The organism is Caproicibacterium sp. NSD3 (genome assembly GCF_053613275.1).
In genome coordinates, this window is the sequence record NZ_CM132119.1 from 1 (window position 1) to 57671 (window position 57671).

General features: G+C 42.4%; 51 protein-coding genes, 5 tRNA genes and 2 rRNA genes (1 of these 58 running past the window's edge). 31 read left to right on the top strand and 27 right to left on the bottom strand.

Translation table 11 applies throughout. The features are described 5' to 3' along the window. Positions 1-71: 71 nt before the first annotated feature. From ACVS9P_RS00005 to ACVS9P_RS00020, 4 genes are all read right to left on the bottom strand, one after another. Positions 72-2903: ribosomal RNA gene (locus tag ACVS9P_RS00005) — 23S ribosomal RNA — on the bottom strand. A gap of 165 nt (positions 2904-3068) precedes the next feature. Further along, positions 3069-3145 (bottom strand) — tRNA-Ile (locus ACVS9P_RS00010). Between the two features lie 62 nt (positions 3146-3207). Next, a tRNA-Ala gene (locus tag ACVS9P_RS00015) sits at positions 3208-3283 on the bottom strand. Between the two features lie 134 nt (positions 3284-3417). Then, positions 3418-4945: ribosomal RNA gene (locus ACVS9P_RS00020) — 16S ribosomal RNA — on the bottom strand. Together the 16S and 23S rRNA genes with 2 tRNA genes alongside form the textbook arrangement of a ribosomal RNA operon. Before the next feature lie 350 nt (positions 4946-5295). On the opposite strand from ACVS9P_RS00020, the gene sleB reads away from it, so the two are divergent. After that, positions 5296-5994 carry a spore cortex-lytic enzyme gene (gene sleB, locus ACVS9P_RS00025; RefSeq protein WP_452103613.1) on the top strand — a complete coding sequence of 233 codons (699 nt, stop codon included), beginning with the start codon at positions 5296-5298 and terminating at the stop codon, positions 5992-5994. 418 nt (positions 5995-6412) lie between these two features. Here sleB and ACVS9P_RS00030 read toward each other — a convergent pair whose 3' ends face one another. The 6 genes from ACVS9P_RS00030 to ACVS9P_RS00055 all read right to left on the bottom strand — a co-directional run bounded on the left by ACVS9P_RS00030 (position 6413) and on the right by ACVS9P_RS00055 (position 10311). Then, positions 6413-6955 (bottom strand): hypothetical protein, encoded by a 543-nt coding sequence (locus ACVS9P_RS00030; RefSeq protein ID WP_452103614.1) that lies wholly within the window; start codon positions 6953-6955, stop codon positions 6413-6415. A gap of 84 nt (positions 6956-7039) precedes the next feature. Continuing rightward, a tRNA-Val gene (locus ACVS9P_RS00035) sits at positions 7040-7116 on the bottom strand. A gap of 25 nt (positions 7117-7141) precedes the next feature. After that, positions 7142-7216 (bottom strand) — tRNA-Glu (locus ACVS9P_RS00040). A gap of 28 nt (positions 7217-7244) precedes the next feature. After that, positions 7245-7321: transfer RNA gene (locus ACVS9P_RS00045), tRNA-Met, on the bottom strand. Positions 7322-7472: 151 nt separating this feature from the next. Continuing rightward, complete coding sequence (locus ACVS9P_RS00050) at positions 7473-8714, bottom strand: MFS transporter (protein WP_452103615.1); 1242 nt, start codon at positions 8712-8714, stop codon at positions 7473-7475. A 79-nt stretch (positions 8715-8793) separates the two neighbouring features. Next, positions 8794-10311 carry an IMP dehydrogenase gene (locus ACVS9P_RS00055; protein WP_452103616.1) on the bottom strand — a complete coding sequence of 506 codons (1518 nt, stop codon included), beginning with the start codon at positions 10309-10311 and terminating at the stop codon, positions 8794-8796. 260 nt (positions 10312-10571) lie between these two features. On the opposite strand from ACVS9P_RS00055, the gene ACVS9P_RS00060 reads away from it, so the two are divergent. The 13 genes from ACVS9P_RS00060 (at position 10572) to ACVS9P_RS00120 (ending at position 26340) form a co-directional block, all read left to right on the top strand. Beyond that, positions 10572-12524, top strand: a complete 1953-nt coding sequence (locus tag ACVS9P_RS00060; protein ID WP_452103617.1) for a DUF2142 domain-containing protein — start codon at positions 10572-10574, stop codon at positions 12522-12524. 31 nt (positions 12525-12555) lie between these two features. Further along, positions 12556-14553, top strand: a complete 1998-nt coding sequence (locus ACVS9P_RS00065; protein WP_452103618.1) for a DUF2142 domain-containing protein — start codon at positions 12556-12558, stop codon at positions 14551-14553. Positions 14554-14595: 42 nt separating this feature from the next. After that, positions 14596-15459, top strand: coding sequence for a LicD family protein (locus ACVS9P_RS00070; protein WP_452103619.1), 864 nt, complete (start codon positions 14596-14598; stop codon positions 15457-15459). A gap of 75 nt (positions 15460-15534) precedes the next feature. Continuing rightward, complete coding sequence (locus ACVS9P_RS00075) at positions 15535-16434, top strand: LicD family protein (protein WP_452103620.1); 900 nt, start codon at positions 15535-15537, stop codon at positions 16432-16434. 5 nt (positions 16435-16439) lie between these two features. Continuing rightward, positions 16440-17693: a lipopolysaccharide biosynthesis protein gene (locus ACVS9P_RS00080; RefSeq protein ID WP_452103621.1), complete on the top strand. Its 1254-nt coding sequence runs from the start codon at positions 16440-16442 to the stop codon at positions 17691-17693. A gap of 19 nt (positions 17694-17712) precedes the next feature. Continuing rightward, positions 17713-18696, top strand: coding sequence for a glycosyltransferase family 2 protein (locus tag ACVS9P_RS00085; protein WP_452103622.1), 984 nt, complete (start codon positions 17713-17715; stop codon positions 18694-18696). A gap of 26 nt (positions 18697-18722) precedes the next feature. Beyond that, the gene (locus ACVS9P_RS00090; protein ID WP_452103623.1) at positions 18723-19868 is read left to right on the top strand and encodes a glycosyltransferase family 4 protein; all 1146 of its coding nucleotides are present in this window, start codon (positions 18723-18725) and stop codon (positions 19866-19868) included. Positions 19869-19965: 97 nt separating this feature from the next. Next, positions 19966-20679, top strand: a complete 714-nt coding sequence (locus ACVS9P_RS00095; protein WP_452103624.1) for a glycosyltransferase family 2 protein — start codon at positions 19966-19968, stop codon at positions 20677-20679. Then, positions 20676-21017, top strand: a complete 342-nt coding sequence (locus ACVS9P_RS00100; RefSeq protein WP_452103625.1) for a DUF2304 family protein — start codon at positions 20676-20678, stop codon at positions 21015-21017. The genes ACVS9P_RS00095 and ACVS9P_RS00100 overlap by 4 nt, the downstream gene beginning before the upstream one ends. A 25-nt stretch (positions 21018-21042) precedes the next feature. Next, on the top strand, positions 21043-22845 hold the full coding sequence (locus tag ACVS9P_RS00105) for an aminotransferase class I/II-fold pyridoxal phosphate-dependent enzyme (RefSeq protein WP_452103626.1): 1803 nt from the start codon (positions 21043-21045) through the stop codon (positions 22843-22845). A gap of 67 nt (positions 22846-22912) precedes the next feature. Next, positions 22913-24724: a phosphotransferase gene (locus tag ACVS9P_RS00110; protein WP_452103627.1), complete on the top strand. Its 1812-nt coding sequence runs from the start codon at positions 22913-22915 to the stop codon at positions 24722-24724. Next, positions 24708-24884, top strand: coding sequence for a hypothetical protein (locus ACVS9P_RS00115; RefSeq protein WP_452103628.1), 177 nt, complete (start codon positions 24708-24710; stop codon positions 24882-24884). The genes ACVS9P_RS00110 and ACVS9P_RS00115 overlap by 17 nt, the downstream gene beginning before the upstream one ends. A 34-nt stretch (positions 24885-24918) precedes the next feature. Beyond that, positions 24919-26340: a purine-cytosine permease family protein gene (locus ACVS9P_RS00120; protein ID WP_452103629.1), complete on the top strand. Its 1422-nt coding sequence runs from the start codon at positions 24919-24921 to the stop codon at positions 26338-26340. Between the two features lie 108 nt (positions 26341-26448). Here ACVS9P_RS00120 and ACVS9P_RS00125 read toward each other — a convergent pair whose 3' ends face one another. The 13 genes from ACVS9P_RS00125 to rpmH form a co-directional block, all read right to left on the bottom strand. Further along, positions 26449-27213, bottom strand: coding sequence for an acyl-[acyl-carrier-protein] thioesterase (locus ACVS9P_RS00125; protein ID WP_452103630.1), 765 nt, complete (start codon positions 27211-27213; stop codon positions 26449-26451). Positions 27214-27318: 105 nt separating this feature from the next. Next, complete coding sequence (gene serS / locus ACVS9P_RS00130; RefSeq protein WP_452103631.1) at positions 27319-28608, bottom strand: serine--tRNA ligase; 1290 nt, start codon at positions 28606-28608, stop codon at positions 27319-27321. 65 nt (positions 28609-28673) lie between these two features. Continuing rightward, a complete protein-coding gene (locus ACVS9P_RS00135; RefSeq protein WP_452103632.1) occupies positions 28674-29507 on the bottom strand; it encodes a ParB/RepB/Spo0J family partition protein in 834 nt (277 codons plus the stop codon). A 4-nt stretch (positions 29508-29511) separates the two neighbouring features. Continuing rightward, positions 29512-30285, bottom strand: a complete 774-nt coding sequence (locus tag ACVS9P_RS00140; RefSeq protein ID WP_452103633.1) for a ParA family protein — start codon at positions 30283-30285, stop codon at positions 29512-29514. A 208-nt stretch (positions 30286-30493) separates the two neighbouring features. After that, positions 30494-31282, bottom strand: coding sequence for a ParB/RepB/Spo0J family partition protein (locus tag ACVS9P_RS00145; protein WP_452103634.1), 789 nt, complete (start codon positions 31280-31282; stop codon positions 30494-30496). Between the two features lie 161 nt (positions 31283-31443). Further along, positions 31444-32154 carry a 16S rRNA (guanine(527)-N(7))-methyltransferase RsmG gene (gene rsmG, locus ACVS9P_RS00150; RefSeq protein WP_452103635.1) on the bottom strand — a complete coding sequence of 237 codons (711 nt, stop codon included), beginning with the start codon at positions 32152-32154 and terminating at the stop codon, positions 31444-31446. Continuing rightward, positions 32141-34039, bottom strand: coding sequence for a tRNA uridine-5-carboxymethylaminomethyl(34) synthesis enzyme MnmG (gene mnmG / locus ACVS9P_RS00155; RefSeq protein ID WP_452103636.1), 1899 nt, complete (start codon positions 34037-34039; stop codon positions 32141-32143). Before mnmG ends, rsmG begins: the two co-directional genes overlap by 14 nt. Positions 34040-34089: 50 nt before the next feature. Further along, a complete protein-coding gene (gene mnmE / locus ACVS9P_RS00160) occupies positions 34090-35451 on the bottom strand; it encodes a tRNA uridine-5-carboxymethylaminomethyl(34) synthesis GTPase MnmE (RefSeq protein ID WP_452103637.1) in 1362 nt (453 codons plus the stop codon). 118 nt (positions 35452-35569) lie between these two features. Continuing rightward, positions 35570-36463, bottom strand: coding sequence for an RNA-binding cell elongation regulator Jag/EloR (gene jag, locus ACVS9P_RS00165; RefSeq protein ID WP_452103638.1), 894 nt, complete (start codon positions 36461-36463; stop codon positions 35570-35572). Between the two features lie 55 nt (positions 36464-36518). Then, positions 36519-37643, bottom strand: a complete 1125-nt coding sequence (locus ACVS9P_RS00170) for a YidC/Oxa1 family membrane protein insertase (RefSeq protein WP_452103639.1) — start codon at positions 37641-37643, stop codon at positions 36519-36521. 15 nt (positions 37644-37658) lie between these two features. Then, positions 37659-37889, bottom strand: coding sequence for a membrane protein insertion efficiency factor YidD (gene yidD / locus ACVS9P_RS00175; protein WP_452103640.1), 231 nt, complete (start codon positions 37887-37889; stop codon positions 37659-37661). 14 nt (positions 37890-37903) lie between these two features. Next, the gene (rnpA, locus tag ACVS9P_RS00180) at positions 37904-38269 is read right to left on the bottom strand and encodes a ribonuclease P protein component (RefSeq protein ID WP_452103641.1); all 366 of its coding nucleotides are present in this window, start codon (positions 38267-38269) and stop codon (positions 37904-37906) included. A gap of 69 nt (positions 38270-38338) precedes the next feature. Continuing rightward, entirely contained in the window at positions 38339-38473 is a 135-nt protein-coding gene (gene rpmH, locus ACVS9P_RS00185; RefSeq protein WP_180341822.1) for a 50S ribosomal protein L34, read from the bottom strand. 307 nt (positions 38474-38780) lie between these two features. Between rpmH and dnaA the strand changes: the two genes are divergently transcribed. The 17 genes from dnaA (at position 38781) to ACVS9P_RS00270 (ending at position 55052) form a co-directional block, all read left to right on the top strand. After that, positions 38781-40091: a chromosomal replication initiator protein DnaA gene (gene dnaA, locus ACVS9P_RS00190; RefSeq protein ID WP_452103642.1), complete on the top strand. Its 1311-nt coding sequence runs from the start codon at positions 38781-38783 to the stop codon at positions 40089-40091. Between the two features lie 328 nt (positions 40092-40419). Beyond that, complete coding sequence (gene dnaN / locus ACVS9P_RS00195; protein WP_452103643.1) at positions 40420-41523, top strand: DNA polymerase III subunit beta; 1104 nt, start codon at positions 40420-40422, stop codon at positions 41521-41523. 14 nt (positions 41524-41537) lie between these two features. After that, on the top strand, positions 41538-41759 hold the full coding sequence (locus tag ACVS9P_RS00200; RefSeq protein ID WP_452103644.1) for an RNA-binding S4 domain-containing protein: 222 nt from the start codon (positions 41538-41540) through the stop codon (positions 41757-41759). Continuing rightward, positions 41756-42844, top strand: coding sequence for a DNA replication/repair protein RecF (gene recF, locus ACVS9P_RS00205; RefSeq protein WP_452103645.1), 1089 nt, complete (start codon positions 41756-41758; stop codon positions 42842-42844). Before ACVS9P_RS00200 ends, recF begins: the two co-directional genes overlap by 4 nt. Further along, entirely contained in the window at positions 42829-43107 is a 279-nt protein-coding gene (remB, locus tag ACVS9P_RS00210) for an extracellular matrix regulator RemB (RefSeq protein ID WP_452103646.1), read from the top strand. The genes recF and remB overlap by 16 nt, the downstream gene beginning before the upstream one ends. 51 nt (positions 43108-43158) lie before the next feature. Further along, positions 43159-43800, top strand: coding sequence for a hypothetical protein (locus ACVS9P_RS00215; RefSeq protein ID WP_452103647.1), 642 nt, complete (start codon positions 43159-43161; stop codon positions 43798-43800). Between the two features lie 296 nt (positions 43801-44096). Continuing rightward, positions 44097-46067, top strand: coding sequence for a DNA topoisomerase (ATP-hydrolyzing) subunit B (gene gyrB / locus ACVS9P_RS00220; RefSeq protein ID WP_452103648.1), 1971 nt, complete (start codon positions 44097-44099; stop codon positions 46065-46067). Positions 46068-46097: 30 nt separating this feature from the next. Then, positions 46098-46814, top strand: coding sequence for a hypothetical protein (locus tag ACVS9P_RS00225; RefSeq protein WP_452103649.1), 717 nt, complete (start codon positions 46098-46100; stop codon positions 46812-46814). A gap of 33 nt (positions 46815-46847) precedes the next feature. Continuing rightward, a complete protein-coding gene (locus tag ACVS9P_RS00230) occupies positions 46848-47390 on the top strand; it encodes a hypothetical protein (protein WP_452103650.1) in 543 nt (180 codons plus the stop codon). A gap of 13 nt (positions 47391-47403) precedes the next feature. Further along, positions 47404-47790, top strand: coding sequence for a YcxB family protein (locus tag ACVS9P_RS00235; RefSeq protein ID WP_452103651.1), 387 nt, complete (start codon positions 47404-47406; stop codon positions 47788-47790). A 17-nt stretch (positions 47791-47807) separates the two neighbouring features. Then, positions 47808-50309, top strand: a complete 2502-nt coding sequence (gene gyrA / locus ACVS9P_RS00240) for a DNA gyrase subunit A (RefSeq protein ID WP_452103652.1) — start codon at positions 47808-47810, stop codon at positions 50307-50309. 1 nt (position 50310) lies between these two features. Further along, entirely contained in the window at positions 50311-50907 is a 597-nt protein-coding gene (locus tag ACVS9P_RS00245; RefSeq protein WP_452103653.1) for a hypothetical protein, read from the top strand. After that, on the top strand, positions 50904-51314 hold the full coding sequence (locus tag ACVS9P_RS00250) for an NUDIX domain-containing protein (protein ID WP_452103654.1): 411 nt from the start codon (positions 50904-50906) through the stop codon (positions 51312-51314). The genes ACVS9P_RS00245 and ACVS9P_RS00250 overlap by 4 nt, the downstream gene beginning before the upstream one ends. Positions 51315-51488: 174 nt before the next feature. Continuing rightward, positions 51489-52112, top strand: coding sequence for a hypothetical protein (locus tag ACVS9P_RS00255; protein WP_452103655.1), 624 nt, complete (start codon positions 51489-51491; stop codon positions 52110-52112). A 141-nt stretch (positions 52113-52253) separates the two neighbouring features. Next, positions 52254-52820, top strand: coding sequence for an N-acetyltransferase family protein (locus tag ACVS9P_RS00260; protein ID WP_452103656.1), 567 nt, complete (start codon positions 52254-52256; stop codon positions 52818-52820). 56 nt (positions 52821-52876) lie between these two features. Then, positions 52877-53860 carry a GDSL-type esterase/lipase family protein gene (locus tag ACVS9P_RS00265; RefSeq protein ID WP_452103657.1) on the top strand — a complete coding sequence of 328 codons (984 nt, stop codon included), beginning with the start codon at positions 52877-52879 and terminating at the stop codon, positions 53858-53860. A gap of 361 nt (positions 53861-54221) precedes the next feature. Beyond that, positions 54222-55052, top strand: coding sequence for a magnesium transporter CorA family protein (locus ACVS9P_RS00270; protein WP_452103658.1), 831 nt, complete (start codon positions 54222-54224; stop codon positions 55050-55052). 4 nt (positions 55053-55056) lie between these two features. On the opposite strand, the gene ACVS9P_RS00275 is transcribed toward ACVS9P_RS00270, so the two are convergent. The 4 genes from ACVS9P_RS00275 to ACVS9P_RS00290 all read right to left on the bottom strand — a co-directional run. Continuing rightward, a complete protein-coding gene (locus ACVS9P_RS00275; protein ID WP_452103659.1) occupies positions 55057-55827 on the bottom strand; it encodes an SDR family NAD(P)-dependent oxidoreductase in 771 nt (256 codons plus the stop codon). Between the two features lie 115 nt (positions 55828-55942). After that, the gene (locus ACVS9P_RS00280) at positions 55943-56452 is read right to left on the bottom strand and encodes a CarD family transcriptional regulator (RefSeq protein ID WP_452103660.1); all 510 of its coding nucleotides are present in this window, start codon (positions 56450-56452) and stop codon (positions 55943-55945) included. 229 nt (positions 56453-56681) lie between these two features. Then, the gene (locus ACVS9P_RS00285; protein WP_452103661.1) at positions 56682-57314 is read right to left on the bottom strand and encodes a bifunctional 4-hydroxy-2-oxoglutarate aldolase/2-dehydro-3-deoxy-phosphogluconate aldolase; all 633 of its coding nucleotides are present in this window, start codon (positions 57312-57314) and stop codon (positions 56682-56684) included. Between the two features lie 17 nt (positions 57315-57331). Beyond that, positions 57332-57671, bottom strand: the final stretch of a protein-coding gene (locus tag ACVS9P_RS00290) for a sugar kinase (protein ID WP_452103662.1). Its footprint extends 617 nt past the window's final position; only the last 340 of its 957 coding nucleotides appear in the window; its start codon lies off the right edge, out of view; its stop codon occupies positions 57332-57334.

Genomic DNA, 57671 nt, shown 5'->3' on the forward strand with positions numbered 1-57671 from the left:
GCACAATTTGTACACTGAAAACTGAATAAAGGTAAGTAGAAGAGAGAAAGAGCGCGAACCAAAGAAGGTTAATGGTCAAGCCCTCGACCTATTAGTACTGCCAAGCTACATACGTTACCGTACTTACACACGCAGCCTATCAACCTTGTAGTCTACAAGGGGTCTTACTGACTTACGCCATGGGATATCTAATCTTGGAGTCGGCTTCACGCTTAGATGCTTTCAGCGTTTATCCGATCCGCACATAGTTGCCCAGCTGTGCCATTGGCATGACAACTGGTGCGCCAGCGGTGCGTCCATCCCGGTCCTCTCGTACTAAGGACAGCTCTCCGCAAATATCCTGCGCCCACGACAGATAGGGACCGAACTGTCTCACGACGTTCTGAACCCAGCTCGCGTACCACTTTAATCGGCGAACAGCCGAACCCTTGGGACCGAATACAGCCCCAGGATGTGATGAGCCGACATCGAGGTGCCAAACCTCCCCGTCGATGTGGACTCTTGGGGGAGATCAGCCTGTTATCCCCAGGGTAGCTTTTATCCGTTGAGCGACGGCAATTCCACTCTCATACCGCCGGATCACTAACTCCAACTTTCGTTACTGCTCGGACTGTCATCCTCGCAGTTAGGCTCGCTTTTGCGTTTACACTCAAGAGCACGGTTTCCGTCCGTGCTGAGCGAACCTTTGAGCGCCTCCGTTACTCTTTTGGAGGCGACCGCCCCAGTCAAACTGCCCGTCTAACAATGTCCCCCGGCCGGATTCACGGCCGCAGGTTAGAATTTCAGCAACTTAAGGGTGGTATCCCAAGGTTGACTCCGCTCCGGCTAGCGCCGGGGTTTCCAAGTCTCCCACCTATCCTGTACATAAATTACCGAAACCCAATATTAAACTACAGTAAAGCTCCATGGGGTCTTTCCGTCTTGTCGCGGGTAACCGGCATCTTCACCGGTACTACAATTTCGCCGGGCGGGTAATTGAGACAGTGCCCAGATCGTTACACCTTTCGTGCGGGTCGGAACTTACCCGACAAGGAATTTCGCTACCTTAGGACCGTTATAGTTACGGCCGCCGTTTACTGGGGCTTCAATTCAATGCTTGCACATCTCCTCTTAACCTTCCAGCACCGGGCAGGTGTCAGCTCCTATACGTCATCTTACGATTTGGCAGAAACCTGTGTTTTTGCTAAACAGTCGCCTGGGCCTATTCACTGTGGCCACATCTCTGTGGCGTCCCTTATTCCGAAGTTACGGGACCAATTTGCCGAGTTCCTTAACTACCCTTCTCCCGTTGGCCTTAGAATTCTCTTCCTGTCTACCTGTGTCGGTTTGCGGTACGGGCGCCTAAGATATACAATAAGCTTTTCTCGCCCTCGTCTAAGCATGCTTCCCTACTCTAATTTCGGTCCCTTACGCCCGGGTCAACCAACGCCCGGGTCATGCCCTTTCAAGGTGTCACTTATCTTAAATCTTTTGGCGGCTACGGAATATCCACCGTATGTGCATCGGCTACGCCTTTCGGCCTCACCTTAGCTCCCGGCTTACTTGGAGCGGACGAACCTTCCTCCAAAAACCTTAGACTTTCGGCCAATATGATTCTCACACATTTCGCGCTACTCATTCCGGCATTCTCACTTCTATACAGTCCACCATCGCTTCCGCTATGATTTCACTCCGTATAGAACGCTCTCCTACCATGCATTGCTGCATCCCAAGCTTCGGTACACGATTTAGCCCCGTTAAATTTTCGGCGCAGGGTCACTCGACCAGTGAGCTATTACGCACTCTTTTAATGTATGGCTGCTTCTGAGCCAACATCCTGGTTGTCTGTGCAACCCCACATCCTTTTCCACTTAACCGTGTTTTGGGACCTTAGCTGTGGGTCTGGGCTGTTTCCCTTTTGACAATGAAACTTATCTCACACTGTCTGACTCCCGTACATCAATTATCCGGCATTCTGAGTTTGATAGGTTTTGGTAACCTTTCGGTCCCTAGACCATTCAGTGCTTTACCTCCGGTAATCTAATACAAGGCTAGCCCTAAAGCTATTTCGGAGAGAACCAGCTATCTCCGGGTTCGATTGGAATTTCTCCGCTACCCACACCTCATCCGCTACCATTTCAACGGGAGTCGGTTCGGTCCTCCATGGAGTTTTACCTCCACTTCAACCTGGACATGGGTAGGTCACCCGGTTTCGGGTCGAATATAACTGACTTCTTGCGCCCTATTCAGACTTGCTCTCGCTACGGCTCCAGACCTGAAGTCCTTAACCTTGCCAGTCACATTCACTCGCCGGACCATTCTACAAAAGGTACCCGATCACCCATTGACGGGCTTTCGGTGCTTGTAAGCACAAGGTTTCAGGTTCTATTTCACTCCCCTTCCGGGGTCCTTTTCACCTTTCCTTCACAGTACTCTTCACTATCGGTCACTGGGTAGTATTTAGGCTTGGAGGGTGGTCCCCCCATATTCCCACCGGATTTCTCGTGTCCGGCGGTACTCTGGATACAGCTTGGTGTTTCACCTTTTTACTTACGCGGCTCTCACGCTCTATGGCCAGCCTTCCCAGGCTGTTCTGTTAAAGTTCCACATCCATTATGCTGTCCGAACCCCAAAGGGATTTCTCCCTTCGGTTTGGCCTCTTCCGCGTTCGCTCGCCACTACTAGCGGAATCTCATTTGATGTCTATTCCTCGCCCTACTTAGATGTTTCAGTTCAGGCGGTTCCCCTCCTGACGCTATGAATTTACGTCAGGATGACTGGACATGTCTCCAGTCGGATTGCTCCATTCGGATATTTCCGGATCAATGCCTACTTACGGCTCCCCGAAACTTTTCGCAGTTTGTTACGTCCTTCATCGGCTCCCAGTGCCAAGGCATTCCCCTTGCGCTCTTTGTAGCTTGACCATGTGTTCTTCTTTAGTTCTCAGCTGGTGATGATTTCTCATCACCACTTAATGAAATTGTAGATTTGATAATAATTTCTAACAATGATTTTACTCATTGTTGCGTTCAATATCTGCTTCTACTTCTTTATTCAGTTTTCAATGTACAACTTACACCTTTCGGTGCTGGTGGGCTTAAGTGGACTCGAACCACCGACCTCACGCTTATCAGGCGTGCGCTCTAACCGGCTGAGCTATAAGCCCATGTTTCCGGCTTCCGGTTCTCACCGTCTGCCCATCTTTTCTTTTGGCTCCCTTTTGGAGCCTGGTGGAGATAAACGGGATCGAACCGTTGACCTCCTGCTTGCAAAGCAGGCGCTCTCCCAGCTGAGCTATACCCCCATAACTGGTGGCTGTTACCCTTCCACCTGATTGAAGTCCTTTTGCAAGGCCTTCAAAATTAAACAACGATTAGAGACTTAGGAAACCTGACCTTGGAATGTCGTCGAATGCTTCCATCCGACTGTTCTCCATAGAAAGGAGGTGATCCAGCCGCACCTTCCGATACGGCTACCTTGTTACGACTTCACCCCAGTCGCCAATCCTACCTTCGGCAGCGTCCTCATTGCTGTTAGACTACTGACTTCGGGTATTACCGGCTCCCATGGTGTGACGGGCGGTGTGTACAAGGCCCGGGAACGTATTCACCGCGGCATTCTGATCCGCGATTACTAGCAATTCCATCTTCATGTAGGCGAGTTTCAGCCTACAATCCGAACTGAGACCGTTTTTAGAGTTTTGCTCCACCTCGCGGGCTTGCTTCTCTCTGTTAACGACCATTGTAGTACGTGTGTAGCCCAGGTCATAAGGGGCATGATGATTTGACGTCGTCCCCACCTTCCTCCGTTTTGTCAACGGCAGTCCTGCTAGAGTGCTCTTTCGTAGCAACTAACAGTAAGGGTTGCGCTCGTTGCGGGACTTAACCCAACATCTCACGACACGAGCTGACGACAACCATGCACCACCTGTCTTACCGTTCCCCGAAGGGCACGCCCTAATCTCTTAGGGTTTCGATAGATGTCAAGACCTGGTAAGGTTCTTCGCGTTGCTTCGAATTAAACCACATACTCCACTGCTTGTGCGGGCCCCCGTCAATTCCTTTGAGTTTCAACCTTGCGGTCGTACTCCCCAGGTGGATTACTTATTGTGTTAACTCCGGCACGGAAGGGGTCAGACCCCCCACACCTAGTAATCATCGTTTACGGCATGGACTACCAGGGTATCTAATCCTGTTTGCTACCCATGCTTTCGTGCTTCAGCGTCAGTTAAAGCCCAGTAGGCCGCCTTCGCCACTGGTGTTCCTCCCGATCTCTACGCATTTCACCGCTACACCGGGAATTCCACCTACCTCTACTTCACTCAAGTCCCACAGTTTCAATTGCAGGCTATGGGTTAAGCCCATAGTTTTCACAACTGACTTGCAGAACCGCCTACGCACCCTTTACACCCAGTAAATCCGGACAACGCTTGCTCCCTACGTATTACCGCGGCTGCTGGCACGTAGTTAGCCGGAGCTTCCTCTTTAGTTACCGTCATTATCTTCACTAAAGACAGAAGTTTACGATCCGAAGACCTTCTTCCTTCACGCGGCGTTGCTGCATCAGGGTTTCCCCCATTGTGCAATATCCCCCACTGCTGCCTCCCGTAGGAGTCTGGGCCGTGTCTCAGTCCCAATGTGGCCGTTCAACCTCTCAGTCCGGCTACCGATCGTCGCCATGGTGGGCTGTTATCTCACCATCTAGCTAATCGGACGCGAGTCCATCTTTCAGCAGATTGCTCCTTTGATCTCTTCTCCATGTGAAGAAGAGATGTTATGCGGTATTAGCGTCCGTTTCCAGACGTTATCCCCCTCTGAAAGGCAGGTTACTCACGCGTTACTCACCCGTCCGCCACTAAACTTATTGGATTCCATCCGAAAACTTCATCCTCTAAGTTTCGTTCGACTTGCATGTGTTAGGCACGCCGCCAGCGTTCGTCCTGAGCCAGGATCAAACTCTCTAAAATATTTTATCAAAACGCTTACGCGCTCTAATCGTATTTCAGAGCTTTCTTATAGCTCATTTCGAAACACTTGCGTGTTTCTTTGTTTTGTCCGTTTTTTACGAGTTTTTCTTCTCGTTCCGTTCCAATTCCTCTCGGAATTTTTCCGGGTCCCTTTGTCTCTTTTCGTTGTTTAATTTTCAAGGTCCTGCGCCGCTCGTTTCTCGCGAGTCAGCTTTACTATAATACCAAACCTACCTCCCTTTGTCAACCCCTTTTTTCACCTTTTTTAATTTTTTTAAAGAGGGTTCTTATTTCCAGTATTTCATGGTTCATTTTTGGGCATTCTTTTTTTAGAAAGAAGGTTTAGGAAAATGAAGGGATATGGCATGTTCTTTTGGAGGCTCCTTGTTGTTCTGCTCGTGAATCTGCTGGCCATCACGCTTTTAATTGGACACAGTGGTACAACAGCGGTACTTTCTCAGCAAGGCAGCCGCGGAGACGAAGTCGTAAAAATTCAAACCGTACTGCAGAATCAAGGGCTTTATTCTGGAAAATTAGACGGTATCTATGGCAGCAGCACTAAAAATGCAGTGATCAAGTTTCAAAAAATCAATGGTCTTACTGCAGACGGTATTGCAGGCAAAAACACATTAAACGCCATGGGCATCGGTGGAAGCTCGGGTCAAAGTGCAAATACGGGTGCTGCCGGCGGATATTCGAGCAATGATGTTGCTCTTCTTGCAAAAGTTATTTCCGCAGAATCGCGCGGCGAACCTTATGAAGGGCAAGTTGCTGTAGGCGCTGTCATCTTAAATCGAATCGAGCACCCCAGCTTTCCTAATACGCTTGCTGGCGTTATTTACCAGCCGGGCGCTTTCAGTTGTTTAAACGACGGCCAAATTGATGCACCTGTTTCTGATTCTGCTTATCGTGCTGCTCGAGATGCAATTAACGGTTGGGATCCTTCCGGCGGTGCAGTTTATTATTATAACCCAAAAAAGAGTACTAGTCAGTGGATTTTTTCCCGTCCGGTCATTACAATTATTGGCGAACACCGATTCTGCTCTTAATTCTTATATAGAAGGTCCCACTCTTTTATTTACGAAAGAGTGGGACCTAAAACAGGGGCATATCAGGAAAACTTAGTCTTAAATGCTGATTATAGTTTTATAAACCAACAAAACCTGCGCGCATAAGTGACGCCTTCTCTGATTTGCTTTTACTCTAAGTATCTTTTAAAATCTTTTATCTCAATTTATCTTTTCCACCTTTTTGAGATTGCACTTTTATAAAAAAACGACGGAATGAGTGGTTTCCCACAAACTCCGTCGTTTTGATTGAATACAGTATACAACCGCTTTCTTGTTTTGTCTACTGCCACAAAGCTACAATCCTATAAAAAGGCAAAAGACTTTTTTGTAAAAAATCACAAAAAAGCCTCTCAAGTTAACCGCTCAAAATTGAGTGCTATTATAAAAGATCTGAACTTTACGCTTTAAAGTTTTCAAATTCCTGCGTTGCTGCCTGTTCCATCTGCTGATGGTCATCATTAGATACAGAATCGTGATAAATCATCAAATATTTTCCGTTTTTGCTGAGGACTGCCTTTACGTTGTCATTAAAAACCGGAACGGTTCCGTTCTCTCTGGCACTTTTAATGCAGGTCTTAGCCTCATCAGAAAGATTGTCAAGGTCGTATTCATACAATTCAACCGATAGATTCTTTTCATCTTTTGCAGGATTTTTGCTAAACATGTACCGCAGACCGGATTTTGCTCCAATAAAAGAAGCCTGCATTTCTTCCGGCTGTCCCTCTTCCTGTACGACAATTCCACTGTCAATCATATAATTGCACAAACCCGAAAGCGTATTCTCGTATTTTCCGGCATCAACTGAAACCGTGGAAACGACCGCAGAAGAAACAGCCTCTGTAGAAGCTGTTTGGGAAGGAACGGCGATATCACCTTCTCCGCAGGCGGTAAGGCTGAACATGAGCACTGCTGCAACGGCAAAAACAGATAATTTTTTCATGGTTTAGAAACCTCCCGGAAACTTTCAAAATACTAAAAAAACCGCTGCGAGAGCGGTTTTTAGTGCGGCAAAATCCGCTGGGTTTGGTGGACACGAAGGGACTCGAACCCTTGACCTCTCGCGTGTGAGGCGAACGCTCTAACCAGCTGAGCTACGCGTCCACATACGCGAAAAAAATAAGAAAAATGGTGACCCGGATGAGATTCGAACTCATGAAACCGCCGTGAAAGGGCGGTGTCTTAACCGCTTGACCACCGGGCCAAATTGATCGGAGGAAACCTCCGATAATTGGTAGCGGCAATAGGATTTGAACCTATGACACTTCGGGTATGAACCGAATGCTCTAGCCAGCTGAGCTATGCCGCCATTTTGTCCACCATCTGCTCACAGCACACAGTGAAGCGTTATTCATTATAATACAGATATAAAAGTTTTGTCAATGGATTTTCGCAAAATAAATTTTGGAATTTTTTAGTTTTCGGTAAAATAGTAGTATAAATTAGCTTATCTTGAAGTTTTACTGCTTTGTCTCCGCTCTTTTTTCAGTATCAAACAAGACTCTTTTGTATTTTAAAAAGCAAAGCAGTGCAATACAGGAAACCCCCAAACTCATGATCGTATTTCCGATGGAGCCAAACTTATCAAATAAAAATCCGCCCAAAAGGTTCGCCGTAACGGTGCCAATAACGGTGACCACGGTCAATCCCACAGAAATAGAAAAGCTGCGAATATGAGGATCTGCCGCTCTGGAGAAACATTCTACACTGATTGTATAAAAAAGGGCAAAACTTACTGACTGCACGATTTGCCCCAGAAAGAGCGGAACGATTCCAGGCAGCAAAAATAAAACCGGCCGACCCAGATTGATAAAAAAGGTCAGGATAGTTTCTTGTTTTAAAGTGATCAGATCCCGTGAGCGCGCAATCCAAAGCAAAACCACAAATTCTGTTACCGCGCCAATCCCGCAAATCCATCCAAACATTTGATCTGTCCCGCCGCGTTCCCCGCAGAACAAGGCAAGATAGCTGCCCACTGGGCGATGGCTAAGCCAATAGAGACTAAAAATGATAAGACAAGCTCGATAGCGCGGATTTTTCATCGAAACACGAAAAGACTCAAAGAATCCCAGAGCAGCTCCCTCGTCCCCGGATTTTCCCTCCGCCCGGTTATCAGGCTTTAGCTTTGGAAGCCCACGCAAAAAGAAAATCAGTGCCGCAAAGACGATTGCCTGCAACAAAAAATAGTGACCATATCCGAAAATAGAAAAATAAGCCCCCACGGCAGTTGCAGCCAACGCATATCCGATAGAGCCAAACGCGCGCACCCTGCTGTAAACAAGGTTCGTCCCTGGAAAATGGCTAACAATATTGACCCACGCATCCATCAGCTGGCCGAACGGATAAGCAAATCCTGCTGAAAAAACAATTAAGGCAAAGCAAACAAACTCCTGTCCGCCAAACGCCATGTTGCAGATACAGAGCACGATCAAGCCAATACAGGAAAGAATAAGGTAATCCCTGACCGACAAAAACGTATCGGTCAAATATCCGGAAATCGGCTGCATCACTACATTAGCAACCAAGGTCAAGCTGGTAATCAGACCGCAGGTCACCGCAGAAAAGCCTCGCTGAGAAAGATACGAAACTAAATAGGAAGCAAAAAGCGCATATGCACTATAATAAATAAAATAAGCTCCAAAAAACGCCGGTGCATAATTTTTCTCTTTCGGAGCTTTCTTTCGCAAACAGCACTTGCTCATAAAGTTCCCCTCGATTTCCCTTTTATAAAAACGGCTCCTGTCAAAATTTCTTTCGTACAGGAGCCGTCATTTGTATTGATTATCTCTGGTGACTGATATTGGTCTGGTCTTTCAAAATAACATCATGAGCGCCGCCCTCTACGATACTGGTTGCAGAAACGAGTGTCAGCTTTGCTTTCTCCTGCAATTCCGGAATCGTCAGCGCACCGCAGTTACACATTGTGGACTTCACTTTGCTAAGCGTTGTCGCCACGTTATCTTTGAGTGGACCAGCATAAGCGACATAAGAATCAACGCCTTCTTCAAACGAAAGTTTCTTGTCGCCGCCAAGGTCATACCGCTGCCAGTTGCGGGCACGGTTGCTGCCTTCGCCCCAATACTCTTTCATATATGTTCCATTTACGTTCACTTTATTGGTCGGGGATTCATCAAAGCGGGAGAAATAACGTCCCAACATCACAAAGTCAGCACCCATCGCAAGCGCCAAAGTAATATGATGATCATAAACGATTCCGCCGTCGGAACAAATTGGGACATAAACCCCGGTTTCACGGTAATATTCGTCCCGTGCCTTTGCAACTTCGATAATCGCTGTCGCCTGGCCGCGGCCAATGCCTTTTGTCTCACGGGTGATACAGATCGATCCGCCGCCGATTCCGATCTTCACAAAGTCCGCTCCGCATTCCGCTAAGAAACGGAAGCCGTCTTTATCAACTACATTTCCGGCACCGATCTTGACGCTGTCTCCGTAATTTTCGCGCACCCATTCAATGGTCATCTTCTGCCATTCGGAAAATCCTTCGGAAGAATCGATGCAAAAGATATCCGCTCCGGCTTCCAAAAGTGCTGGAATCCGCTCTTTATAATCTCTGGTGTTGATACCGGCACCGACTACATAACGTTTTTTCTCGTCCAACAGCTCGTTGACATTTTCCTTATGTTCCGAATAGTCTTTGCGGAAAACCATATAGCACAAACGGCCGTCATCATCAATCACCGGCAGAGAATTGAGCTTATGGTCCCAAATAATATCATTGCACTCCGAAAGAGTCGCGCCTTTTGGGGCAGAAATAATTTTTTCAATCGGCGTCATAAAGTCGCTGACCTTAATGTCAAGACCCATGCGGCTCAAACGGTAGTCACGGCTCGAAACGATCCCCAAAAGCTTACCGTTAGCAGTTCCGTCAGAAGTAACTGCTACCGTAGAATGTCCGGTCTTTTTCTTTAGCTCCAGAATATCCGAAAGGGTCTTATCCGGCTGAATATTGGAATCGCTGATCACAAATCCTGCCTTATAAGCCTTTACCCGCGCAACCATTGCTGCTTCGGATTCAATCGACTGAGAACCGTAAATAAAAGAAATGCCGCCCTCTTTTGCCAGCGCAACCGCCAGCCTGTCTCCAGAAACAGACTGCATAATTGCTGATACCATGGGGATATTCATGACGATTGCAGGCTTCTCCCCATCTCCCTTACGGTACTTTGTCACCGCTGTACGAAGACTCACTTCGCTCGGAATGCACTTTGAAGAGGAATATCCGGGAATTAAAAGATATTCATCGAAAGTATGGGAAGGTTCATCATAAAAGATCGCCATGTTTTGCTGCCTCCGTGTTTTTATTTTTTGGTTTTATAAACTATTTATTTATATATTTTTGTAATTATAGCAGATTCCCACCCCTTTTTCAACAACTCCTTACTGAAAATCTTTTTCTCTCTAAAAAAGGCATTTCCTTTTATCTCTCCGCTTTTCATCGGCTTGTCCTCTTTTCAAATAGGTATTTATCTGATATAATGAAATTTATGCTATATAAGGAAATAGATCCTTTTAGAATGCAGAAGCGGGAGAATTTGAAAATGTTGAAAAAAAGCAATTCTGCGCTGCCAAAAATAATTGGTGCAGGAATTCTTTGTCTGATTTTATGCTTAACCGGTTGGTATCTTTTTCGCAAATCATTTGACTATAGTAATAACGAAATCCAAAATACATCCCCCAGTTCATTAACTGCAACGCATAATGAAGAGGTTTTAGAAACAGAATGTTCTTCTTCCCTCCTGATTCACCGAGTGGGAATATGGTGCTCTCTTTCTGCCGATGGACAAACCCTTGATTCGTCGTTACTCAACCAAGATTCCGCTCCCCGTGGCTTTCTGGAAGTACAGGCAATCGATTCCCGAGGATCCACGATTGCAGAAAACTCCGTCAGCTACTCGGACCTCAATGGAAATTCTTATATGACGATCCTGTCCGGCTTTTCATATTCTTCCGCAAAAAATGGGGATCTGCGTCTTAGAATTACCGTTCATCAAACGGGAATAGACCCGATTTACCTTAAAACATCCGGCAATGGGCAGCCGGATATCCAGCTTATCGGTTATCTGGATTCTACTGATAACCGTGCCCTGCAAAAAGGCTTTGCGCTTGTCTTTGCCTTTGTTTTTACAGCGGCACTTGGCACTTATTTCCTTTTGGCCTTTTCTCATATAAAGCTGCATCTGATCTTTCTGATTGCTGCTTTTTTGCTTTCTATGGGATACGAACTTGTTCTGCCGATTCAATCGGCACCCGACGAATGGGATCATTTTACGCAGGCCTACCGCGTTTCCGACCAGATGATGAATTTACCTGCCGGCAACGATAAGATTTCCATGCGGCAGGAGGATTTTGATCTACTGCCTTCGGTTTCTCATACTCCAGATCGTTCTGTTTATTCCTATGTTTTTGGTAAGATCGGAAAAGGAGCAACGCAAACTGATTTAAAGGAAGTTGATGTCCATCGTATTTCGTGGGACGGGCCCTCCTACCTTTTGGGCGGAACCGCAATCACACTTGGACGACTTCTTCATTTAAATGGCGTCACTGTTTTTTATATGGCACGATTTGCAAATTCCCTTCTTTTTTTACTTTTATGCACACTCGCAATCGCCGTAACTCCAGTTAAAAAAGGTTTCTTTATCGTTGCTTCGCTTCTTCCCATGGTGCTCCATTTAGGGAACAGTCTCTCTTACGATGTGGAAATGTTCCCGATGGCTTACCTTGTAATTGCACTCTGGCTGCGAATGTCCTGCAAAAAGGAAGGTCACTTTATTTTCTTAAAAGAGTGGCTCCTTTTTTGTATTCCGCTCATTCTACTTGCGCCTTGTAAAATCTACATCTTGGTTTGCGCCCTTGCACTTTTCGTTCCAAAAGAAAAATTTGTGAACCCGCGCTGGGCCTATGCGCTTCGTACAGGAGCATTTGTGCTGGCAGTTTTATTTCTGCTCTTTAAAAATTTTAATTCCATCTTGCCGTCATCGTCAGGGACTGTCAGCGCTCACTTTTCTTTGGGATATCTTTTATTACATCCGACAAGGACGATTCAAGTATTGTTTAACACAATTATAGATTATAAATCTGCTTTTGTGCATTGGTTGATTGGAAGTTCCTTAGGTTGGCTGAATGTTTCTGTTGATTTACTTTGGATTTTTATATTCTTTGCTCTGCTGCTTTTCTCCTCTCTCTGGACAGAAGAGGAATTAGACAAGCTGCCGACAAAGTTTTCCCGCTATCAATGGGGATTTTTGATCATCATTCTCCTTGTAATTGCCGGGGTCGTTTATGCCGCTTTTACATGGACTCCGATCATAAGCGACCGAGTCGAGGGGATTCAGGGGCGGTATTTCCTGCCGATTCTTCCGCTGATCATGCTTTTATGCTGCCAAAAAACTTTCATTACAAAAAGGGACGATTGTCGCCGCTTTTTTATGATTGCTGTCTTTTGTAATTCTTTCCTTCTGATGGAAGTATTCTCAGACAGACTACTTGCTTAAATAAATTCCAAAAAATGTTGGAGGAAAACAAATGATAAAGGATTGTATGAAAAGGATTTTTAACAAAGAAAAAACGAAGAAGTTATGGATTCCGCTTTTAATTTGCTGTATCTTTGCTGTCGCCGGATGGTTTTTTTATCATTCTGCATTTGATCAGATTGATACCATTCCTTTTTCTTCAGAAAACATCACATGGAAAGCGGTCGAAGACCGAGAAGTAATGGAATCTTCCTATATAACGGACGCCAAACTGAAACAAATTTCGATCAGCTTTTCTTTAACAAACGCCGCTCCGAGCATGAAAGTCCAAACAAATAATAACAACAACAAAGATGATTGCGCAAAGGGGTATTTAAAGGCAGAACTAATTGATCCCGACAATCATGTTATTAGCTCCGTTTTAATCAATTACTCTGATCTTTCAGAAAAAGCATTTTCCCCTGTTCTTGCTCATTTTACTTATGCGGCCAACGAAAACCGGCCTGTTAAAATTCAAATCACCTTTCACCAGCAGAACGATATTCCGCTCTCCGTCGCAATCAATCAGGACGGTACGTTTTCTGCCTGTATGAACGGTTTTCTCAATACCCGGGATAACCATTCCCTTGTAAAAGGATATTGGATCCTCTTTGCACTGCTTTTTGCTGCCGTTCTTGTGGGGTACCTGATGCTGGCTGTTTTTCATGCAAAACTACATTGGTGTTTCTTAGTAGTAGGCGTGCTGCTCATCATGGGATTCGATATGGTCCTTCCGATCCAGTCGGCGCCCGACGAATGGAACCATTATTCGCAGAGCTATCGCTTTTCAGATCGTCTGATGGGAAGACAAGCAGATCCAAGCCTTATTACCATGCGCCACGATGATGCTTTTGTCTTCGATATGATTGACGAAAATCCAACCAAACAGACTTATTTGACTGTCTTTGGCAATATCGGAAAAAAGATAGACGGTGATCCGAATGAACTCCCGATGCCGGTTGAAAAATTCGGCTGGGATGGCCCTTCCTATATTTTTGAAGGACTTGCGATCACTGCCGGACGTCTAATGAATTTTAACTATGTAACCGTCTACTATATGGCGCGCGTAGGAAATTCTCTTTTGTATCTGCTGCTCTTTACCCTTGCAATCGCGATTGTTCCAGTGCGAAAAGGATTTTTTGCCGTTTCCGCTCTATTGCCGATGGCGCTGCATTTAGGAAGCAGCTGCTCCTCTGATACACAGATGTTTCCGATGGCATTTCTCGTCTTTGCCGCGTGGCTGCGGCTCCTTTTAAAACCGGAAAATGAACCAATCAACATGAAAGACTGGCTGCTCTTCTGCATTCCATTGGCACTTTTAGCCCCATCAAAAGTGTATGTGCTGTTTTGTCCTCTTGTCCTATTCGTTCCGGCTAAAAAGTTTAGGAACCGCCATTCTTCCCGCACTTACCGTTGGGGTTCTCTTGCAATCATGGCTCTCTTCATGCTGCTGCAAACGGGCGGCAATGCGGTCTCTTACACGACGCCCGGCGCTAAAACGCTGTTTACTCCAAAATTTTTACTGACCCACCTACAGGAAACCTTTTTAATGCTTTTCCAAACTGTTAAGGATTTAAAAGGCACGCTGGTTGAAAACCTAATTGGAGGCCGCTTGGGCTGGTCAAAGATTCCGGTAGATCATTTTTGGATTATCACTTTCATTGTCCTTCTGATTCTTTCCATGCTTTGGAAGAAAGAAGAATCTGAGCGTCTACCGCGACCTCTTACAAAACACCGCTGGCAAATGGTTCTTATCATTCTTTTGGTAACCGGCGCAACTGTTTATGCGGCTTTTACATGGACGATGGTTTATTATCGCTTTGTCGATGGACTGCAGGGACGGTATTTCCTGCCGCTTCTGCCGCTCCTTCTGCTTCTGTTCCAACAAGACAATTTAGCTCCCAAAAAGGGAATCGACCGGCCACTCATTTTCTGTGGCGTCCTTTGCGACGCATTTTTACTGCTGGAACTTTTCGCAAATCTTCTTTCTGGAACACCGGCAATCGGATAAAATCATTTTGCGGTCTGCAACTTATAATAGAAAGGATTTTTTATGAGCGCTTTTTTCAAAGAATACGATGCAGAAACCCTTTTAAAACTGCAAGAAACCCTTACCGAAATGAGTGCCGCACTGCTGGATTTTTGTAAAGAGCAAGATTTAATTGTTCTTGGTGCTTACGGAACCACTTTGGGTGCTTATCGGCATCATGGATTTATTCCATGGGACGACGACATGGATTTTTACATGCCGCGCAAAGATTATGACAAACTTCTTGCACTCAATGCAAAAGGGATCACAATTCCGGGATACGAAATTCAGTCCCTGCAGAATAATCCCGATTACATCAAACCTTTCGTGACCCTTCATAAGCCCGGGACACTCTGTATCAGCGAGGGCTCCGAAAATCTTCCGGGGCATGAGCGAATGCATATTTCCATTGATCTTTTTCCCTTGGATTTCATTCCGAAAGACCCGGCACTTGCCAAAAAGATTGCTTCCAAAACACTTACCCTATGCCGCACAATGTATTTAGGTACCGGACTCCCCGTCAATTTTCCTTCGGAAAATCCAGTTTTCTGCACATTTGCGAAATTAGGCTGCTCCGTCTTGCGTGGTTTCCTTCATCTAACAAAAACCGATCCCACCGCAATCCAGAAAAAGCTTGATTTTTGGCGAAGCAAAGGGCAGGAGGACTCAAGCGAGCAAATGTGCTACTTTGGAGAAGCAAATTCCCTCAATGCATGGGTCTTGGATCCCGCCGAAAAGGAACCGGATTCTTTACCATTTGGCTCTTTAGAACTCCCGGTCATGGCAGACCCTAAAGACTATCTTTCCCGCGAATACGGTAACAACTTTATGGAACTGCCCCCACCTTCCAAACGGCATAATCACGCTGCCGCTATCTTAAAATTTTAAATACCAAAAAGCGACTTGATTTCATTCAATTTGGAATGAATCAGAGAGAGATTTTTAAGAAAAAGAGAGATATTTATGAAAAAAATAATTTACAAGGCATACGAGCCTGCTGTTTTAAAATCATTGCAGCAGTCGCTTACCGAAATGAGCAATATGCTTGTTTCATTCTGTCAGGACCATGATCTTACTATTCTGGCTGGATTTGGGACCGTTCTTGGCGCTTACCGACATCACGGATTTATACCGTGGGACGATGACATGGATTTTTATATGCCGCGCAAAGACTATGAAAAACTTTTAAAGCTTCAGGCTGATGGAATCATGGTCCCCGGATATGAAGTGCAATGGCAGAAAAACAATCCAGACTACTATAAAGCATTTGCCTCATTTCAAAAACTTGGCACCTCTTTTATCAGCGAAGAACTGCTTTGCATGCCTGCACAAGACCGTATGCACATTTATATTGATATTTTTCCATTGGACGCGGTCCCTGATGATCTCACTCTGGCAAAGAAAATGGCGCATCTTTCAGATTTTTGGTCAAAGATGATGGTTCTTCGCACCAATGCTCCCATTAAATCCCCTTTTAAAGACCCTCTCAAGCGATTTTTAGCTGAAACTCCCTGCAAAATCATCCACGCCATTCTCTGTTTTTTCCGAGTCCATTATTTCACCCTTCTGAAAAGAGTGGATTTTTGGAGAAGAAAAGGAGAAAACGTCCCTTCTCACCGAGTTTGTTATTTTGGTGAATTCAACGCGCTTTCCGGCTGGATTGACAGTGATTCGGTCCAAAACACCATTGACCTTCCTTTTGATTTTATTAACCTTCCGGTGATGGCAAATCCGGAAGATTATCTTTCCCGAGAATATGGGAATGATTATCTTGAGCTTCCCCCTCCGGAACAACGGCGCAATCATATGGCCGCCGTCCTGGATTTTGGAAAGCAAAATCTAAGAAATGAACGGAGTGCTTAAAACGCATGTACCGAAAAGTATTGAAGCCGGCTACAAAAAGCGGCATCTTCTTCTGGAATATGGCAGGCAGCGTTTGTAACGCCGCCAACACTGTTTTAATGACGCTGATCATTACAAGGATCTGCGGCGCCGAAACAGCCGGAATCTATTCGCTGGCTTTAGCGGTCGGGCAAATTGTAAGCCCTGTCGCCTATTTCGAAGTGCGAAACTTTCAGGTCAGTGATATCCGCCATGAATTTTCTTTTTCGGAATATCATCTTTTTCGGCTGATTACAATCATTGCCGCTTCCATTTTTACGGTTATCTGGATTCTCCTCAATGGATACAGCGGTGAAAAGTTGTCAACGGTCATTCTCTGCTGTATTTTTCAACTCATCGAAGCCTATGAAAATGTTTTTCAGGGGCTTTTACAGCTCAATAACCGTCTAGATCTTTCCGGAAAAAGCTTTACGCTTCGAGTTGTTTTCGATACTGTTTTATTTTGGGGTCTATTAATCTTAACAGGAAACTTTTTCCTCTCCCTGCTTGTCTATACGATTTTTGCAGGGATCTGGATTTTCGTGATTACGGTTCCTATTTCAAATCATTTTGAAAAGGTCCATCGTACTTCCCTATCCTTTATTCCACAGCTTGTCGTTGCGTGTTTGCCGCTTTTCTTAACCACTTTTTTAATGTCTTACATTATTTCGGCGCCAAAATACGCAATCGATGAATTTCTTTCGCCTGATATGCAAACCTATTTCAGCATTTTATTTATGCCGGCCTCTGTTGTAAATCTTTTTACTTTTGTCATCTACCGCCTGTATATCACCAAGATGGCAGAAGATTGGGTAAATGGAAACCGCAAAGACTTTATGCGACAGGTTTTACTTTTGCTTCTTTGGATCGCCTTGATCGGCGTTGCTGCTCTTCTGGTCGGTTGGTGGATTGGAATTCCATTTTTAAGCTGGTTCTATGGACTGCCTCAGCTTTCTGCTTATCGCGCCGAGCTGATGATCGTGCTACTGGGCGGAATTTTTGCAGCTACTGCGGGATGGTTTAACGTTGTCTTCACGATTATCCGCCACCAAAAAATACTTTTGATTGTCAATGCGGTTTCTGCAGTCTGCTGCTTCTTGATCGTGCGGTCGATGGTACGAGACTTTGCTTTGATGGGCGCTTCGTTATGCTATATGATTTCTATGGCCGTTCTGACACTTGTTCAAATTATCTTTATTCTGTATTTTTTGAAGCAGTCGAAAAAGGGCACGGAGTTTTAAAGAACAGGAGTTTTAGAAAATGGAAAATCCTAAAATCAGTTTTATTGTTCCGGTCTATCGGGCCGAAAAGACTTTAAATGCCTGTGTCGACAGTATTCTCGCCCAATCCATGCCAAATTTTGAGCTTCTTTTAATCGATGACGGTTCTCCGGATCAAAGCGGAAAAATCTGCGACAAACTGGCACTTGGGGACAGCCGGGTTCGCGTTTTTCATCAAAAAAACGGCGGCGTTTCCCATGCGAGAAATGCTGGCCTTCAAAAAGCGAACGGTGAATTTGTTCTTTTTGTAGACAGTGATGATACCATTTCTTCCCAAATGGCAGAAAAAATGCTGACTGCTCAGAAAAATCAAAAAGCAGATCTTGTTGTCTGCGGAATTTTACATATCTGGAAACAGAAAACAACGCAAACCCATTACGGCGACTTTTCTGTTTCTTCTTTACAGGAACTAAAGGAGAAAAATGCTTCTCTTTCTTTAGAATATGCGTGGAATGCTCCCTACAATAAGCTCTATCCCCGCTCACAGATTCAAAAAGGATTTGATGAAAAAGTAGGTCTCGGAGAAGACTTGCTCTTTAATCTTTCTCTCTTGCCTGCCTGCCAAAAAATTGTGTTTCTTCCGGATTGCCTGTACCATTACGATCACCGCAATGAAAACTCTATTACGCAGTCCTATCGGGAACAAAAATTTGAGGACGCTTTGCGGGTTTACCACGAGAAATGCGACTTTGACCACTGGGCTTTTGGAAAAGATTATCTTCCCACGGCAGAAAGCGCCCTTCTCTGTGGAGATGTTATTCGCTGCATTCAGCGTCTCGTTCAAAAAGGTGGAAAATCTTCTGCAGAAGAAAAGCAGATCATTGAATCCTGGCTCTGTAATTCGGAAGTCCAAGAAGCTTCCAAAATCATGTACCGCCAAAACCCGATCTTTTTTGCGGTCTGGCTTTTCATTCATTTCAAAATGACCGGACTGATGCGAACCGCTTTTCGCCTACAAAAATAGAAAATCCATTTTGGAGTTGAAACAATATGACTTACTGCTTTTTTTCCGCGCAATATCTTCCCTCTTTTGGCGGAGTGGAACGCTATACTTTTAATCTCGCACGGGAACTGATTGCCCGCGGCGAAAAATCCATTGTCGTCACCAGTGAAAGACCCGGACTTTCCGCTCACGAAATCGATTCTTATGGAATCGAAATTTTCCGTGTTCCCAGTCAGCTTTTGATGGGCGGGCGGTTTCCCGTTGCAAATGGAGGTTCTGCGCTTAACCATTTACTGGACGACATTATTGCTCGTTGTGATCGTGCGGTCATTCAGACAAGGTTTTATCCGCTCTCCTATTTTGCAGCAACCCGCTGCCATAAAGCAAAAATCCCGTTTATTGTAATCGATCACGGTGCCGACCATCTAAATCTGGGAAACCCGATCGCAAATCAGTGCGGAGAATGGTATGAACACGCAATCACAGCCAACTTAAAGCAAAAAGTGCCCGCCTTTTATGCCGTCAGCCGTGCCGGATGTGATTGGCTCCGTCATTTTAAAATTGAATCGCGCGGCGTTCTCTATAATTTTATTGACCCACGGATAATTAAATCTGCTACCGATGGTCTTAACCCTCTAGAGACACGGGAAAAATACGGTTTGCCGAACGATCGCCCAATTATCCTTTTTACCGGACGCTTGGTAGAAGAAAAGGGCGTTTTACCGCTTGCGAAAGCGGTCTCTCTTCTTCAAAAGGAAGAAAAGCCTCCCATTGCTGTTTTTGCAGGGAGCGGTCCCAGCGAAGAAGCGCTTCAAAAAGAGGGGAATTTTGTTTATCTCTTAGGGACCTTGGAACAAAAGGAAGTCTTCGCTCTTTTAAAAGCCAGTGAGATTTTCTGTCTGCCCAGCCGCAGTGAAGGAATGTCCACTTCCGTGCTGGAGGCAGCTGCCTGCGGATGCTATGTCATCACGACAGACCGCGGCGGCAGTAAAGAGCTGATTTCTTCTCCGCAGTATGGAACCATTTTGGAAAATACCGAACCCGAAACGATTGCCGAGACGATTCGAAAGTTGCTTCTATTTCCCGAAAAAAGGGAAACTGCGGCGGCCGCGGCGAAAAAAAAAGTTCTGCATGGATTTACTTATGCTTCTACCTGCACTGCATTGATGGAAATTCCATGGGAATCTCTTTAAGCCTCGCTTACCGAATTTTTGTTTTCAAATATTGTAATCTGTAGTACAATAAAAATTTAGGAGAAATTGCATCATCACAGGAAAGGATGTTCTTAATTTGCGAACTCTGGTTATTATTCCTGCCTATAACGAGGCCCAAAATATTGTCCGCGTTGTGGACAACCTGATTCAAAATTTTCCGCAATATGACTATGTAGTCGTCAACGACGGCAGTCATGACCAAACCGCTCAGATCTGCCGCGATCACGGCTATTGTTTAATCGATCAGCCAATCAATCTGGGGCTTGCCGGCGCATTTCAAACCGGAATGAAATATGCGATGCAGAATCATTACGATGCTGCGATCCAATTTGACGGCGACGGACAGCATCGTCCCGAATTTATCGGAGCTATGGAAGAAAAGATCAAAGAAGGCTATGATGTCGTGATCGGCAGCCGTTTTGTCTCAGCAGAAAAGCCTAAAACTCTGCGGATGTTTGGGAACAATCTGATTGAAACTTTTATCCATATGACAACCCATAAAACGATCACCGACCCTACCAGCGGAATGCGAATGTTCAGCCGCCGGGTGATTCGAATTCTTGCAACCGAGATCAACTATGGTCCCGAGCCGGATACAATCGCACATCTGATTCGCAGCGGTGCAAAAGTCTGCGAAGTGCAGGTCAAAATGGATGACCGAATCGCTGGAGAAAGCTACCTGAATCTCTCTCGGAGTATCCGCTACATGGCAACTATTTGTATCAGTATCGTCTTTATCGCATGGTTTCGGCAAAAAGTCGATCTTGGGAAAGAGGAGGTACTCTCATGACGATCTGGTTTCGAATTCTGCTGTTTTTAGCAGCTATCCTTTCTCTTCAGCTTGTTTTACGAAATATTCGCAAATCAAAGCTTCTGATCTCTGACAGCCTTTTCTGGATCTTCTTCTCTGCCATTTTGGTCATTCTGGCCATTTTCCCACAGATCGCTTATGTAGTCTCTGATTTATTGGGAATCCAATCTCCAGTAAATCTTGTCTATTTGGTCATTATCGCTCTTTTGATCTGGCGTGTTTTTAAACTGTATCTGCGCGTCTCTTCCATGGATACAAAATTAAAGGAGCTCGCACAGCGAATTGCGCTGAACGAAAAAGCAACTCATTCAAAATAAAACCCTGAAGGAGTGAATTTGTGAAATGCAGGCAATTATTTTGGCCGCAGGAATGGGAAAGCGACTAAAGGAACTAACTCAAGACAACACCAAATGTATGGTAAAAGTAAATGGGGTCACTCTGATTGAGCGTGCGCTCACCCAGCTTGATCAGCTTTCTCTTAACCGCATCATCATCGTAGAAGGGTACGAGGGGAAAAAGCTAATCGACTTTATTAAGACGCTCTCTGTTAAGACTCCGATTACCTTTGTTGACAATCCTATTTACGACAAGACAAACAACATTTATTCTTTATGGCTTGCAAAGGACTATCTTTTGGAAGATGATACTTTACTTTTGGAATCAGATATCATTTTTGAAGACTCCGTTCTGCATGCACTGACGGACGATCCCAGAGACACATTGGCGCTGGTTGACCGTTATGAAAGCTGGATGGACGGCACGGTCATGCAAATTGATAAAAATGACCGAATCCTTTCGTTTGTGCCTGGAAAAGATTTTGATTTTAAAAATGTAGATTCCTACTATAAAACAGTAAATCTTTATAAATTTGGCAAGGAATTTTCCCGCACACATTATGTGCCGTTTTTGGAAGCTTACTCTAAAGCGCTAGGAAACAATGAATATTATGAGCAGGTCCTACGGGTAATCGCCATGCTTGACAATCCTGGAATCTATGCAAAACGACTTGACGGCCAGCTCTGGTACGAAATCGATGATATTCAGGATTTGGATATTGCTTCTTCTCTTTTTTCTTCGAGCGATGAGGAGCTTCTCTCCTCTGTTGAAAGCCGCTATGGCGGATATTGGCGCTATCCAAAGCTCCTTGACTTTTGCTATCTCGTTAATCCCTATTTCCCTCCGCAGAAAATGATTAACGAAATGCAGTCGAACTTTGTATCCCTATTGACCCAATATCCTTCCGGAATGAAAGTTAACAGTCTTTTGGCCGCACGGAATTTTAACCTTCATTCCGATGAGATTTTAGTAGGAAACGGCGCCGCCGAGTTAATTAAATCATTTATGGGTTTTCAAAATGGCAAAGTCGGCGTCATTCGCCCTACCTTTGAAGAATACCCCAATCGCTACAGTGCCGACAAAGAAATCGTTTTTTGTCCCAACAATGCAGACTTTTCCTATACAGCAGATGATTTAATGTCATTCTTTTCCGACAAGGAAATTTCTACATTAATTTTAATTAACCCGGATAATCCCAGCGGCAATCTCATTCCTAAAAAAGATTTACTGCGTCTGCTCGCTTGGTGTAAAGAAAAATCTATCTGTTTACTGCTTGATGAATCTTTTGCTGATTTTTCAGAACAAGACGCTTCCCTATTGGAACAATCTCTGATTTTAGCCAATCCAAATCTTTTCATCATGAAATCCATCTCGAAATCTTATGGTGTTCCCGGTATCCGCCTCGGAGTTTTTGCAAGTGGAAACAAGGGCCTGATCGCTTCGATGAAAAAAGATGTAGCAATCTGGAACATCAATTCCTTTGGCGAATTTTTCATGCAAATCGAAGAAAAGTACCAAAAAGATTATGCCGCTTCTCTTTTAAAAATTAAAGAAGCACGCAAAAAATTTGTATCACAGCTCTCCTCCATACCGGAACTTCGAGTTATTCCGTCAGAAGCAAACTATGTAATGGCAGAGATCGTTTCTCAAAAATGGACCGCTTTTTCATTGACCAAAGAATTGCTCTGCAAAAACAACATTCTGATCAAAGACCTTACCCAAAAGGTAGGTATCCGGTATATCCGCATTGCTGTCCGCAATGAAAAAGAGAATCAAAAGTTGGTTGACTGTCTGAAAGAACTCTTCTGATTTTTATGCTCCCGTGTTCAAAATCTCATAAAAAGCAAATAAAAATGAACGGATTGGACGAATCATCATGCTTTCTAAACTTCAATTTGATATTTTATATTTTCTGCTAAAGAAAAATACCTCCTCTTCTCCCTCTCAGCGAGAACTTTCAGAAACTTTTTCTGTTTCGCTTGGAAAAATCAATTCCTGTTTAAAGGAGTTAAGAGCCTCTGATTTAATCAACCATGATCTTTGTATTACAGAAAACGGAAAGCAGGCTTTGCTTCCCTACAAGGTTCAAAATGCAGTGATTATGGCTGCCGGCATGAGTTCCCGCTTTGCACCACTTTCCTATGAAAAGCCAAAAGCTCTCTTAAAGGTTCGCGGTGAAATTCTGATTGAGCGGCAGATTCGTCAGCTGCAGGAAGCCGGAATCAACGATATCACGCTCATTGTCGGTTATATGAAAGAAAAAATGTTTTATCTGGCCGATAAATTTCATCTGAATTTGGTCGTCAACGAAGACTATTATCGCTATAATAATCCTTCTTCTTTAATGAGGGTGGCAGATAAACTCAAGAATACATACATTTGCTCCTCTGATGATTACTTTACCCAAAATGTATTTGAACCATATGTCTATCAAGCCTATTATGCGGCTGTCTATTCCCCTTCTAAAACAGATGAATACTGCATGAAGGCAAATCAAAAAGGAAAAATCATTTCGGTCTCTATCGGTGGTCAGGCCGCATGGTATATGACGGGTCATGTTTATTTTGACCATGAGTTCAGCAGCAATTTTATTCGTCTGTTGCAACAGGATTATGAAAATCCCGAAACCAAAACTCAGCTTTGGGAAAACTTTTATATGCGTCATTTAAATGAACTTACGCTTTACCTAAAGTCATATCCTTCCGGCGTTATTTATGAATTCGATTCTCTTTCGGAACTGCAGAAGTTTGACCAAAGCTACGTTGAAAACATTGATTCCGATATTTTTCACAACATTCAAGAAATTCTCTCCTGCAAAACAAAGGATATTCAGCAAATCGAACCAATTAAAGCCGGTATGACCAATACTTCTTTTTCCTTTTTTTGTGCGGGAAAAAAATATGTTTACCGCCACCCGGGTGTTGGAACAGATGCCTATATTAACCGAAAAGGAGAAGCCTGGGCCATGCGTGCCGCAAAAGAGCTAAAGTTGGACCCCTCCTTTCTCTACATAGATGAAAAAAAAGGCTGGAAACTCTCCTCCTTTATTAATGGCGCAAAGGCCATGGATTATCACGATCCCTCACAGGTAGAACACTCCTTGGAAATGGTCCGAACGCTTCACGCTTATCCTCAAAAAAGTCCTTATTCCTTTGACATTTGGAAAATGATTCACAGCTTTACCTCTCAGATTGAGCAAAAAGGGCGCGATCATTTCGAAGATTACCAGACCCTCTATAAAAGGACCCAAGAGCTTTATGACTTGGCAGAAGCAGATGGGGTTCCTAAATGCCTCTGTCACTGCGACTGCTATGATCAAAACTTTTTAGCCAATGAAGACGGTGATCTTTTTCTGATTGACTGGGAGTACGCCGGAACGGCTGACCCTGCATGGGATTTAGGAACCTACCTTGCCTGCTCCGACTATTCCTTGCAGCAGGCCAAAAAGATTCTATCGATTTATTTACAGCACGAGCCCAGCAAAAAAGAGCTTCGTCATTATTTTGCCTATACTTCTATTTCCGCTTATTACTGGTTTTTATGGGCGATTTATCAAGAAAGCATGGGAAAAAGCGTCGGAGAATATCTTTACATTTGGTACCGTTATACCAAAGAATATGGAAACATTGCATGGAAGCTTTATCATTCTGATCGAAATGGAGATGAAATCAATGAAACCGCAAACTGATTTTGAAAAGGAACAAATGAAAGAAATCGCACGTCGGGTAGAGTATCTGGAAAATAACTCCAACATGGAATCAAGTGATTTCAGCCGCGGAAACTGGATTGCTGTGTGGTGTACAATTATCGGCAGTCTTGCATTGTTTGTATGGGGTTTGTTCGTTTGATTTGAAATTTTTAAAAGGGAGTTTATGAAGGAATATGAAAGAAAAAAGCAATCGAGAAAAGCTGATTGAACAAGAAACGACGCTGGGAATTGCACCACTTTTGCCGCAGGAACGAAAATACGGATTTTTGGATGCTTTTTTGATTATCAGCGGATATGCAATCGCCACGTGGTGCTATACACAGGGAGCAACCGTTGCAGGACTCTTGGATTTTAAACAATTAATTGCCAACACCTTTGGAATTAACATTTTAGTTTTAGCCATCGTTTCCCTTCCAATTTTATTTTCTGTCCGTTATGGAATTGACGTTTGGATTTGGTTTCGCAGCATTTTCGGGTTAAATGGCTGCAAAGTACTTACCGTTTTAGCCGTGCTTGCCAATTTCCCATGGTATGCCGTATGTGCGGAACTATTCTCATCTTCTATGAGTAATCTGGTGGCAATGGCAGGCATCATTATTCCTGAACCTTTTCAGCCATTTTTAGGAGTCGGCTCTATCCTTTTAGGCACAGCCATTGCACTCGGCGGCCCAACAGCGATTCAGAAATCAACTCGTATTATGGTTCCCTCGATGCTGGGGGTCGGCATTATCGTTGTTATTATTGCTATGACCTCTGTTCCAACTTCTGAGATTCTCACCTATCAGCCGGACCTTAGCGCTTATCCGGGCGGACGGCAAGAAGCTTATATGCGCGCGTTGGAGCTAAATATTGCTTTTGCTTTTTCATGGTCGGTCGCCATGTTTGTTCTTCCGCGACTTTGCAAAAAAGAAAAGCATGCGTATTGGGCCACTGTTACAAGCTATGGAGTTGTTGCGCCGTTTTTCTGTTTTGCCGGCGGCGTTCTCGCAATCGCAATGTTTGTTAAATTCGGCGTGATGAGCGATGACCCCACTTATATGCTTGCAAACCTTGCTTCTCCTCCGGTTGCACTGCTTTCTCTTGTACTTGTGGCCTTCGCTAATATCGGAACACAGGGCGTCGGTTCTTATATGAACGCGCTTGTTCTCAAATCTTCTTTTCCAAAAGTAAAGTACAATACATTTGTATTTTTGCTTGCGGCTTATGTTTTGGTCCTGACGGTTTGGAATAAAGTGATTCAATATTTCAGCTCTTTCCTCGCGGTAGAAACTTATCTTTACGCCCCTATTATGGCCGTACTTGTGGTAGATTTCTTCTTTGTAAAACATCAGCATCTTTCTTTGCGAGATGCTTATTTTCTCAATTCTGATCGATATCGTTTTACCCATGGATTTAACTTGATCGGACTTTTTAGCCTTGTGATCGGATTTGTTTCTGCACTGCTGATTTTTAATCCGATTTCCGGGGAAATCTATTCTCCAATTTTCTATTATGTCGGCGCGTCCTCTGTTTCCTTCTTTACCGCAGGCATCGTTTATCTGATCGCCTGCAAAACAGCGCCTGGAAAAAGCTATATGAAACTTGATCCTAAATAATTGTTCTTGCTTTTTTGAATCCAAAAGGGAAGCCCGATAACATCATTTTTATGTTATCGGGCTTCCCTTTTCATTTGGCTTTGTTCTTTTATCAAGAGTATTTAATTCTTATTGAGAAATAAATGCTGTAAAACCGATTTCTCCGTGATGAATTCCCTGTATCGCAAAGCCGCCGTTATGTACTTCTCCAAAAAGTTCCAGTGTATCGCCAAGCTTGCTTTCTTTCTGATAATTGATCTGCACATGATGGTAGTTTCGAAACGTTTCCGGTAAAAAATCTTCAATAATATCTCCGTAAATCGTATTTGTCAGATGTCCGTTACGATCAAGATCACTATATCGAATTGGGCGATCTCCCAGCTTCGGCATCTCTTCAAAGCGCAGTCGTTCAGGACGTTCCTTTTTTTCTGCCTGCAGCGGACAAAATATCCGGTATTCATAAATTTTGTCCGGCCTTAATGGCTTATGTTCCACAAAATCCACGACTACACTTACCTGTAAAATTCGGACAATTTCTTTTCCCTCTGATTGAAAAGAAAATTCCCGATAAAACTGAACGCCGCTTGTTCCCAACGGACGTGTTACGATTGTCAGCTGCTCGTTGCGCTGCGGCAGGCGGTGAATTGTCACCTGGTTTGTTGTAATCAAAAAAGCTTTCTGCTCTTTCATCAACCATTCATAGCCCATGCCGATTCCATCCATATGTTCTTCGCCAGTTTCCTGCTCCATCCGCAGCAAAGCTGAAAGCCGAATGTTTCCGGCCGCACCGATTTGATAGCTTGCTACCCGTGCTTTCCGTTCAAACTTGGCAACAGCAATCCCCGTTTTCGGATTTACATATGGATCTGCTTTTCTAATCTCTTCATCCGTCATCTGAAAGACCTCCCTCTTTTGCAAATTTTAAGACAGGGAATCCTTAGAAAGACAGCTCATTTCTGTCCTCTCAAGGATTCCCTGTTCTTGATTTTTGTTTGAATCTTATTTAATCGGCTTTAATACTTCGATTCCGCCCATATACGGCCGCAAAACTTCCGGCACGATCACAGAACCGTCTGCCTGCTGATTTTGTTCTACGATTGCAGGCAGCAACCGGGAAGTTGCCAATCCGGAAGCGTTGAGCGTATGAACAAAATGCAGTTTTTTGTCTTTGCCGCGGTATTTGATGTTTCCGCGACGCGCTTGATAGGTTCTTGCGTTAGAAGCCGAAGAAACTTCCTTATAAATCTCCATGGAAGGAATCCAAACTTCAATATCATAGGTGCGCGCCATGCTGAATGAGCAGTCTCCCGCGGCCAAACGGGACAAGCGATAGTGAAGACCAAGTTCCTGCACAAGACGCTCTGCTTTGCCTACTAGTTCTTTGAACGCTGCATCGCTGCGATCTTCGGTTGTGTACTGCACCATTTCAACTTTATTGAACTGATGTCCGCGGATCATTCCGCGTTCCTCGCTGCGATAAGAGCCTGCTTCACGGCGATAGCAGGGAGTATAGGCGATATACTTATGCGGCAGCTCGTCTTCTGTTAAGATCTCGTCACGATGGAGATTCACGAGCGCTGTTTCGGCTGTTGGAAGCAGGAATTTTTTATCCGTGCTGGTGGGGTTTGCGATCCAATAATCCTCGTCTACAAACTTCGGGAACTGCCCTGCTACATAACCGCATTCATATTTGAGCATGTGCGGCGGAAGGATCAATTCATATCCATCCGAAATATGCTCGTTAATAAAGAAGTTCAGCAGCGCCCATTCCAATCTGGAACCCATGCCGCGATAAATCCATGCACCGTTTCCAGCAAGCTTTGCTCCACGGGGATAGTCGATCAAGCCAAGGTTCTCACAGAGAGTGACATGATCTTTTGCTTCAAAATCAAAGACTGGTTTTTCTTTAAAATAATGATCCGGAATATTCTGTTCTTTTCCGCCGGCCTGTACATCTTCATCCGGAAGGTTCGGCAAAGACAGCATTTTTGTTTTCTGAGCTTCTTCCATCTCAGCGAGCTTTGCGTTCTGCTCTTTTACTTCTTCTGAAAGCAGCTTCATTTTTTTCAGCACTTCAGAAGCATCTCCGCCGGCTTTTTTAATCTTCGGAACTTCTTTAGAAACCGCATTCTGCTCCGCTTTTTTTGTCTCAACTGCACCGGTCAACTCGCGGCGCTTTTCATCGAGGGCAAGAATTTCATCAATCACATTGTCCAGATTCATTTCTCTTTTCTGGATTGCCTTTTTTACATAGTCAGGGTTTTCCCGAATCAATTTGATATCCAGCATGGTTTGCTAACTCCTTTTATCGTTTACTTATTACAATTTTTCCCATTTTTTATAAAATTAAGCACTTATTCTTCAAACATTCGCAAAAGATTTTTTAAATCTTCTTCATTTCGGAATTCAATCTGTAAAAATCCCTTTCCACGGGTTCCATTTACCTTTACTCTGCGCCCTAACTGCTCATGCAGAGAAAGCGCAACCTCTTCGTAATAAGGATTTTTCTTCTTTAAATTTGTCTTTGACGTAGAACTCTTTGCAAGCTTTTCTAAATCACGAACCGTAATTCCTTCTTTAAGACAGCGTTTTGCAAGAGGAATCTGTAATTCTTTTGGAAATGCCAGAAGCGCTCTTCCCTGTCCTGCTGAAAGGCTGCCATCACTAATCAGCTTTTGAATCTCTTGCGGCAAAGATAAAAGCCGCAGCGCATTGGCAACTGCCGGGCGGGAACGTCCGACTGTTTTTGCGACACTCTCCTGGGTATAACCATATGAATCCATCAAAGACTGATAACCCTGTGCTTCTTCCAGCGGATTCAGGTCTTCCCTCTGCAGATTTTCGATCAATGCAAGCTGCATGACCTCTTCATCAGAGAGGTCTCGCACCAGCGCCGGGACCGTCTGCACCCCCGCCATACGGGCTGCTCTCCAACGGCGTTCTCCGGCGACAATTTGATAGCCACCCTCTAAAAGCGGCCGCACAAGAAGCGGCTGTAAAATGCCATGCTGTGAAATAGAATCCGCCAAATCGGCAAGTGCCTCTTCGTCAAAATCCTTTCTCGGCTGATTTCGGTTTGGTTCCAACTCGTTCAGCTTCAACTCAATTGACCGTGGACCCGCCTCAATATCATTCTCAGCAAAGATTGCATCCAAACCTTTCCCCAATCCGCGCTTTTTCTCTTTCAATACTTCACCCCTCCTCTGCTGCTTTTTCTATGATTTCTTTTCCTAATTCATTATAGGCCAGTGCACCTTTATTGTTCTTATCAAAATATTGAATTGGTTTTCCAAAGCTCGGTGCTTCTGAAAGCCGCACGGTTCTTGGAATGACCGCTGCAAACACTTTCTTTGGAAAATATTTTTTTACTTCTCCGACCACCTGTTGCGTTAAATTAAGCCTACCATCGTACATGGTCAAAAGGACTCCCTCAATTTCCAAATGCGAATTATAAAGCCGTTTTACACGCTTTACGCTGTTCATCAATTGGCTTAACCCTTCCAAAGCATAATATTCGCACTGAATGGGCATTAAAATAGAGTCGGCAGCACAAAGGGCATTGGTTGTAATAATTCCGAGAGATGGAGGGCAATCAATCAAAATCATATCATATTTTTCGCGCAAAGGTGCCAAATCAAGGCGGAGAATTGATTCCCGATGGCTTTGCTCCACTAATTCTATCTCTGCAGCCGCCAAATCGAGACTACTTGGCAGAATATCAAGATTTTCAAATGCCGTATGTAAAAGCACTTCTGCGGCAGTTGCCTGCCCAATTAACATCTCATATGTTGTCTTTTTTAGACTGCGGCGATTGATTCCTACCCCACTGGATGAATTTCCCTGCGGATCTATATCTACCAGCAGCGTCTTTTTTCCTGCTAATCCCAAAGCAGAAGAAAGATTTACCGCCGTTGTGGTTTTTCCAACGCCGCCTTTTTGATTGGCTATCGCAATAATCTTGCCCATTTCGCTCCACCTCCCCCAATTTTTCTAAAATTGGACTTGGTTTTTATTATATCACTTCTCTCTTTTTGAGACAACCATCTTTGCCCTTTTCTACAGATGTTTTTACATGTTTCACGTGAAACAGCGCGCAAAAAGGGACCCGGCAATTTGATACCGAGCCCCTGCTTGCGGGAAAAATGATAAGGAAATGGATGACTTGTAATTAATTTTAGGCAGGCCGCTTTTTTTGTGGAATTCGGATCACCCATTCGAGGCAATCCTCTTTTTTGTTGCATGACGCTTCGGCCTGCACTCCGGCGCTTTGCAATATTTTTACTGCGTGATCGATTGTATTTCCAAAGATCCGCACATCTTTGATAATTAAGAGTCTGCGTGGTGCGGAAGATTTTTGCTTTTTACTTGGATTTAAAAGCTTGTCCACCATTTGTTCTGTCTGCTGGACATTCAATTTTTGGCTTAAAATTGAATCCAATGTTTTTTGACGGGATTTTTCCGGTAGGCGAAGCAATGCTCTTGCATGACGTTCTGTCAATCCTGCAGAAATGATTTGCTGCCGCAAATTTTGGGAAAGATTCAGCAACCGTAATTTGTTTGCTACAGAAGACTGGCTTTTCCCCAAGCGCTGTGCACATTCTTCCTGCGTCAAGTTTGCTTTTTGCATGAGGCGCTGGATTGCCTCTGCTTCTTCAAATAGATTTAGATTGGATCGCTGCAAGTTTTCGATCAATGCCATAACCGCACTCTCATTATCAGAATATTCCGAAAGAACCGCTGGAATTACCCATAATCCCGCCATTTTGCAAGCACGAAGCCGCCGTTCTCCTGCTACTAACTCATATCCTTTTAAAGTTCTGCGAACAACAATTGGCTGAATCAATCCGTTTCTCTGGATACTTTCTGCAAGAGAACGAAGTTCTTCTTCTCCGAAAAATTTTCTTGGCTGAGAGGGATTCGGATGGATCGCGTCAATATTCAGTTCTAAAATTTTCTGACGCATTTGTGATTTTTCCCTCCCGCCTTGTCCATAGAATACCATATGAAAAGCCAAACATTTTGTCACTTTCTGCAAACATTTTTAAAAAATTTGAAAAGTTTTTTAAAAAAAGGCCTACTCTTTCTCTGTAAGCTTACAAAGAAAAACCAGGTCTTTTTTGTTTTTTATAAATGCTGTTTTTTTATTTTTCCACCCGGACGCGGATATTTTTTTGACATTAATCGTTTTTGCCGAATTAAAATCAAACTTCGGCCTTCGCCATCCGGCAAAGAATATTTTTTGACTGCTTCAACCTCTGCTCCAAGTTGTTTTAAAGCATGTTTGGCAGACTCAATCTCCTGCTCAGGCTGCGGCCCTTTCATTGCGCAAAAAAGGCCACCCTGTTTTAAAAACGGTAAACAATATTCGCAAAGAAGGGGAAGCTGCGCTACTGCTCGTGCAGAAACAAAATCAAATTTTCCACGCAGTTCCAATTTTTGTCCACATTCTTCTGCTCTGCCATGAATTTGTTTTGTTTCAATTTGCAGTTTTTGGCAAATATCTTCTAGTACACGCAAGCGCTTTTGAAGACTGTCAAGCAAAGTAACCGAAAGGGATGGCTCAAAAAGCTTTAATGGAACTCCGGGAAAACCTGCGCCGGAACCAATATCAATCAGATTTTTACCCGAAAAATCGACAAATTTCGTCAGATATAAACTGTCAATAAAATGCTTCATCACCGCTTCTTTGGGATCAGTAACTGCAGTTAGATTAATTTTTTGATTCCAATCGAGAAGTTCTTCCAAATAAATCTGAAAAGCTTTCGCTAATTGGGGAGTTATTTTAATTTTGCAGATTTCTGCTTGCTCAATCAGATAGGATTCAATGTTCTCCATTGATCAGTTCCTTTCTACTTTCCTTCTGCAGCCAAATTAAAAGTACACTGATATCAGCAGGGCTGACTCCCGAAATTCGGCTTGCCTGTCCAATATTGGCAGGGCGCACACGATTCAGTTTTTCCTGTGCCTCCGAGCGCAGTCCTGTAATTGTTTGATAGTCTGTCCCTTTTGGAAGCTGTTTTCCTTCTAATCGGCGCATTTCTTCAATTTCTGATTTCTGACGGCGAATATATCCTTCGTATTTTAGTTCAATCTCTACGTTTTCAAAAATTGCTTCCGGAAGATCGGGACGAGCCGTATCCACAGGCTCCAAAACTTTATAAGAAAGTTCCGGCCGTTTTAACAGATCAGAAAACCTTACTCCGCTGGAAACCGGTGTTGTTCCACGTGAAACAAGAACCTGATTTAGTGTCTCCGACGGCGATAGAATGGTCTTTTCTGCACGTGCTCTTTCTTCTTTTTTCTGTTCTTCCTTTTTGAGAAAACGTTCCCAGCGCTCGTCTGAAATCAAGCCGATTTTTCTTCCAATCGGGGTCAAGCGCTCATCCGCATTATCCTGCCGCAGTACCAAACGGTATTCGCTGCGGGAAGTCATCATGCGATAAGGATCCATTACCCCTTTTGTCACCAAATCATCTACTAACGTTCCAATATAAGAACTTGCTCTGTCAAGAATCATCGGCGGACGATTTTTAACTTTTAATGCTGCATTAATCCCCGCAACGATTCCCTGTGCGGCGGCTTCTTCATATCCAGAAGATCCATTAAACTGTCCGGCCCCATAAAGGCCCGGAAAATCTGTAAACTCCAATGTATTTTCCATTTGCAGAGGGTCCACGCAATCATATTCGATCGCATAGGCAAATCGCATGATCTGCACATGTTCCAGCCCTTTAATGGTATGATAAAATGCCAGCTGCGCATCTTCCGGCAAAGAAGAGCTCATACCCTGCAAATACATTTCTTCCGTATCCATTCCGCATGGCTCAATAAAAAGCTGGTGACGCGGCTTGTCTTTGAAGCGCATAATTTTATCTTCAATACTAGGGCAGTACCGCGGCCCGATTCCTTCAATTTTTCCTGCGTAAAGAGGACTGCGGCCAATATTTTTCAGAATGATCTCCTTTGTGCGATCGTTTGTCCACGAAATATGACATACCGCCTTATTTTTCCCCGGAACAAGCGTATCATAGGAAAATGGAACGACCGGCTCATCTCCGCACTGCTTTTCAAGCCCTGTAAAATCAATCGATCCACGCTTTACCCGCGCCGGCGTTCCGGTCTTAAAACGACGCAGACGAAGTCCTAATTTTACAAGACTCTGCGTGAGAAAACTTGCGGGAAACATTCCATCCGGCCCACTTTTATAACTGACATCTCCCACATAAATTTTTCCTCCGAGAAAAGTTCCTGTTGCAATCACTACCGCTTTTGTGTGATAGACAGCTCCCATTCGAGTAACAAGCTTCCAGCCGTCCTCTTCCTTCGTCAACTCCGTTACTTCGGCTTGCTTAAGCTCCAATCCATCCTGTAATTCCAGCTTATGCTTCATCACTTTGGAATACTCCCGGCGATCAATTTGGCACCGCAAAGAATGTACAGCCGGTCCTTTTCCCAAATTCAACATCCGACTCTGCAAAAACGTCTGATCCGCTGTTTTTCCCATTTCGCCGCCCAGCGCATCAATTTCTCTCACGAGATGCCCTTTTGCCGTTCCTCCAATGCAAGGATTACAGGGACAATTTCCAACTGCATCCAAATTGATCGTAAAAACAATTGTCTTCGCGCCAAGCCGCGCACTGGCAAGCCCTGCCTCTATTCCGGCATGTCCTGCACCGATGACCGCAACCTCACAATTTTCCGCTTCATACTCAGTTTCCATGTTCTGTCTCCCTTATAATTTTCCACATTGTCCGTATTTTAAGTTGAAAACTATTTGCCTACACAGAAGTTTTTAAAAACTTCCTCTACGACCGCATCGGTCACTCGTTCTCCGGTAAATTCCAAAATTGCAGAAAGTGCTCCTTCAACGCTAACAGTAACCGCATCCAGCGTCATTCCGCTTAAAAATGCATCCCGCGCTTCTTTTGTGCATTCCAATGCCCGCCGAATCACATCTTTTTGACGTTCCGTAAATAGAATTCCTGCTGAAGGATCAATCTCTCCTGTATGAAAAATTGTTTTAATCGCATCCGTCAGTGCTTCTATTCCTTCGCCTTTTAACGCCGATATATATACTTTTTGTTTAATATATTTATTAATATACTCTTCGTCTAATTTGTTCTGCAAATCCGCTTTATTAATGACTGCAATTGCCGGAACATTTCCAATCGATTGCAAAAGCTTCTGATCTTCTTCTGTAAGTGACTCAGAAGAATCAAAGACCGCAAGAATCAGCTGTGCATGATTTAGACGTTCTTTTGTTCTCTCAACACCAATCTGTTCAATCGGATCACTGCTTTCCCGCAGGCCGGCGGTATCTGCAAGGTGAAGCGGAATCTCATCCAGAGAGACCGTATCTTCTACAATATCTCTCGTCGTCCCCGCAAAAGCCGTCACAATGCTTTTTTGTGTTCCAGAGAGTAAATTCATCAATGTACTCTTTCCCACATTAGGACGTCCTACAATAACCGTATCAATGCCATCACAGAGAACTTGACCTGCTCCAAACCCATCATAAAGTTTTTGCAGACGATCCGTGCTATCACAAAGTTGTTTTTTCAACACTTCATTATCTACCTGCGGTACATCATCATCAGGATAATCTGCCCAAGCTGCCAAATGAGAGGTCGCATCCATCAATTCATCTTTCACTTTGTAAATCGATTCATGAAGTTTTCCGGATTGTCCTGCGCGGGCAGCACGAGCAGCGCCTTCACTTTTTGCACCGATCATTTCCATAACGGATTCTGCCTGCGTCAAATCCATCTTTCCATTCAGAAAAGCCTGTTTTGTGAACTCTCCCGGTTCTGCCGGACGTGCTCCTGCCGCATAACAGGCAGAAAGCAGTTTTCTCAAAAGAAATGGGCCTCCATGACAGGAAAGTTCCACTACATTTTCGCCCGTATAGCTTTTTGGAGCGCGAAAATTGGAAGCAACACATTGATCAAATGTTTCTTTTCCATCAGAAACAGTCCCAAATAGGGAAGTGTATCCAGGCAAAGATTCTATTTTTTTACCCGAAACGGAATGAAAAACCCGATCGGCAATTTTTTGAGCATCAGCTCCAGAAATTCTTACGATTCCAATTCCACCTTCTCCAGGCGGTGTACTGATTGCAGCAATGGTTCTCATATAAAAAAGCGACTCCTTTTTGAAATCATCAAATAAAAGGGGAGACGCCGCGATCTAAACGCGGACGCCTCCCCGATTTTTTTATGCATCCATGCACGATCCCTGCGGCAATGGTTTTTTATTCTTCCTTCTCTTTTTTGACATCAATTCTGCCATAAAGAACTGGTGTTTTTGCCTCTGCAGAAACTGTTCTCTGTTCTGAGCTAGGAGAATGAAAGGTGGGTTTTTCTTCTGGAGAATGATCAATTCTTCCATAAACCGGTGCAGGATAATTTGTTTTTGCAGGATAGCGATTGTTTTGGTATGGCCTATTCTGCCCCTGAAATCCGCCGCTGCGATTATTATTATAAGGACGTCTGTTATTATTCCTGTAATTTACCGGACGCTCTCCGGCTTCTGGACCAATCACAACATGACGGGCAAGATCTTGTCCTTCACTCCAGCTTTTTGCGCCTTCCACTTCGGAAACAGCGGTATGAATAATTCTGCGCTCATAGGGATTCATTGGTTCCAACGGAAAATTACGACCATATTTCAGCGATTTTCCTGCCATTTTCTTTCCGAGAGATTCCAATGTTTCACGGCGTTTTTCCCGATAATTTCCGATATCCAGCGTAATACGGAAATAATCGTCCCGTTTATGATTGACAACAAGACCACTCAAATACTGCAGGGCATCCAGGGTTTCTCCACGATGACCGATAATAAAACCAACATCTTCTCCGGCAATCGTTAGCATTGCTCCATTTTCCTGCGGCTCTGTTTTGATTTCGACCTCATCTAACCCCATCGCATCTAAAATCGAAGAAAGATAATTCTTCGCAATTTCTGTGGAATTATCTTCTATATAAGCTCTTACTTTCCCAGGATTTCCTCCAAAAAGACCAAGTGTCTTTTTGATTGGAAGCTCGAGAACTTCATACTCGACTTCGTCTGATTCCACCCCGAGTTTCTGATAAGCATCTTCTTTTGCTTTTTCTACAGTATCCCCAATCCCGATGGCTTCTTTCATCGCTGCTTCCTCCTTTTGAGAGCATTTTTATTCCAAAAAACACTTACTTCTCTCTTTATTTTCTTTTTCCTAAGTAATCATTGGAACTTTTTGTTTTTGCCGGCAATTTTCCAGAAGAATTTTTCTCCTGTGCGTCTTTACTCACTGCTGCCGTTTTCTTTTTCTTTGCCTTTTGTGCTTCCATGCGTCTCTCTAATTTTTCTGCAAGCTGCAACTGAACTTCAGCAGGAAGCGGTTCTTTTTCTGCTTCATTGAGTTCCATCCTTGCAAGGTGAGAAGCCTCTACATGAGAGTTCATAACTTCCGGTGAGTAATATTTATTCATCAAAAGCATTCGTCCAATATTTAGAATAGAGTTTACAATATAATAAAGACCAACACCGGCTGGAATTACAGCAGCCAGATATGCCATATAGATTGCCATACCATACATTAAAGCCTTCATACAACCCATTTGCTGCTGCATTCCGGGCTGCATTTTGTTCATGAAAAACTGCATACAAATCTGTAAAATCAAGCACAAAAGTGGAATCATAAACAGATTACTGTGGAAGAGTTGTCCAAAAAAGTCAGACGAAGAAGTTGGAGAATCCAGAAGATCCATCCCAATAAAAGAAAATCCTTTACTGAAAGAATCTAACTTTTCAGTTTCTTCCGGAGTCAGTGTTGAGAGTTGTCCCTTTACGTTATCGTAATTCTTTACGATCTTCAGTTCTCCATAGAACTGGTTTAATCCCAAAAAGCCAGCGTCTGTTTGCTGATATCCCGGAACATGGTCTGCAACACTCTTAATCTCTGCAATATGATCACTCTGAATGTGTAGCGTATTAGAAAGAGGCATTGCAAAAGAATAGAACAATCCCATCATGATCAATAACGGCAGTAACATTGTTAAACAGCCGCCGGTAGGTTTGATTCCTTCTTTTTCATAAAGCTTCTGCTGTTCTTCTGCCAAACGAGCTTTATCGTTGGCATAAATTTTCTGCAGTTCCTTCATTTTTTTCTGAATTTTCTGCATTCCAACGGAACTGCGCTGCTGCTTAATATAAAATGGAATTTGGATTGCAAATACCAAAATAGTAAATAGGATAATTGCAACACCAAAGTTTTTTACCAGCGAAAACAAAAACCACAGCACATATCCAAAGACGCTGCCAATTGCACTAAAAATCTGGCTCATATTTTTTTGGTCTCCTCATTTGATTTGCTTTTTTTCCGGAACAGGATCATATCCGCCCCGGCTGAACGGATTACATCGTAAAATTCTCCATATTGCAAGTAAGCCTCCTTTTAAGGCTCCAAAACGCTCGATTGCCTCTTTTGCATAGGCAGAACAGGTAGGAATATACTTGCAGCAAGGCGGATGCCGCGGAGAAATTACTTTTTGATAAAATTCAATGAGCTTTAAAAAAAGCTTTTTTATCATTCTTTGGAAGCTCCCTAATTATTTCCAATTTCTTCTTTTTCTTTCTGCTTTAAAATTCCGGATTTTTGAAAAAGCATTTCTATTTTCTTTTTTACATCTGTACTTTTTACAAATGGGGTACGGCTACGGGCCACCACAATCATATCATAACTGCCCTCTATTTTAGGCAGGACTTCGCGCAGAGCCGCCCGAATGATTCTGCGTGAACGATTTCGCATGACTGCATTACCAATTTTTTTACTGGTCGTAATCCCAACCCGACAGGTTTTTAAACGATTCTTTCTGAGATAGATTACCACCAATGGACTTACAAGACTTTTTCCACGGCCATAGATCCGGCGGAAATCACGATTTTCTTTTATCGAAACAAAACAATCCATCAGGTCACTCCGATACAAAAATGTGCCATACAACAAAGGACCACAATCGTGGCCCTTTTCGTTGATTCATTAATAGGACAGGCTCTTCCGGCCTTTTGCACGACGGCGGGAAAGTACCTTGCGGCCATTTTTTGTAGACATTCTTTTCCGAAAGCCATGCTCCTTCTGACGATGGAGTTTCTTAGGCTGATAGGTTCTAAGCATTTTAAAAACCCTCCTTTCGGGTATAAACCTTGCAATTTAGAATTATAACGTAAAATGCAAGAGCCTGTCAAGCAAAATCATACAATTGAATGAAAAAGAAAAATTTTTTTAATGATTAGAAATTTTTTCTCCAAATAATGCAAAAAATAGCAAAATAAATTGATCTTTTTCAAATTTCGAAAACAGAAAAACCCAGCAATAAATTTGCAAACTGACCAAATTTATGGTAGGATATAAAAGTGTATTAATATATTTAAATGTAATGGCAATTTTCCGCCTTACGAAGTATATGGAGGAAAAAAATCGAATGGATTTTACACCCGAAACGTGGGAATTGATCTGTAATTATTGTCGTTCCCAAATCACCGAAGTAGCCTATACAACGTGGATCAGCCGAATTGAACCAATCAATCTTGATTTTTCAACGGGAACTGCTACGCTGAAAGTTCCAAATGAATTTCATAAACAAACTATTCTGCATTATTATGCGGATCTTTTAAAGGACGCTTTTCAGCAGGTCTTTAACGGACAAACCATCAACCTCGATCTTCAGACTCCCGACGAGATAAAAGAAGCAAAACCACAAGAGGACAAGCTTCCGATGGATGATTATGAATATACATTTGAATCCTTTATTGTTGGCCCCAGCAATAAATTTGCCCATGCCGCCTGTATGGCAGTTGCCACTCAGCCAGCTTCTCGCTATAATCCACTTTTTATTTATGGAAATTCCGGACTTGGAAAAACACATTTGCTCTATGCAATCTGTAACCAAATCAAAAAGGATCATCCGGAAATGAATATTCTATACATAAAGGGTGACGATTTTACCAATGAACTGATTGAGGGAATCCGCCGCGGAAATACGGCTCAGTTTCATAATTTTTACCGCAACGCAGATATTCTTTTGGTCGATGATATTCAGTTTATCGCCGGCAAGGAATCTACGCAGGAAGAATTCTTCCATACCTTTAATACTCTTTATGAGTCAAAAAAACAGATTGTTCTGACAAGTGATCGTCCTCCAAAAGAAATTGCAACTCTGGAGGATCGTTTGCGCAGCCGTTTTGAATGGGGACTAACAGCAGATATTCAGCCGCCTGATTTTGAAACACGAATTGCAATCATCAAGCGAAAAGAGGAACTGCTAGATATTCATCTGGACAATACGGTAGAGGAATATATTGCAAATCAACTCAAAAGTAATATTCGTCAGCTGGAAGGCGCCGTCAAAAAGATGAAAGCATATTCCATCATTGATGTGCCACCAAATATTTCGACTGCAAGAGCGGCTATCAGTGATATTATCACAAATTCTCAGCCGATTTCCGTCACCGTCGAAAAAATTATTGATGAAGTGGCAAGAACTTATGGAACTGTACCGGAAGATATTCGTTCCGGAAAAAGAAATTCCAATATTAGTAAAGCACGCCAGGTTGCTATGTATGTGATCAAAGAAGTTCTTGGAATGTCCACTTCTGAAATTGGCGATGAATTTGGAGGAAGAGATCATTCCACTGTAGTCTATGCAATTCAGCAGGTCGAAAAAAATCAAGAAAAGAACAATCAATTTAAAGATACGGTCAACGATATTATTAAAAATATTCGCGACCGATAAATTTTTTTCTCTGTCAAAAACCGGTTTAAAATCTGTAGAACCCTGTTAATACCCTGTGAAAAACAGAGAAAAGCCCTCTTCCAACTTTTCACAGATTTCTAAACTTTTTTTTAACTTTCCTCAACCCATTTTCCACCACTTATTTTTTATTTGCAGTTTTTAAACTTTGTCCACATTCTTTCTACTGGCTGATTTTAAAAAAGTAGATCCAAAAAATTCAGCTATCATCTGGGTTTCTTCTTACTTTCCACAAATCAACCGCCCCTACTTCTTTTACTAAAATTAAATGAATAGAAAAGAATGATTATCTTAAACGGAGGCTTTCTTCATGAAATTCACCTGCGAAAAACAAAAGCTTGTGGAAGCTGTCTCAAATATTCAACGAGCTGTTTCCGTAAAAAGTTCCATTCCTGCTTTGGAAGGAATTTTCTTAAAAGCAAAAAGTACTTCTATTTTTCTCTGCGGTTATGATTTGGAACTCGGTATGACAACTGAAATTCCTGCGACAGTATCGGAACCCGGAGAAATCGTTCTCTCTGCAAAATTATTCGGCGATATCGTTCGCCGCTTACCGGACGATGGTGTCCATGTAGAAATTGATGATCATAATGTTACTTCTATCAAAAGCGGACAGAGTGATTTTTCGATTGTAGGAATTCCAGCAGAAGAATATCCAGAGTTACCTTCTCTCTCAGAAGAGAAAAGTATTAAAATTGGCTCTTCTGTTTTGAAAAGTATGATTAGACAGACTCTTTTTGCTGTTTCTGAAAATGACGCAAAGCCAGTTCATACCGGTACCCTTTTTGATTTAAGTGAAGGAAAACTTCGTCTTGTCTCCGTTGATGGATATCGTCTCGCCATGCGGGAAGAAGCAGTCCGCGGAGAAGAAGAGATGAACTTTGTTGTTCCCGGAAAAACGCTGCAGGAAATTATGAAACTTTTACCGGATGATGACAGCGAAGCAGAACTGCTTGTCGGAAGTCGTCATATTCTTTCAAAAATTGGTAATTATACAGTCATTTCTCGTCTGTTGGAAGGCTCTTTTCTCGATTATCGCGCTGCAATCCCAGCAAACAGCACATGCGAAATCAAAGTAAAGACGCGTGAATTTATTGACAGCGTGGAACGTGTTTCCCTTGTGATCACGGATCGTCTTAAGAGTCCACTGCATTGCATTTTTGATAATAACGAAATCAGACTTTCCTGTTCCACTCCGCTCGGCCGTGCAAGCGATCAGTTTTCGGCAGAAATTGAGGGAGATTCTATGGATATGGGCTTTAATAATCGTTATCTCCTGGATGCCTTGCGTAATGTAGACAGCGACTTAGTAAAAATTCAGCTCTGTGGTCCGCTTTCTCCTATGAAGGTCGTTCCGGTTGAGGGGAATAGTTTTCTATTCTTGGTCTTACCGGTTCGTATGAAGTCTGAATAAGAAGAGGAGTCAAAATGGCTGAAAAAAAATTAGTCCCGATTGATACACCTTTTATCAGGTTGGATTCCCTTTTAAAATTTGTGGGAGCAGTTGATACCGGCGGTCGTGCGAAATATTTGATTCAAAATGGAGAAGTCTCTGTCAATCATGAGATTTGTACGATGCGCGGAAAAAAGCTTCACTCAGGAGATCTTGTAGAATTCCAAGAAAATCTTTATGAGGTGTGTGAAAAGTGAAAGTTCTTTCCCTAAAAACAGAACATTATCGAAATCTCTCGTCAGATTTATTTATTCCTGGTGAAGGGGTTAATGTTCTCTATGGGAAAAATGCGCAGGGAAAAACCAATCTTCTGGAAGCTTTGTGGCTTTTTACAGGGGGAAAGAGTTTTCGCGGCGTAAAAGATTCTGAATTAATCTCTTATGGAGAGCAGGAAGCTTCTTTAATTCTTCATTTTTATAGTGAAGAGCGGGAGCAGACTGCTGAAATCAGAATTTTAAAAAAGAAGAGACAAGCATTTCTCAATGGAATCCTTCTTCGTTCCCCTGGACTTCTCGTTGGAAAAATTGGAGCAGTGATTTTTTCTCCCGAACATCTTTCACTTGTGAGAGAAGGTCCAAATTTGCGCCGTAATTTTTTGGATGCGGCAATTTGTCAGATCAAACCCGGATATGTGCGGATTCTCAATCGTTACTCCAGAACGCTCAATCAGAGAAATGCACTCCTCAAAGATTCTTTTCGCCATCCGGAACTTTTGGATACCATTTCAATTTGGGATGAACGTCTTTCGACAGATGGAGAGATTATAATAAAAGAGAGAGAATCCTACGTAGAATCCATGAAAGATCCTCTTTCTAAAATTTATGAAGGACTCAGCAGCGGAAAAGAATCCCTTAAAGTTCAGTATAAACGAAGTGCTGAAAATCTTTTGGAAGCACTTTTAAAAAACAGAAAACAAGATCTTCAGGTTGGTTATACCACTTGTGGACCTCATCGAGATGATCTGGAAATTTTTTTGGATGGTAAGAATGTAAGAATATTTGCTTCTCAGGGACAAAAGAGAAGTGTTGTACTTTCTTTGAAATTGGTGGAAGCTGCGCTTCTAAAGCAATATTCCGGAGAAAAACCAATGATTCTTCTTGATGATGTTTTGAGTGAATTGGATCATACCAGACAGGAATATCTTTTGAATCATCTTTCAGACTGTCAGGTCATCATTACTTGTTGTGATCCCGGACAGGCAGAAAATCTGAAAAATGGATTTCTTTTTCAGGTAGAAAATGGAACTTTGGAAAGGAAAAAAGCAGAATGTACCTCCATTTAGGGCAGAATACAATTATTCACAGCAAAGAGATTGTCGGTATTTTTGATTTGGATGTCTGTACAGTTTCCAAAATTACAAGAGAGATGCTTAGAGAAAAAGAGAAGCAGAATCACATTGTTACTGTTTCACAGGAGCTTCCAAAAAGCTTTGTTCTGTGCAGCAGAAAGAAAAATAAAAAAATTGATTTTGAAGAAGTTATCTATCTTTCTCAGCTGAATTCGGCAACTCTTCTAAAGAGAATGGAATCTATGAAAGATAATTAGATTCTATAAAGTTGATAAATATTCAAAGCAATTAAAAGGAGAAAAAAATTTATGGCAACTTTACACCGGGCAAAATGTCCATACTGCGGAAAAAAATTAAATTTTTTTCTGGCGTGGACATTAAAAAGAGAAGGCGAATATCGTTGTACGGCCTGTAATGGAATTTCTAATATTATCGTAGAGCCTTTTACACGTATTTTGGCAATCATTGCAATTGCTGTCTCTGCTCTGCTTTTTATTGTTTTTGGATTGATTTTGAATCATATTACATTTTGGCTTGTTCTTTCCGTTATTCTTTTATTTTTTCTTTTCTTTTTGCTGAGCAGCTTTACCATTCATCTCGAGCGTCCGGTTGTTAGGCGACATAGAAAAGCTTATCGTCCTGAATCAGTCAATCCGGAACAACTTTATTCTGATGAAAAAGAGCAGCCTCATTTTAATGAGGAGGAAGAATCTGGATTTACAAAACAGATGGATTCTATTATTCTTCCGGAACCAGAAGAACAAAATGAATCGCAACAAACCATTCAAATGAGTCCGATCGAAGAAGCAGATTCTATAAAATTAAAGCCCAATTTGCCTCGTCATTATCGACAGAAAGTAGATCATACTTTTCAGGATGAGACAATTCGTCGACAGATGCAGAATCCTTACGGAGAATACATGAAAAATGATGATAAAAAAGAACCATAAATTTTGTCCTTATTGTGGAACAGAATTTACCATGAAGGAAAGAAAAAAACTTTTAAGAGAAAAAAGCTTTTTTTGCGTACATTGCAAAAAAAAATGTACCGTGATTTATAAAAAGCAAATGACCGTCTATTTTCTTTTGGCTTTTCTCCTGCTTTGTCTTCTGAATTGCTTATTGATATGGACAACAATGAATTTCATTTTGATGGCGACTGTTACTTTTCTTTGTGTTGCCGCCGTTTATGAATGCAGAATTTTTCTCATCAGAATTGTAAAAGTATCACAGAAAGAATAAATGGATGCTTTTTAGTCGAGGAATAGGAGGATCAGAATTGGAAATCAATCAAGTAACGCAGACACGAGAAGCTTATGATGAAAATCAGATTCAGGTGTTGGAAGGTCTAGAAGCTGTGCGGAAACGTCCGGGAATGTATATTGGATCAACCGGAGAAAGAGGACTTCATCACCTTGTTTATGAAATTGTGGATAACTCAGTAGATGAGGCACTGGCAGGATATTGTGATCAGATTGATATTATCATCGAGCCGGGAAATATCATTTGTGTCAAAGATAATGGTCGTGGTATTCCGGTTGGAATTCAAAAAAAGACGGGCTTGCCTGCTTTGACAGTCGTCTTTACCGTACTGCATGCCGGCGGCAAATTCGGCGGCGGCGGATATAAGGTGGCAAGTGGTCTTCATGGCGTTGGTGCTTCTGTTGTAAATGCGCTTTCTATCTGGTTAGAAGTAGAAGTCTATCATAAAGGAAAAATTTATTTTGAACGGTTTGAACGCGGCAAAATAGTTGAAAATATGAGTATAAAAGGGGATTGTCCAAAAGATAAAACCGGTACAACGGTTCGTTTTCTGGCTGATCCTGAAATTTTTAAAGATACAACCGAATATCAATATGAAGTTCTGCAGAAAAGACTGCGGGAACAGGCTTTTTTAAATGCTGGAATCAATATTATTCTCACAGATGAGAGAAATCCTGAAAATAAAATTGAAAATCAGTTCTGCTATGAAGGCGGTATTTCCAGCTTTGTCCAATTTCTTAATAAAGAAAAAGAGCCGGTTCATCCGGATATTATTCATTTTTCAGCTCCTGCACCGGATGGAAATTCCAATGCCGAAGTAGCAATGCAGTATACGGATTCTTATAACGAAATGATGCTCTCTTTTGCAAACGATGTTCATACAACGGATGGTGGTACCCATGAGGAAGGCTTTAAGCGTGCACTTACCCGTGTGATGAACGATTATGCGAGAAAGCACAATATCTTGAAAGATAGTGACGAAAATCTAAAAGGCGACGATGTCCGCGAAGGTTTAACGGTCATTATCAGCGTGAAAATAAAAGATGCACAATTCGAAAGCCAGACAAAAGCAAGACTTGGAAATACCGAAATTGCAACGCTTGTTAATAATTTAGTCAGCGATAAACTTTCCACTTATCTGGAAGAACATCCGAATGTCGCAAAAGCTATTTTTGAAAAAGCAATGGCTGCTTCCCGTGCAAGAGAGGCTGCGAGAAAAGCAAGGGATCTCGTCAGAAGAAAATCCGCTTTGGAAAGTGCTTCTCTGCCTGGAAAACTTGCGGATTGTCAGAGTCGAAATCCAGAAGAAACTGAAATCTATATCGTTGAAGGCGACTCCGCCGGCGGCTCTGCCAAGGGTGGCCGGGATCGGAAATATCAGGCAATCCTGCCTCTTTGGGGCAAAATGCTGAATGTTGAAAAAGCACGTCTTGATAAAGTTTACGGCAACGAAAAACTGATGCCGATCGTTACTGCACTAGGCACCGGAATTGGAGAAGAATTTGATCTTTCAAAATTAAGATATGGAAAAATTATTATCATGGCAGATGCTGATGTTGATGGTTCTCATATCCGTACTTTGCTTTTGACCTTCTTTTTCCGTTTTATGAAGCCGCTGGTTGAACAGGGACATATTTATCTTGCTCAGCCGCCACTCTATCAGCTTACGAAAAATAAGCAGCACTATTACGCTTATTCTGATGAAGAACGTGATGAATATATGAAGCAGCTGGGCCAAACTGAAATTCAGCGATATAAAGGCTTAGGCGAGATGGATGCGGAGCAGCTTTGGGATACTACGATGAATCCCGAAACCCGTATCATGCTGAGGGTAGAAGTAGAAGATGCCGCCGCCGCTGATGAGGCATTTACCATTTTGATGGGAGATAAAGTGGAACCGCGCCGCCAATTTATTGAACAGAATGCAAAATATGTTCAAAATCTTGATATCTAAATAAGAGAAATAAGAGGAGGGAAATTTCGAATGGAAGAAAAGAAAGTCCCACAGGAAGATTCCACAGAAAAATCTAAAAAAGTGGAAACAGCAGAAGATGTTTTAAAGAGAATAGAAAAAAATTATGACCTAGATGAAGATTTGGATGAAAATTCGAATGATGAAGAAGAAAACGAAGAAAATCAGGAAGAATTACAAGAATCTTCAGAACAGCAGGAAAATCAAGAGGAAGAAGTAGAAGAAGAAAATCCTCCAATGATGGATCTTTCTTATGAGGTCAATCAGGAAGAAATGAGCAATTCACTGATTCACAGCAATTTTTCAGGAGGAAATCTTATTATGTCAATTGTCGCCTGTGCAATTGGCGGGATTGGATTTATCTATTATTTTATTAAAGCCATTAGCAGTGGAATTAACAATTATTACCTTCTTTCATTAATGTGCCTTGGAATTATCTTGATTGCAACTGCTTTTCAGATTTATATGATTAAGTCCCATGTGAAAAAGATGAATGATAAATTTCCATTTCGCATGAGAGTTTATTCTGATCGAATCGAAATGGGACCAAAAGATAATGCTTTTGTTATGGAAATGAATGGTCAGTATCAAAGCGAGATTTATAAAGAAATGCTGATTATTTATGTGAAACGCAGTATTGTAATTCTTCCAAAACGCTGTTGTGATGAAGAAACTTTTGAAAAAATTTATGAAATTGTAAAAGCGGGCACGAAATCCCGTAAAAAATAAATGACAAAGAGATTTTTAGGAGACCCACTTCTGGTGCTCCGACAGACTTGTTCCCGTGAAGATTATAGAAAAGCTTTTGTGCGATGGGAAAATAATCTTTCTATTTGGCATCGTCGAGAGTTGAGCTCTTTTTTAATGCTTGGGATTTCAGTGATTTTGACCGCCGGAATTCCAATTTATCGCCTTTGGTCGGTCACCTTTTTTATTCCAGGCCTTCTGATTCTGCTTGCTTTAATGGGAAGTTTCTATTTTTGGAAGCTGAAGCCGAAAGAAATCGAACAATGGGGACAATCTACTTTTCAGGAAAATGCATTATTGGGACTTTCTACGCAATATTTTTTCTATTTTGAGGGAATTTTCTTTCAGGATGATTATGAAGAAGTCTGTGAGTATTGGTCGGATTTTGAAAAATGTGTGGAAGATGATCAATATTTTATTCTTTCCGGCGGGATGGAACGAGGCCTTCTGATCCTTTGCAAAAAAGAAATGACAAAACAAGAATTTATAAAAGTCAGACAGTGCCTGAGACAGGCATTTGGTCCGCGTTATTTTAAAAATAAGATCGACAAGAAATGAAGGGGGGAAAATTTTGAAGATTACTGTGAGCTATCGCCCCACTGCGCAGGATTGGGCAGATTATAGAGCCGGACTCTGCCTCACAGGTCAGGGATCAATTGTTTCATGGTTTCTTAAAAATTTTGTCCTTTACTGGGTAAAAAAACATGCGATGGAATGGTACGATCTTCATAAAGATCAGATATTTGCCTGTCGGATGACTTTTTCAGAAAAATCTATTTTGATTGAGACAGACCGTTATCGGGGAAATATTCCAAAAAATTTGTTCAGCTTTTTCTGGGCAAATGATAAAGTCTTGATTTTATTTACCGGACGGCAAGAGTCTCGGTTTGTCCCCCGCAGGGCTTTTACTGAGCAAGAATGGAATCAGATCGAAAAAGTTTATTTAGAGAGTGAATAATAGGAGGGTATCCGTTGATGGATGATTTAGAGCAGCAAAAACAAAATATTATACCGGTTGATCTGGAAAAGGAGATTCGAAAGTCTTTTTTGGATTATTCTATGTCGGTAATCGTCAGCCGTGCCCTGCCGGATGTGCGGGATGGATTAAAGCCGGTTCATCGCCGAATTCTCTACACAATGTATGAAGCAGGATTAACACCGGATAAAGCCTATAAAAAGTGTGCGGCGACAGTCGGTGACGTTTTGGGAAAATATCATCCTCATGGAGATGCTTCCGTCTATGATGCTTTGGTGCGTCTGGCACAGGACTTTTCTATGCGTTATATGTTGGTGGATGGACACGGAAACTTTGGTTCTGTTGATGGAGATCCACCGGCTGCCTATCGTTATACGGAAGCTAGAATGAGCAAAGTTGCAGTAGAAATGCTGCAGGATATTGATAAAAATACCGTTGATTTTCGCCCGAACTATGATGATAGCCGAAAAGAACCAACGGTTTTGCCCAGCCATTTTCCAAATCTTCTGGTCAATGGTTCGACCGGAATTGCTGTTGGTATGGCGACCAACATTCCGCCTCATAATATGGGAGAAGTAATCGACGGCATGTGTGCGTTGATTGATGATCCTGAAATTGAGCTGGAAGGCCTGATGCAGTATATTAAGGGACCCGATTTTCCAACTGCGGGTATTATTATGGGCAGATCTGGAATTCGTGCAGGTTATGCAACCGGCCGCGGCAGGATTATTGTTCGTGCAAGAGCGGAAATCTTAGAAGAAAAGAACAACAGATTTTCGATTGTTGTAACAGAGCTTCCCTATCAGGTCAATAAAGCAAGACTCATTGAATCCATTGCAGATCTGGTCAAAGATAAAAGAATCGAAGGAATCTCCAATGTAGAGGATCATTCTGACCGCAACGGCATGCATATGACGATCACGGTTAAAAGAGATGCTTCTCCGCAAATTGTTTTGAACCAGCTTTATTCCTTTACCCAAATGCAGACAACATTTGGAGTTAATATGTTGGCAATCGTCAACGGAGAACCAAAATGCCTGACTTTAAAAGAACTTCTGGAAGAATATATTAAGTTCCAGAAAGAAGTCATTGTTCGCAGAACCAAATATGAGCTTGAAAAAGCAATGGCAAGAGCTCACATTTTGGAAGGTCTCAAAATTGCGGTTGATAATATTGATGAGATCATCTCCATTATTCGTTCCAGCAAGGACCGTTCTACTGCCCGCATGAGAATGACTGAACGATTCGGCTTGGATGATATTCAAACACAGGCAATCGTGCAGATGCCTTTGGGTGCATTGACCGGTTTGGAGCGTCAAAAACTGGAAGAAGAACTCTCTGCGATTGAAGTAAAGGTCAAAGACCTGAATGATATTTTAGCGCACGATGAGCGTGTCAGCTCAATCGTAAAAGAAGAAGCACTCAAAATTAAACAAAAGTATGCCGATGAACGCAAAACAGAAATTGTGGCGGTTTCTGGAGAAGTGGATATTGAAGACCTGATTCCGAAGGAAGAATGCGTTTTGACCATGACTCAGTTTGGGTATGTAAAACGTCTTGCTACGGATACCTATCATATCCAAAATCGCGGCGGTCGTGGAATCAGTGGCATGACCCGTCGGGAAGAGGACGTTGCTACCGAAATGTTTGTCTGCGGCAGTCACGACTATGTGTTGTTCTTTACAAATTTCGGCAAGGTCTATCGACTCAAATGCTATGAGATCCCGGAAGGCAGCCGTACAGGAAAAGGCGTTAATATTGCAAATTTGCTGCCAATTACACAAGACGAACGTGTTACCTCAATGATTCGAGTGCCATCGTTCGATTTTGGCAAATATCTTTGCATGGTGACAAAAAACGGAATCATTAAAAGAACGGAACTTTCTGCTTTTGATACCGCAAGAAAAGGCGGCTTAATTGCATTGACTCTTGAGGATGGCGATGAACTTTCGTGGGTGCGCTCAACGGATGGAGATAGTGATCTCTTGGTCGGAACGTACCTTGGTATGGCGATTCGATTTAATGAGAATGATGTGCGTCCGATGGGGAGAACTGCCCGCGGGGTCAAGGCAATCAACCTGAAAGAGAGCGACTATGTAATCGGAATGAGCACGCTTAGGGAGGATGCTTATATCCTTACGGTGAGCGAGACCGGATTCGGACGTCTTTCTCCTATCGATGATTATCGAATTCAGACAAGAGGCGGAAAAGGACTTACCAACTATCATATTAATGATTACGGTTGTGTTGCCGCAATTAAAACAGTCGATCTGCATGATGATATTATTTTGATTGCTTCTGATGGAATTATTATTCGAATTCCAGCAGAGAGTATTCGAATTTGCGCAAGACCTAGTAAAGGAGTCCGTTTGATGCGTTTGATAAACGAAAGCAAAGTCGTTACAATCGCAAGAACTGCTCATGAAGAGGATGAAGAAATCGACGAATTACCCCAAGATGACGCTGATTCTCCAGAAGAGAACTCCGAGAAGGAAGAGTAAAATGAAATTGAAAGAAAGACTTTTTGTACTTTTCTTAGGCTGCGTTTTGTGCGCATCCCTTTCGGGCTGTGGTGAGGTCGTAAAAACGACCTCTTCCGGTGCCGCTCAAACGACGTCGTCGACACAGAGTACAGTTTTAACTGTTTTAAGTGAAGGCGAAACCGTAAGAAGCAACGCTTCTTCTGAAGCACTTAGTCCGTTTGAACAGAAGTTTTCACAAAATCCAATCGATGCGGATTATCAAGCTGACAGCAAAAAAGCATTGAGTATGGTCGATATGGTTGCGCTCGCAGACCGCTATTCAGAAATCTGGCTCAATGAAGAAACCGCTGCCTACGATTTTCTGCTCGAAAAATCTTCCCCAAACGATAAAGAAGCTGTTAAGAAAGAACAGGAAGACTGGGTCAATCAAAAGAGTCAGGACCTTTCTCAGATTCAAAATCAAACTTCCAGTATGGGAAATATGGCCAATCTGGAATATTCCAGCCGTACACTTTCGTATTATAAAAATAAAACGAAGGCACTCTATGAAAAAATTTATCAGATAGATTCGAACTTTTCCTATCATTATGCTGGAAAAGGAGCGGCCGTGGGATGAAATTGAAGGAAACTACCAAAGAAGAGAAAATTCTTTACGAAGGACACATTCTGAAAATGCACGTTGATACCGTTGTTTTAGAAAACGGTAGAATCGTAAAACGAGAATGTGTGGATCATCCTGGCGGAGTTAGCGTTGCTGCGCTGACCGAAAAAAATGAGATGCTTTTTGTAAGACAGTTTCGCTATCCGTATCGACAGGTGGTTTTAGAAGCACCTGCTGGAAAATTGGAGCCGGGAGAAGATCCTTTCGAAGCGGTCAAGCGTGAGCTTCGGGAAGAGACCGGTTCGGAAGGAAAACAATATCTTGAATTGGGAGAGATCTTTCCCTCTCCCGGATATACAAATGAAAGGCTCCATCTTTATGCCTGCCGAATCGATTCCACCGGAAAGCAGGATTCTGGATGAAGACGAATTTTTGGAAGTAGAACGGATTCCGTTGGAAGAAGCAGAAAGAATGGTGGAACAAGGAAAAATCCCAGACGCAAAAACACAGATTCTGATATTGAGAGTGCTTACACTTTTGAAAGATAAAAAAATTTAGAGAGAATATCGGGATAAAACGCTGGGAGGCTCTAAAATATGGAACGGCAGGAAATCATTCAGCAACTTAAAAATGCGGAAAAATATTTTTCTTCTCATGAAGAGATTTTTTCGAAAATGCGCAAAGGACAAGAAAATCTTGCAATTTTGCAAGAGAAAAGACAATATATAAAAAATATTCCGAAAAAATATTTTTGGATCTTTTGTGTCTCTATTTATTTGCTGTTGGTTTTATTTTTGGCTCCATGGATTTCGACGGTTCTCAATGATGTTGAGCAAAACTTTACACCACTCAAATGCAATAACGTATTTACATGGGGTGGGATTGGAATTCTTGGCATTTTTGTTTTAACAAAACTTATTTTTGCGTTGATTGAGCAACTGGTATTTAAAAAATCCCTGGTTGAATGGGAGAAAAGAATCGAGAATGAGCAAGAAGAAATAAAACCTTTAGAGGAAAAAATCCATCAAATTTTTGATTTTTATCAAACAGAGAGCAAAACAATTTGTCCCGTTCCGGAGTCGGATTGTGATCCGGCTATTATTCGGCAGATTATTTCAATGTTTGAACTTGATAATGTAGATTCCGTCGAGGATGCTCTCGACGAAATTCATCGAAAAGAAAAATTGGAACTAAAAGAACAGGTAGAAAAAATATTGTAAGAGTTATTCTTGATATTAAAAAAGCAGGGTTTATCTCTGCTTTTTTCTTTTTGTAAAATGATATTTGAAAAGTAGATTTTTGTCGAAAGATAGATTATAATAAATAAAAATCTATCAATCTTTTGAGAAAAGAGAAAACAAATGATCCGAATTGCAAGGGCTGAAGATGCGCCGAAATTTGCAGAAATTTATCGGCCATATGTGGAAAAAAGTGTGGTTTCTTTTGAAACAGAGGCGCCGGATGCAGCGGAATTCTGCCGTCGAATGAAAGAGACCCAGAAAGATTATCCATGGATTGTTTTAGAAGAAAATGGAAAAATCTTGGGTTATGCTTATGCACATCGCTATCGGGAACGAAAAGCTTATGACTGGGCAGTCGAATCCAGCATTTATCTTGCGGATGAGGCGAAGCATCAAAAAGTAGGGGATAGGCTTTATAGCAGTTTAATGAGTATTCTCAAAGAGCAGGGAGTTCTTCTTGCGTATGCTTTTATTACGAGTCCAAATCCCGAAAGTGAGAATTTTCATCTCAAATTTGGTTTTCAAAGAGAATCCCTCCAGAAAAAAATTGCTTACAAAGACGGTGCTTTCCGTGATTTAGCAGTGATGAGATATCAGATAGGGCCGTTTCCAGAAGTTCCGCAGCCATTGATTCCTTTTGAAATTTTGAGAAAAAATCCAACGTTTCGGTTAGAAGAAAGAATTTGATTTAGAAATACTAAAATGAAATAAAAAGCGGGATAAAAAACAGGAGGCATTTTTTAATGGACGAGGACAAAAAGAATTCAGAAGAACAGGCTCAAAAAGCAAAAGCGATGCCCGCTGAAAATGAAAGTTCGGAGAAACAAGATGAAAATGAGTCTTGGAAAAAAGTTTTGCAGCAGGATGAAAAAAGTTTTGAAGAAAAATATGATTTTAAACCGATAGAAAAGCCGGAAAATAAAGCGGAACAAGTAATCCGTCATGGGAAAAAATCCACTGCAAAAGAAAAATACCGCAGAAAAGTTTTAAAAAGAAGAGTTTTAATTGTTGTAATATGCGTTTTTATTTTGCTGATTTTGATTTTGATTTTTACAAAAGCGTGCCATCAAGGCAATGTATCCCCTCAAAAAGTAGATGTGGTATCTTCTCAGTCGGTGGAACCGGTCTCTCAGCCTTCTGATTCGATGATTAGTTCCGACAGCAGTAACATTTTTGATCATACAGCCTTTTTAGGAAATTCTTTGCTGGAAGATCTCAATACATATGGATTGGTTGGAAACGGTGATTGCTTTTTTAAAAAAGGATTGAATGTTTCTACAGCGATGGATGAGACAATGGTAGGACATAATATTTCGGTTGTAAATGAACTTAATAACGGAAAAAATTATGATCGAGTCTATCTGGTTTTTGGAGAAAATGAGCTTGGCTGGTCCAGCCGCGATACCTTTATTTCAGAATATAAAACTTTGATCCAAAAGGTCAAAGAATATCAGCCAAATGCAAAAATCTATCTGACTTCCCTTTTTCCGGTGACAAAAGCAGTCAGCGACGAGCCGGATGGACGGAATCTTACCAATTCTGCAGTAGACAGCGCCAATGACGAACTAAAAGGAATTGCAAAAGATACAGAGTCCACTTTTGCTGATGTGGCATCTGCTGTTAAAAATTCCGAAGGGGCTTTGCCGGACGATGCTAGCACGGATGGAATCCACCCCAATATGGAATACTGCCAGAAATGGGTAGATTATTTGGTGAACCTGGGGTAAAGAAGAGTTGAATTTGGGTGCTTCGGCAGGACCTTCTTTTTCCCACTGCACCGCACACCTATCCTTATCGGCTTTTAAAAGCACCTGTGCCGCGTTTTTATTATATTCCGGTGTTACTTCCCTCCGACGAAAAACGACTTTCTAAGAGAGTCTAGGACATAAATCTCGAAACTTTGCGCAAAAAATATACCGCCCCAGAGATTCTGGGACGGCTTGCATATTTGGCAGACCAGTTAAAAGAGCCGAAAGCGATCTCTGCAGAAGAATTGGCGGCACATTTTGACTGGAGTCGTGTTCCGCAGAAAAATTTAAAAATTCCAGCGGGACTTTTCTAATTTTGGAAAAAGGAAGATAAAAATTTATGATGACGATTTTTAAATCCGGAAATTCGGAAGATTTAAAGCCTTATATCGGAGAAGAACTGCAGGAACGTGTTCATTCTGCAAGGCATATTTGTGCGTTGCTTCCGGATAACGCTTATTATCTTACCTTTTTCTGGCGCGATATAAAAAATTCCAAAAAGAACGAAGAAAGGCAGCATTTTTATTGCAGCCAAGAAAGATTGATCTATTTAGGGGAAAGTGTTCGGTGTATTTCGATTTTAAAAGAGATGCCGCAGGAATGGGATCCCTTTTATCAGCTTTCAGAACTTTTTTTTAAGCTCACCGCCGATGATCTGGACACGCTCCAACGTTTTGAAAATTCTATCAGTGAACTGGAAACGGGACTTTTAGAAACACAGAAACCGGTAGAAGGAGCAGTTTCCCGCATTATCGAAATGCGCAGGGAACTTTTGAAGATAAAAAGATATTATGAGCAGCTGCAAACCATCATTGACCGTTTGGCGGAAAATGAAAATGGGATTATCCCAAAAGAGAGCAGCCATCGTTTTGATGTTTTAAGCAAAAGAATAGAATCTCTCAGAAAGTTTGTACTCGATCTGCGTGAGTTTTTAACCCAGACGAGAGAAGCATATCAGTCGAAAATTGATATTGAGCAGAACCAGATCATGAAAGTTTTCACTGTTCTAACAGCAGTGTTCCTTCCGCTGACGTTGATTGTTGGCTGGTTCGGAATGAATGTGAAGATGCCGGAATATGGTTGGACTTATGGGTATCTTTATGTGATTGTCCTGAGTATTACGGTCTGTGGAATTTGTGGCTGGATTTTCAAGAAGAAAAAATGGTTCTAAAAAATCAGATCCTGCGAATTAAAGACCACATTCCCATCATCAGTTCATGCGGAATGAATTTTGCAGTAATTCGGTGCAGAAAGGAGATCGGGCTGGGAGTAGAGACTGCAAAACCAAGCTTTGCATCCTGAAATGCCCATTTGACGACGGTCTTTTCCCTGGAAGCCAGCGGAAAACTGTGAATATAAGAGCTGTTCTGCGTCCTTTTTGCAGTGCAGATAAATTCGGTATCTTTTACCCAATAAGGGCAGATAGCCGTCACAGAGATTTTGCGGGAAAAAAGTTCAACACGCAGAGCACGGCTGTAACGGTATAAAAAGGCTTTGCTGGCAGCATACACATTGAGATAAGGAAATGGCTGAAACGCTGCAGTGGAACAAATCTCAAGAATGTGGCTGCCTTTTTTCATAAACGGAAGAACGCTCTGTGTCATCGAGACAGCAGCACGACAATTAAGATCGATCATTGTTTCACAGTCTTGGAGAGAAATCTCGCGATAGCTTCCGATTTTTCCCATGCCAGCGGCGTTAATCAAAAATTCTACCTCGGGATTTTCCTCTTTTAGAAGGGCAGTGACTTTTTGAATGGATTCCTTCTCCGTTAGATCAAGAGGCAAAATGCGCAGGGGAGTGCTGCAGCCAATCTGTAGTTCCTGCAAAAGATTTTCCCGCCGGGCAATTACCCAGATTTCGTTTAAACATTCTTTTCTGTCTAAGATTTTTACAAATTCTTTTCCGAGCCCGCTGGAGGCTCCTGTAACGATTGCAATTTTCAAAGAACCCCACCCCTTTTTAACGATAATCGAATTATAGCACAAACAAGAAAATGAAAAAAGGAAAGCCTACAGAAATTTTCTGCAGACTTTCTGTTTTTATTTATTTATAATGAAATTAAGCGTTAACGACGGAACGAATATAGGATTCCACTTTTTCGGGAGCAATCTCAAGAGAATAAGAAATTTCTTCCCGAATCAGCTTTTCTGCAGATTTTAAAACGGTTTCATCTGTAGAAGAAATCTTTTTTCCATCCTTCTGAAGGTTTTGTTTCCGCAGAAAGATACACCGCACCATGCAGATCAGCTTTTGGGGAATACATTCACGGATGATTTTAGAAAAACAAGCATTTCGCTCATTTTTGTCTTCAATCCAGTCTATCTTTTCACCGGTAGCTCCGGTCAAAATATCTTCAATTTCCTGCCTCTTGATGATCGGGCGAATCTTTTTGGTCAGATCTTCATTTTTAATCGGAAGAAAGATCTTTGAAGAATGATCGACCGGATTCAGAATATAGTAGGACTGTGCCGGAGAGGAAGACGAATACCGAAGCTTTTCAATCCCCTCAATTAAACAAACACCGTTATTTCCATAAACGACAGGATCTCCTTTTTGAAATTGCTGCATGAAATAATCTATCTCCTTTAATGAATCAATGACAAATGTTATTTTGCACGAAAAAACAAATTCCTATATATACATTATAACGGATCTCAACGAATTTCTCAAAGGATAAATTAAACAAATTTATAGTTTTTTAAAAAATAATTTCTAAAACAGAAAAAACAGTCATTAAAAATGACTGTTTTTTCTGTTTTGATTTTATTTTTTAAGGAGGAAAAAGAAAATCGCAGTTTTATCGGACTTCGTCCCGCAGCGCTGCAGCTTCTTTTGCAAGTCGTTCGATCTCTTCAAAATTTCCGGCTTTTAAGAGATCGCTCGGAACAATCCATGTTCCGCCGCAGGCCAATACATTTTTCTGGGACAGATAGTCTTTCACATTATTAGGCTTTACACCGCCTGTCGGCATAAAGCGCATAGAAGCATAGGGACCGGAGAGCGCTTTGAGCATTGCTACCCCTCCTACAACTTCTGAGGGAAATAGTTTTACAAGGTCCAATCCTTCGCGCATACAGGCTTCTACTTCGGAAGGAGTGGCACATCCCGGAATTACCGGAATGTTTTTTTCTTTGCACCAGCGAACGGTTTCAAGATTTGTACCCGGGCTGATGATTGCTTTTGCGCCGGCGTCCACCGCCTGCCGTGCAAGGGAGGGATTTAGGACGGTTCCGGCACAGAGAAACAGATCGGGAACTTCTTTAGAAATCGCACGGATAGACTCTTCGGCGGCTTCGCTGCGAAAAGTGATCTCTGCGGCGGGGAGTCCACCGTTTTTGAGCGCTTTAGCGAGCGGGACTGCATGAGCCGCCGTATCAATCTTGATAACGGGGATAATTCCCACCTTTTGCAGAGTTTCATACATATTCATTTGGGAACAATCTCCTTTCAATAGCTTTTCGGTTGATTTTCCGCCATAAAACGGCTGAGTTCTTCCCGAGTGGGAAGTCCTTCATTGTCGCTGACGTTCATAATTTGAATTACACCAATGGCATTACCGCGCAAAATGGCTTTTTCGAGAGGAAGCCTCTCTAAAACAGCACTGATGACGCCGGCTGCGAAACCATCTCCTGCGCCGACCGTATCCACAATCTTTTTGGGCACATAGGCCGGAACATGGAGTTTTTGATCTTTTGTAATTGCCCATGCTCCATCTGAGCCGGTCTTGACAATTACTGTTTTTGCGCCGTTTTGAAGATAAAAATCTCCAATTTTTGCAGGGTCATCA

What these genes read in the sequence shown, in the direction of transcription:
- sleB (WP_452103613.1), top strand. Translation starts at nt 5,296, where the DNA reads ATGAAGGGATATGGCATGTTCTTTTGGAGGCTCCTTGTTGTTCTGCTC.
- ACVS9P_RS00030 (WP_452103614.1), bottom strand. Translation starts at nt 6,955, where the DNA reads ATGAAAAAATTATCTGTTTTTGCCGTTGCAGCAGTGCTCATGTTCAGC.
- ACVS9P_RS00050 (WP_452103615.1), bottom strand. Translation starts at nt 8,714, where the DNA reads ATGAGCAAGTGCTGTTTGCGAAAGAAAGCTCCGAAAGAGAAAAATTAT.
- ACVS9P_RS00055 (WP_452103616.1), bottom strand. Translation starts at nt 10,311, where the DNA reads ATGGCGATCTTTTATGATGAACCTTCCCATACTTTCGATGAATATCTT.
- ACVS9P_RS00060 (WP_452103617.1), top strand. Translation starts at nt 10,572, where the DNA reads ATGTTGAAAAAAAGCAATTCTGCGCTGCCAAAAATAATTGGTGCAGGA.
- ACVS9P_RS00065 (WP_452103618.1), top strand. Translation starts at nt 12,556, where the DNA reads ATGATAAAGGATTGTATGAAAAGGATTTTTAACAAAGAAAAAACGAAG.
- ACVS9P_RS00070 (WP_452103619.1), top strand. Translation starts at nt 14,596, where the DNA reads ATGAGCGCTTTTTTCAAAGAATACGATGCAGAAACCCTTTTAAAACTG.
- ACVS9P_RS00075 (WP_452103620.1), top strand. Translation starts at nt 15,535, where the DNA reads ATGAAAAAAATAATTTACAAGGCATACGAGCCTGCTGTTTTAAAATCA.
- ACVS9P_RS00080 (WP_452103621.1), top strand. Translation starts at nt 16,440, where the DNA reads ATGTACCGAAAAGTATTGAAGCCGGCTACAAAAAGCGGCATCTTCTTC.
- ACVS9P_RS00085 (WP_452103622.1), top strand. Translation starts at nt 17,713, where the DNA reads ATGGAAAATCCTAAAATCAGTTTTATTGTTCCGGTCTATCGGGCCGAA.
- ACVS9P_RS00090 (WP_452103623.1), top strand. Translation starts at nt 18,723, where the DNA reads ATGACTTACTGCTTTTTTTCCGCGCAATATCTTCCCTCTTTTGGCGGA.
- ACVS9P_RS00100 (WP_452103625.1), top strand. Translation starts at nt 20,676, where the DNA reads ATGACGATCTGGTTTCGAATTCTGCTGTTTTTAGCAGCTATCCTTTCT.
- ACVS9P_RS00105 (WP_452103626.1), top strand. Translation starts at nt 21,043, where the DNA reads ATGCAGGCAATTATTTTGGCCGCAGGAATGGGAAAGCGACTAAAGGAA.
- ACVS9P_RS00110 (WP_452103627.1), top strand. Translation starts at nt 22,913, where the DNA reads ATGCTTTCTAAACTTCAATTTGATATTTTATATTTTCTGCTAAAGAAA.
- ACVS9P_RS00115 (WP_452103628.1), top strand. Translation starts at nt 24,708, where the DNA reads ATGAAACCGCAAACTGATTTTGAAAAGGAACAAATGAAAGAAATCGCA.
- ACVS9P_RS00120 (WP_452103629.1), top strand. Translation starts at nt 24,919, where the DNA reads ATGAAAGAAAAAAGCAATCGAGAAAAGCTGATTGAACAAGAAACGACG.
- ACVS9P_RS00125 (WP_452103630.1), bottom strand. Translation starts at nt 27,213, where the DNA reads ATGACGGATGAAGAGATTAGAAAAGCAGATCCATATGTAAATCCGAAA.
- serS (WP_452103631.1), bottom strand. Translation starts at nt 28,608, where the DNA reads ATGCTGGATATCAAATTGATTCGGGAAAACCCTGACTATGTAAAAAAG.
- ACVS9P_RS00140 (WP_452103633.1), bottom strand. Translation starts at nt 30,285, where the DNA reads ATGGGCAAGATTATTGCGATAGCCAATCAAAAAGGCGGCGTTGGAAAA.
- ACVS9P_RS00145 (WP_452103634.1), bottom strand. Translation starts at nt 31,282, where the DNA reads ATGCGTCAGAAAATTTTAGAACTGAATATTGACGCGATCCATCCGAAT.
- rsmG (WP_452103635.1), bottom strand. Translation starts at nt 32,154, where the DNA reads ATGGAGAACATTGAATCCTATCTGATTGAGCAAGCAGAAATCTGCAAA.
- mnmG (WP_452103636.1), bottom strand. Translation starts at nt 34,039, where the DNA reads ATGGAAACTGAGTATGAAGCGGAAAATTGTGAGGTTGCGGTCATCGGT.
- mnmE (WP_452103637.1), bottom strand. Translation starts at nt 35,451, where the DNA reads ATGAGAACCATTGCTGCAATCAGTACACCGCCTGGAGAAGGTGGAATT.
- jag (WP_452103638.1), bottom strand. Translation starts at nt 36,463, where the DNA reads ATGAAAGAAGCCATCGGGATTGGGGATACTGTAGAAAAAGCAAAAGAA.
- ACVS9P_RS00170 (WP_452103639.1), bottom strand. Translation starts at nt 37,643, where the DNA reads ATGAGCCAGATTTTTAGTGCAATTGGCAGCGTCTTTGGATATGTGCTG.
- yidD (WP_452103640.1), bottom strand. Translation starts at nt 37,889, where the DNA reads ATGATAAAAAAGCTTTTTTTAAAGCTCATTGAATTTTATCAAAAAGTA.
- rnpA (WP_452103641.1), bottom strand. Translation starts at nt 38,269, where the DNA reads ATGGATTGTTTTGTTTCGATAAAAGAAAATCGTGATTTCCGCCGGATC.
- rpmH (WP_180341822.1), bottom strand. Translation starts at nt 38,473, where the DNA reads ATGCTTAGAACCTATCAGCCTAAGAAACTCCATCGTCAGAAGGAGCAT.
- dnaA (WP_452103642.1), top strand. Translation starts at nt 38,781, where the DNA reads ATGGATTTTACACCCGAAACGTGGGAATTGATCTGTAATTATTGTCGT.
- dnaN (WP_452103643.1), top strand. Translation starts at nt 40,420, where the DNA reads ATGAAATTCACCTGCGAAAAACAAAAGCTTGTGGAAGCTGTCTCAAAT.
- ACVS9P_RS00200 (WP_452103644.1), top strand. Translation starts at nt 41,538, where the DNA reads ATGGCTGAAAAAAAATTAGTCCCGATTGATACACCTTTTATCAGGTTG.
- remB (WP_452103646.1), top strand. Translation starts at nt 42,829, where the DNA reads ATGTACCTCCATTTAGGGCAGAATACAATTATTCACAGCAAAGAGATT.
- ACVS9P_RS00215 (WP_452103647.1), top strand. Translation starts at nt 43,159, where the DNA reads ATGGCAACTTTACACCGGGCAAAATGTCCATACTGCGGAAAAAAATTA.
- gyrB (WP_452103648.1), top strand. Translation starts at nt 44,097, where the DNA reads ATGCTTTTTAGTCGAGGAATAGGAGGATCAGAATTGGAAATCAATCAA.
- ACVS9P_RS00225 (WP_452103649.1), top strand. Translation starts at nt 46,098, where the DNA reads ATGGAAGAAAAGAAAGTCCCACAGGAAGATTCCACAGAAAAATCTAAA.
- gyrA (WP_452103652.1), top strand. Translation starts at nt 47,808, where the DNA reads ATGGATGATTTAGAGCAGCAAAAACAAAATATTATACCGGTTGATCTG.
- ACVS9P_RS00245 (WP_452103653.1), top strand. Translation starts at nt 50,311, where the DNA reads ATGAAATTGAAAGAAAGACTTTTTGTACTTTTCTTAGGCTGCGTTTTG.
- ACVS9P_RS00250 (WP_452103654.1), top strand. Translation starts at nt 50,904, where the DNA reads ATGAAATTGAAGGAAACTACCAAAGAAGAGAAAATTCTTTACGAAGGA.
- ACVS9P_RS00255 (WP_452103655.1), top strand. Translation starts at nt 51,489, where the DNA reads ATGGAACGGCAGGAAATCATTCAGCAACTTAAAAATGCGGAAAAATAT.
- ACVS9P_RS00260 (WP_452103656.1), top strand. Translation starts at nt 52,254, where the DNA reads ATGATCCGAATTGCAAGGGCTGAAGATGCGCCGAAATTTGCAGAAATT.
- ACVS9P_RS00265 (WP_452103657.1), top strand. Translation starts at nt 52,877, where the DNA reads ATGGACGAGGACAAAAAGAATTCAGAAGAACAGGCTCAAAAAGCAAAA.
- ACVS9P_RS00270 (WP_452103658.1), top strand. Translation starts at nt 54,222, where the DNA reads ATGATGACGATTTTTAAATCCGGAAATTCGGAAGATTTAAAGCCTTAT.
- ACVS9P_RS00280 (WP_452103660.1), bottom strand. Translation starts at nt 56,452, where the DNA reads ATGCAGCAATTTCAAAAAGGAGATCCTGTCGTTTATGGAAATAACGGT.
- ACVS9P_RS00285 (WP_452103661.1), bottom strand. Translation starts at nt 57,314, where the DNA reads ATGAATATGTATGAAACTCTGCAAAAGGTGGGAATTATCCCCGTTATC.